At 33.3% G+C, this 57,671-nt stretch carries 56 protein-coding genes and 1 pseudogene (1 of these 57 only partly in view); 33 read left to right on the forward strand and 24 right to left on the reverse strand.

Annotation, left to right across the window (positions count from 1 at the left end; genetic code table 11):
* The 4 genes in view from hemA to hemC are tightly spaced (at most 2 nt apart) and all read left to right on the forward strand, a layout consistent with a single transcriptional unit that may run on beyond the window.
* On the forward strand, positions 1–1,010 hold the 3' portion of the coding sequence (gene hemA, locus CHHT_RS04255; protein ID WP_034961406.1) for a glutamyl-tRNA reductase. 259 nt of this gene lie to the left of the window's left edge; only the last 1,010 of its 1,269 coding nucleotides appear in the window; its start codon lies beyond the left edge, outside the window; its stop codon occupies positions 1,008–1,010.
* A complete protein-coding gene (locus tag CHHT_RS04260; protein WP_034961404.1) occupies positions 1,007–2,710 on the forward strand; it encodes a proline--tRNA ligase in 1,704 nt (567 codons plus the stop codon). Before hemA ends, CHHT_RS04260 begins: the two co-directional genes overlap by 4 nt.
* Entirely contained in the window at positions 2,707–3,111 is a 405-nt protein-coding gene (locus CHHT_RS04265; RefSeq protein ID WP_034961403.1) for an FxsA family protein, read from the forward strand. The genes CHHT_RS04260 and CHHT_RS04265 overlap by 4 nt, the downstream gene beginning before the upstream one ends.
* Before the next feature lie 2 nt (positions 3,112–3,113).
* Complete coding sequence (gene hemC / locus CHHT_RS04270; RefSeq protein WP_034961402.1) at positions 3,114–4,034, forward strand: hydroxymethylbilane synthase; 921 nt, start codon at positions 3,114–3,116, stop codon at positions 4,032–4,034.
* A 10-nt stretch (positions 4,035–4,044) separates the two neighbouring features.
* Here hemC and CHHT_RS04275 read toward each other — a convergent pair whose 3' ends face one another.
* From CHHT_RS04275 to CHHT_RS04295, 5 genes are all read right to left on the reverse strand, one after another.
* On the reverse strand, positions 4,045–5,091 hold the full coding sequence (locus CHHT_RS04275) for a hypothetical protein (protein WP_034961401.1): 1,047 nt from the start codon (positions 5,089–5,091) through the stop codon (positions 4,045–4,047).
* A 10-nt stretch (positions 5,092–5,101) separates the two neighbouring features.
* On the reverse strand, positions 5,102–6,553 hold the full coding sequence (locus CHHT_RS04280) for an MBOAT family O-acyltransferase (RefSeq protein ID WP_064019733.1): 1,452 nt from the start codon (positions 6,551–6,553) through the stop codon (positions 5,102–5,104).
* A 78-nt stretch (positions 6,554–6,631) separates the two neighbouring features.
* Positions 6,632–7,456, reverse strand: coding sequence for a YihY family inner membrane protein (locus CHHT_RS04285; RefSeq protein ID WP_034961400.1), 825 nt, complete (start codon positions 7,454–7,456; stop codon positions 6,632–6,634).
* The gene (locus tag CHHT_RS04290; RefSeq protein WP_034961399.1) at positions 7,456–8,835 is read right to left on the reverse strand and encodes an FAD-linked oxidase C-terminal domain-containing protein; all 1,380 of its coding nucleotides are present in this window, start codon (positions 8,833–8,835) and stop codon (positions 7,456–7,458) included. Before CHHT_RS04290 ends, CHHT_RS04285 begins: the two co-directional genes overlap by 1 nt.
* Complete coding sequence (locus CHHT_RS04295) at positions 8,835–9,554, reverse strand: plasminogen-binding N-terminal domain-containing protein (RefSeq protein ID WP_034961398.1); 720 nt, start codon at positions 9,552–9,554, stop codon at positions 8,835–8,837. Before CHHT_RS04295 ends, CHHT_RS04290 begins: the two co-directional genes overlap by 1 nt.
* 157 nt (positions 9,555–9,711) lie before the next feature.
* Here CHHT_RS04295 and CHHT_RS04300 point away from each other — a divergent pair, with 157 nt between their 5' ends.
* Genes CHHT_RS04300 through CHHT_RS04310 form a run of 3 tightly spaced genes read left to right on the forward strand, consistent with a single transcriptional unit; the run spans position 9,712 to position 12,841 of the window.
* Positions 9,712–10,878: a peptidoglycan DD-metalloendopeptidase family protein gene (locus CHHT_RS04300; protein WP_034961397.1), complete on the forward strand. Its 1,167-nt coding sequence runs from the start codon at positions 9,712–9,714 to the stop codon at positions 10,876–10,878.
* 8 nt (positions 10,879–10,886) lie between these two features.
* Positions 10,887–12,254, forward strand: coding sequence for a magnesium transporter (gene mgtE / locus CHHT_RS04305; protein ID WP_034961395.1), 1,368 nt, complete (start codon positions 10,887–10,889; stop codon positions 12,252–12,254).
* Entirely contained in the window at positions 12,239–12,841 is a 603-nt protein-coding gene (locus tag CHHT_RS04310; RefSeq protein WP_034961392.1) for an NUDIX domain-containing protein, read from the forward strand. The genes mgtE and CHHT_RS04310 overlap by 16 nt, the downstream gene beginning before the upstream one ends.
* Here the strand turns inward: CHHT_RS04310 and CHHT_RS04315 are convergent.
* Positions 12,824–15,358 (reverse strand): hypothetical protein, encoded by a 2,535-nt coding sequence (locus tag CHHT_RS04315; protein ID WP_034961390.1) that lies wholly within the window; start codon positions 15,356–15,358, stop codon positions 12,824–12,826. The two genes, CHHT_RS04310 and CHHT_RS04315, sit on opposite strands and share 18 nt — an antisense overlap.
* A 227-nt stretch (positions 15,359–15,585) precedes the next feature.
* Between CHHT_RS04315 and groES the strand changes: the two genes are divergently transcribed.
* From groES to CHHT_RS04335, 4 genes are all read left to right on the forward strand, one after another.
* Complete coding sequence (gene groES / locus CHHT_RS04320; protein ID WP_034961388.1) at positions 15,586–15,849, forward strand: co-chaperone GroES; 264 nt, start codon at positions 15,586–15,588, stop codon at positions 15,847–15,849.
* Positions 15,850–15,859: 10 nt separating this feature from the next.
* The gene (gene groL, locus CHHT_RS04325) at positions 15,860–17,497 is read left to right on the forward strand and encodes a chaperonin GroEL (RefSeq protein WP_034961385.1); all 1,638 of its coding nucleotides are present in this window, start codon (positions 15,860–15,862) and stop codon (positions 17,495–17,497) included.
* A 276-nt stretch (positions 17,498–17,773) separates the two neighbouring features.
* Entirely contained in the window at positions 17,774–19,081 is a 1,308-nt protein-coding gene (locus CHHT_RS04330; RefSeq protein WP_034961383.1) for a DNA recombination protein RmuC, read from the forward strand.
* A 124-nt stretch (positions 19,082–19,205) separates the two neighbouring features.
* A complete protein-coding gene (locus CHHT_RS04335; RefSeq protein WP_034961380.1) occupies positions 19,206–20,249 on the forward strand; it encodes a type II asparaginase in 1,044 nt (347 codons plus the stop codon).
* Between the two features lie 31 nt (positions 20,250–20,280).
* Here the strand turns inward: CHHT_RS04335 and CHHT_RS04340 are convergent, their stop codons facing one another.
* Entirely contained in the window at positions 20,281–20,757 is a 477-nt protein-coding gene (locus tag CHHT_RS04340; protein WP_034961378.1) for a DUF4405 domain-containing protein, read from the reverse strand.
* Between the two features lie 108 nt (positions 20,758–20,865).
* On the opposite strand from CHHT_RS04340, the gene CHHT_RS04345 reads away from it, so the two are divergent.
* The 11 genes from CHHT_RS04345 to CHHT_RS04395 all read left to right on the forward strand — a co-directional run bounded on the left by CHHT_RS04345 (position 20,866) and on the right by CHHT_RS04395 (position 27,646).
* Entirely contained in the window at positions 20,866–21,480 is a 615-nt protein-coding gene (locus CHHT_RS04345; RefSeq protein ID WP_034961376.1) for a LysE family translocator, read from the forward strand.
* An 8-nt stretch (positions 21,481–21,488) separates the two neighbouring features.
* Positions 21,489–21,881 carry a LysE family translocator gene (locus CHHT_RS04350; protein WP_167540840.1) on the forward strand — a complete coding sequence of 131 codons (393 nt, stop codon included), beginning with the start codon at positions 21,489–21,491 and terminating at the stop codon, positions 21,879–21,881.
* 32 nt (positions 21,882–21,913) lie between these two features.
* Entirely contained in the window at positions 21,914–22,081 is a 168-nt protein-coding gene (locus CHHT_RS04355; RefSeq protein WP_172618411.1) for a hypothetical protein, read from the forward strand.
* A 170-nt stretch (positions 22,082–22,251) separates the two neighbouring features.
* The gene (locus CHHT_RS04360; protein ID WP_034961374.1) at positions 22,252–22,728 is read left to right on the forward strand and encodes a 3-isopropylmalate dehydratase small subunit; all 477 of its coding nucleotides are present in this window, start codon (positions 22,252–22,254) and stop codon (positions 22,726–22,728) included.
* Positions 22,729–22,753: 25 nt separating this feature from the next.
* Positions 22,754–23,824: a 3-isopropylmalate dehydrogenase gene (gene leuB / locus CHHT_RS04365; RefSeq protein ID WP_034961370.1), complete on the forward strand. Its 1,071-nt coding sequence runs from the start codon at positions 22,754–22,756 to the stop codon at positions 23,822–23,824.
* A complete protein-coding gene (locus tag CHHT_RS04370) occupies positions 23,821–24,066 on the forward strand; it encodes a hypothetical protein (protein ID WP_034961368.1) in 246 nt (81 codons plus the stop codon). Before leuB ends, CHHT_RS04370 begins: the two co-directional genes overlap by 4 nt.
* Positions 24,063–24,440, forward strand: coding sequence for a CiaD-like domain-containing protein (locus CHHT_RS04375; RefSeq protein ID WP_034961366.1), 378 nt, complete (start codon positions 24,063–24,065; stop codon positions 24,438–24,440). Before CHHT_RS04370 ends, CHHT_RS04375 begins: the two co-directional genes overlap by 4 nt.
* Complete coding sequence (locus CHHT_RS04380; protein WP_034961364.1) at positions 24,406–25,503, forward strand: tRNA nucleotidyltransferase/poly(A) polymerase family protein; 1,098 nt, start codon at positions 24,406–24,408, stop codon at positions 25,501–25,503. The genes CHHT_RS04375 and CHHT_RS04380 overlap by 35 nt, the downstream gene beginning before the upstream one ends.
* Positions 25,500–26,387: a Ppx/GppA phosphatase family protein gene (locus CHHT_RS04385; protein WP_034961362.1), complete on the forward strand. Its 888-nt coding sequence runs from the start codon at positions 25,500–25,502 to the stop codon at positions 26,385–26,387. The genes CHHT_RS04380 and CHHT_RS04385 overlap by 4 nt, the downstream gene beginning before the upstream one ends.
* Positions 26,388–26,389: 2 nt before the next feature.
* Positions 26,390–26,836 (forward strand): GatB/YqeY domain-containing protein, encoded by a 447-nt coding sequence (locus CHHT_RS04390; RefSeq protein WP_034961360.1) that lies wholly within the window; start codon positions 26,390–26,392, stop codon positions 26,834–26,836.
* 78 nt (positions 26,837–26,914) lie between these two features.
* Positions 26,915–27,646, forward strand: a complete 732-nt coding sequence (locus tag CHHT_RS04395) for a DUF2334 domain-containing protein (protein WP_074898766.1) — start codon at positions 26,915–26,917, stop codon at positions 27,644–27,646.
* 42 nt (positions 27,647–27,688) lie between these two features.
* On the opposite strand, the gene CHHT_RS04400 is transcribed toward CHHT_RS04395, so the two are convergent.
* From CHHT_RS04400 to rplI, 12 genes are all read right to left on the reverse strand, one after another.
* Positions 27,689–28,930, reverse strand: a complete 1,242-nt coding sequence (locus CHHT_RS04400; RefSeq protein ID WP_034961357.1) for a type II secretion system F family protein — start codon at positions 28,928–28,930, stop codon at positions 27,689–27,691.
* On the reverse strand, positions 28,927–30,666 hold the full coding sequence (locus tag CHHT_RS04405; RefSeq protein WP_172506205.1) for a GspE/PulE family protein: 1,740 nt from the start codon (positions 30,664–30,666) through the stop codon (positions 28,927–28,929). The genes CHHT_RS04400 and CHHT_RS04405 overlap by 4 nt, the downstream gene beginning before the upstream one ends.
* 62 nt (positions 30,667–30,728) lie before the next feature.
* On the reverse strand, positions 30,729–31,508 hold the full coding sequence (locus CHHT_RS04410; protein ID WP_034961354.1) for a CDC27 family protein: 780 nt from the start codon (positions 31,506–31,508) through the stop codon (positions 30,729–30,731).
* Positions 31,501–32,325 carry an ATP-binding protein gene (locus CHHT_RS04415; protein WP_064019737.1) on the reverse strand — a complete coding sequence of 275 codons (825 nt, stop codon included), beginning with the start codon at positions 32,323–32,325 and terminating at the stop codon, positions 31,501–31,503. Before CHHT_RS04415 ends, CHHT_RS04410 begins: the two co-directional genes overlap by 8 nt.
* Complete coding sequence (gene mshL / locus CHHT_RS04420) at positions 32,318–33,850, reverse strand: pilus (MSHA type) biogenesis protein MshL (protein ID WP_034961352.1); 1,533 nt, start codon at positions 33,848–33,850, stop codon at positions 32,318–32,320. The genes CHHT_RS04415 and mshL overlap by 8 nt, the downstream gene beginning before the upstream one ends.
* Positions 33,828–34,235, reverse strand: coding sequence for a hypothetical protein (locus CHHT_RS04425; protein WP_034961350.1), 408 nt, complete (start codon positions 34,233–34,235; stop codon positions 33,828–33,830). The genes mshL and CHHT_RS04425 overlap by 23 nt, the downstream gene beginning before the upstream one ends.
* Positions 34,232–34,864, reverse strand: coding sequence for a hypothetical protein (locus CHHT_RS04430; RefSeq protein WP_034961346.1), 633 nt, complete (start codon positions 34,862–34,864; stop codon positions 34,232–34,234). Before CHHT_RS04430 ends, CHHT_RS04425 begins: the two co-directional genes overlap by 4 nt.
* On the reverse strand, positions 34,861–36,372 hold the full coding sequence (locus CHHT_RS04435) for a hypothetical protein (protein WP_034961344.1): 1,512 nt from the start codon (positions 36,370–36,372) through the stop codon (positions 34,861–34,863). Before CHHT_RS04435 ends, CHHT_RS04430 begins: the two co-directional genes overlap by 4 nt.
* Positions 36,373–36,427: 55 nt before the next feature.
* Positions 36,428–37,297, reverse strand: coding sequence for a GTPase Era (gene era / locus CHHT_RS04440; RefSeq protein WP_034961342.1), 870 nt, complete (start codon positions 37,295–37,297; stop codon positions 36,428–36,430).
* Positions 37,294–38,616 (reverse strand): ATP-dependent protease ATPase subunit HslU, encoded by a 1,323-nt coding sequence (hslU, locus tag CHHT_RS04445; RefSeq protein ID WP_064019740.1) that lies wholly within the window; start codon positions 38,614–38,616, stop codon positions 37,294–37,296. The genes era and hslU overlap by 4 nt, the downstream gene beginning before the upstream one ends.
* Complete coding sequence (gene hslV, locus CHHT_RS04450) at positions 38,617–39,159, reverse strand: ATP-dependent protease subunit HslV (protein WP_059425460.1); 543 nt, start codon at positions 39,157–39,159, stop codon at positions 38,617–38,619.
* On the reverse strand, positions 39,159–39,602 hold the full coding sequence (gene rplI, locus CHHT_RS04455) for a 50S ribosomal protein L9 (RefSeq protein WP_034961339.1): 444 nt from the start codon (positions 39,600–39,602) through the stop codon (positions 39,159–39,161). Before rplI ends, hslV begins: the two co-directional genes overlap by 1 nt.
* 160 nt (positions 39,603–39,762) lie before the next feature.
* On the opposite strand from rplI, the gene CHHT_RS04460 reads away from it, so the two are divergent.
* On the forward strand, positions 39,763–40,779 hold the full coding sequence (locus CHHT_RS04460) for a bifunctional 3,4-dihydroxy-2-butanone 4-phosphate synthase/GTP cyclohydrolase II (RefSeq protein WP_034961336.1): 1,017 nt from the start codon (positions 39,763–39,765) through the stop codon (positions 40,777–40,779).
* 62 nt (positions 40,780–40,841) lie between these two features.
* On the opposite strand, the gene CHHT_RS04465 is transcribed toward CHHT_RS04460, so the two are convergent.
* Positions 40,842–41,300 (reverse strand): methylated-DNA--[protein]-cysteine S-methyltransferase, encoded by a 459-nt coding sequence (locus CHHT_RS04465; protein WP_034961334.1) that lies wholly within the window; start codon positions 41,298–41,300, stop codon positions 40,842–40,844.
* Positions 41,301–41,438: 138 nt separating this feature from the next.
* Here CHHT_RS04465 and CHHT_RS04470 point away from each other — a divergent pair, with 138 nt between their 5' ends.
* From CHHT_RS04470 to CHHT_RS04495, 6 genes are all read left to right on the forward strand, one after another.
* Positions 41,439–43,997 carry a bifunctional aconitate hydratase 2/2-methylisocitrate dehydratase gene (locus CHHT_RS04470; protein WP_034961332.1) on the forward strand — a complete coding sequence of 853 codons (2,559 nt, stop codon included), beginning with the start codon at positions 41,439–41,441 and terminating at the stop codon, positions 43,995–43,997.
* 135 nt (positions 43,998–44,132) lie between these two features.
* Entirely contained in the window at positions 44,133–45,587 is a 1,455-nt protein-coding gene (locus CHHT_RS04475; RefSeq protein ID WP_197736254.1) for a nicotinate phosphoribosyltransferase, read from the forward strand.
* Positions 45,588–45,946: 359 nt separating this feature from the next.
* Positions 45,947–46,264: a hypothetical protein gene (locus CHHT_RS04480; RefSeq protein WP_034961327.1), complete on the forward strand. Its 318-nt coding sequence runs from the start codon at positions 45,947–45,949 to the stop codon at positions 46,262–46,264.
* Between the two features lie 167 nt (positions 46,265–46,431).
* A complete protein-coding gene (locus tag CHHT_RS04485) occupies positions 46,432–47,574 on the forward strand; it encodes an AAA family ATPase (protein WP_034961325.1) in 1,143 nt (380 codons plus the stop codon).
* A gap of 63 nt (positions 47,575–47,637) precedes the next feature.
* Complete coding sequence (gene ispG, locus CHHT_RS04490) at positions 47,638–48,702, forward strand: flavodoxin-dependent (E)-4-hydroxy-3-methylbut-2-enyl-diphosphate synthase (protein ID WP_034961322.1); 1,065 nt, start codon at positions 47,638–47,640, stop codon at positions 48,700–48,702.
* The gene (locus CHHT_RS04495) at positions 48,702–50,102 is read left to right on the forward strand and encodes a replicative DNA helicase (RefSeq protein ID WP_034961320.1); all 1,401 of its coding nucleotides are present in this window, start codon (positions 48,702–48,704) and stop codon (positions 50,100–50,102) included. The genes ispG and CHHT_RS04495 overlap by 1 nt, the downstream gene beginning before the upstream one ends.
* 18 nt (positions 50,103–50,120) lie before the next feature.
* Here the strand turns inward: CHHT_RS04495 and CHHT_RS04500 are convergent, their stop codons facing one another.
* Positions 50,121–50,840, reverse strand: coding sequence for a CorA family divalent cation transporter (locus CHHT_RS04500; protein ID WP_034961318.1), 720 nt, complete (start codon positions 50,838–50,840; stop codon positions 50,121–50,123).
* Complete coding sequence (tgt, locus tag CHHT_RS04505; protein WP_034961316.1) at positions 50,837–51,961, reverse strand: tRNA guanosine(34) transglycosylase Tgt; 1,125 nt, start codon at positions 51,959–51,961, stop codon at positions 50,837–50,839. Before tgt ends, CHHT_RS04500 begins: the two co-directional genes overlap by 4 nt.
* 37 nt (positions 51,962–51,998) lie before the next feature.
* Here tgt and CHHT_RS04510 point away from each other — a divergent pair, with 37 nt between their 5' ends.
* From CHHT_RS04510 to trmA, 4 genes are read left to right on the forward strand one after another with little or no spacing between them, the layout of a single operon-like run.
* Complete coding sequence (locus tag CHHT_RS04510) at positions 51,999–53,420, forward strand: COG3400 family protein (RefSeq protein WP_034961314.1); 1,422 nt, start codon at positions 51,999–52,001, stop codon at positions 53,418–53,420.
* A gap of 36 nt (positions 53,421–53,456) precedes the next feature.
* Positions 53,457–54,566 carry an ankyrin repeat domain-containing protein gene (locus CHHT_RS04515; protein WP_034961312.1) on the forward strand — a complete coding sequence of 370 codons (1,110 nt, stop codon included), beginning with the start codon at positions 53,457–53,459 and terminating at the stop codon, positions 54,564–54,566.
* Complete coding sequence (locus CHHT_RS04520; RefSeq protein WP_034961310.1) at positions 54,563–55,303, forward strand: SDR family NAD(P)-dependent oxidoreductase; 741 nt, start codon at positions 54,563–54,565, stop codon at positions 55,301–55,303. Before CHHT_RS04515 ends, CHHT_RS04520 begins: the two co-directional genes overlap by 4 nt.
* Positions 55,304–55,306: 3 nt before the next feature.
* Positions 55,307–56,407, forward strand: a complete 1,101-nt coding sequence (gene trmA, locus CHHT_RS04525) for a tRNA (uridine(54)-C5)-methyltransferase TrmA (protein WP_034961307.1) — start codon at positions 55,307–55,309, stop codon at positions 56,405–56,407.
* A 54-nt stretch (positions 56,408–56,461) separates the two neighbouring features.
* On the opposite strand, the gene CHHT_RS09400 is transcribed toward trmA, so the two are convergent.
* Complete coding sequence (locus CHHT_RS09400; protein WP_407712483.1) at positions 56,462–56,824, reverse strand: CZB domain-containing protein; 363 nt, start codon at positions 56,822–56,824, stop codon at positions 56,462–56,464.
* Between the two features lie 81 nt (positions 56,825–56,905).
* Positions 56,906–57,163, reverse strand: a pseudogene (locus CHHT_RS09405) (methyl-accepting chemotaxis protein); the annotation flags it as partial.
* Positions 57,164–57,671: the final 508 nt, after the last annotated feature.

The following is a 57,671-nucleotide window of genomic DNA, read 5'->3' on the forward strand; positions in this document are numbered from 1 at the left end:
TAAGAGCCGACGTATATGAAAACGAGGGAGCTATCCACCATCTGTTTTCTGTTGCAAGCTCACTTGATAGTTTGGTAGTAGGTGAAACTCAGATAGCAGGACAACTTAAAGAGGCATTTAAATTTGCTTATGACAACGGAGATTGCGGTAATAATATCTCAAGCGCCGTACATTTTGCATTTAAGTGCGCAGCCGAAGTAAGAGCCTCAACTCAGATAAGTAAAAATCCAGTTTCTGTTTCAAGTGTAGCCGTAGCTAAAGCCAAAGAAATTTATGGCAATATCGGCGGTATGACTGCTATAGTGATAGGTGCTGGAGAGATGAGCCGAATAGCCGCTCAGCATCTTATAAATGCGGAAGTAAATGTTATAGTTTTAAACAGAGATCTACAAAAAGCCAAGAGCTTAGCTGAGAGTTTAGGGGATCTTGCTAGTTTTGATAGTATAGAAAAACTAAGCGAATACGTAAATCGATACCGTCTAATATTTAGCGCTACTGGAGCTTTAAGTGCTATCATAACGGATGAAATTTTAGAGCCTAAAGATTTTCATAGATACTTTTTTGATATAGCAGTTCCTAGAGACATCGATATCAGTGAAAACGAATTTATTCACGTTTATGCAGTAGATGACTTAGAAGAGATAGTAAGGACAAATTTAGCCCTTAGAGAAGAGCAAGCAAGTGTAGCTTATGCGATTGTAGGTAGATCTACTACTGCATTTTTTAAGTGGCTGCTTTCTAAAAGCAGCACTCCAGCTATCAAAGCTTTAAGGCAAAAAGCAAAAGATATAGCCATAATAGAAATAGATAAAGCGATAAAAAAAGGCTATATAAAAAATTGTGATAAAAATGAGGCTAAAAAGCTTGTCCATCAAGTTTTTAAAGCGTTTTTACATACTCCAAGTGTTAGGCTAAAAGAAAAGAATAGCGAGGATGTTTTATCGAATTTAGAATATTTATTTGACATAAAAATACAAAAAGATGAGAATTTAGAAGGGGATTTGAAGTGAAATTTACGAAATTATACATACCTACGACAAAAGAAGCTCCAAAAGATGCCACTTTGCCTAGCCATCAGTTTCTTATAAGAGCTGGATTTGTAGCTCAGATAGGAAGCGGACTATACAACTTTTTGCCTCTTGGAAAGAGAGTTTTAAGAAAAGTTGAAAATATAGTAAGAGATGAAATGGATAAAGCAGGAGCAAATGAAGTAGCTTTAAGCTTTGTGGTTCCAGGTGAACTTTGGAAGCAAAGTAGGAGATATTTTAAATTTGGAAAAGAGCTTTTGCGTTTAAAAGATAGAAAAGATAATGAGTTCTTACTAGCGCCAACTCACGAAGAATCCATAGTAGATTTAGTAAGAGATAAAGTCACTAGCTATAAGCAATTGCCACTTCATTTATACCAAATAGGACTCAAATTTAGAGATGAGGCAAGACCTAGATTTGGACTTTTGAGATGTCGTGAGTTTATAATGAAAGACGGTTATAGTTTTCATGCAAACGAAGCTGATCTAAAGCGCGAGTTTGATCTTATGGAGAAGACTTACACTAAGATATTTAGTCGTTTAGGACTAAATTTCCGTGCTGTTGAAGCTGATAGTGGAGCTATCGGGGGAAGCGGTAGTAAAGAATTTATGGTACTTGCAAAAAATGGCGAAGACGATATCTTAATAAGCGATACTTCAAACTATGCGGCAAATGTAGAAGCTGCAAAACGAGCAAAAAGAGTTTGCACGGCTGAGAGACCGCAGAGCAACTCTATGCAGAAATTTTTTACTCCTGGTTGCTCTAGTATAGCTAAAGTTGCCGAGTTTTTCAAAGTAGATCCGTTTTATACTATAAAAGCCGTGATAAAAAAGGCTATCTATGAAGATAATGAAAAAATAGTAGTATTTTTCGTGCGTGGGGATGACGAGCTTCAAGAAGTAAAAGCTTGTAATGCTTGCTCTGCTCTTGAGCTAAGTGACGCTAGCGAAGAAGAAGTTATAGCTGCTGGGTTAGTTCCTGGATACTGTGGTCCAGTCGGACTTCACGAGCATATAGATTTTTATATAGATAATGAATTAGAAAATGAAAAAGAGATGATATGCGGTGCAAATGAAAAGGATTATCACGCTATTGGAGTAAATATTATAAATTTCAATAAAGATAGGTTTAAGGATCTAGCAGAAGTGAGAGCTGGAGATAAAGCGCTTGATGGTGGGGTTTTGTCTATCACTAAAGGCATAGAAGTAGGGCATATATTTCAACTTGGTGTAAGGTACTCTGAGGCTATGGGTGCTACATTTTTAGATGAAAATGGCAAATCAAAACCGTTTTTCATGGGCTGCTATGGCATAGGCGTAAGCAGACTTGTAGCTGTTATGATAGAAGCTAGCCATGATGAAAAAGGCTGCATTTGGAAAAAAGAGTGTGCTCCTTTTATAGTGCATATAATAGTTTCAAACACCAAAGACGCCAAGCAGATGGAATTTGCTTTAAATTTAGAATCCGAGCTAGAAAGTAGCGGAGTTGAAGTTTTACTTGATGATAGAAATGAAAGATTTGGCGTAAAAATGGCGGACTTTGAGCTTATCGGTGTACCTTTTGGCGTGGTAGTTGGTAAGGGTTTGCAAAACTCAGAAGTTGAGCTTATAATAAGAGATGGGCTAGAAAAAGTAAAAGTAAGCTCAAATGAGATACTAGGTAAATTAAAAGAGATAATATGATGAAAATTTCTCTATTTCCATATTTTGTTATCGAGCTGGTTTGTGTGGTTCTTTATATCTCAAAATACGGAATACTGAACTTTTTTGGCGAGGTGTTTTTAAGCGGTATTTTTGGATTTTTCTTAGTGCTTAGCTATGGATTTTCAAATTTTTATAGTAAATTTGAAAATTTGAACTTAAAAAATGTATTTGGCTCTATGGGGCTTGTCGTCGGTGGATTTTTGCTTATGGTGCCGGGAATTTTAAGCGATATATTTGCGGTTTTTATAATAAGTGTATCTTTGATATTAAAGCTCATTAGCTATTTGCAAACACCTACTCATGAAGAGTATTGCACCAAAGAAGACTATAAAGATGACGTGATCGATGTCGAAATTATTGATGAAACAAAAAGAGGTTAAAAATGAATATACGAATTGCTAGTAGAAATAGTGCTCTTGCGCTTTGGCAGACTTACCACATAAGAGATTTGCTCATATCTAAAGGTCATAGCGTAGAGATAATCACTATGAAGACAAAAGGCGATGTTATCCTTGATACTCCGCTTGCAAAGATAGGCGGTAAGGGACTTTTTACTAAAGAGCTTGAAAACTCTATGCTTGAAGGTAGTGCAGATATAGCAGTACATAGCCTAAAAGATGTACCTACGACATTTCCAGATGGTTTAAAACTAGCTTGCGTATGTAGCAGAGAAGATGTAAGAGATGCAATGCTTAGTATGAAGTATAGAAGCCTTGAAGAACTTCCTAAAAATGCTAAAGTAGGTACTACTTCACTTCGTAGAAAGATGCAAATTTTAGCTAGCAGAAGCGATCTTGAGATTATTTCTCTTAGAGGAAATGTAAATTCGCGCATCGCTAAACTAAAAAATGGCGAGTTTGATGCTATTATCCTTGCTATGGCTGGAATTAATCGTTTGGAACTGAGTAATGAAGTTAAATTTACTAGCCCTATCAATACTATCCCAGCTATGGGACAAGGTGCTTTGGGAATTGAAGCTGTGAATAAAAAAGAGATTTTGGAAGCTATAGGGTTTTTAAATGATGAAAGAAGCGTGGTCGAGACTACCATAGAAAGAGATTTTGTGCATACATTAAATGGAGGATGTCAAGCTCCCATCGGAATAAATGCAAAATTAAAAGGTGATAAGATAGAAGTAGAAGCGATACTCGGCCTTATAGATGGAAGTGAAATTTTAAGAGATAGCAAGACTTATCCAAAGCTTGCTTATACCATAGCTGGAAAAAACTTTGCAGATGAGTTTATAGCACGTGGTGCAAAAGAGCTTTTAAAAAGAGCCGAAGAAATGGTAGAATTAAGCTAGATCTTCTAGCTTAATTTAAATCTTTAAATATTTTCATATATCCATTTTCTAAAAGATGCATTCCATCAAAAAAATCTTCATTTTTAAGTTCATTTATATTTGGATTGTATGAACCTATAACTTTAATATTATTTGCTTTGGCAAAGTCTTTCAAATATAATTCTACTTTATTGATAATATAGTATTTTGGATTTTGTATTAATAAATTATAGGTATATGGATTATATGGTGGAAGAAAAAAATAAACTTTTATTCCTTGTGATATTAAAAATTTAATAAAGGATTCAAATAGTTTAGTGTTATCTAGATGTTCAAATTCTCTAAGAGAATAAACTGGTTTTGCTTTCGCATAATTAATAGCTTCTTGCTTTACATTATCCGGATTTGGATATCTAAATTTAAACGGATAATATATAGACCCATCGGGCTCTCTTAAATATGCATCCACATCTGCACTATTTACTATATAAAATTTATCTTTTGTTAATGATATAATATTTTTTATTGCATATTCAATGGATAATAACTTTAATATATTATACGGAGTTTTTTCTACTCTTTTTTTATCAGTAAATATATTCTTTAGTGTTAAATAATCATCTTCAATTGACTTATATCTATTTTGGTCGTTATTTTTGTTAAAAATCCACGGATCTATTCCAAAAATTATATTTTTAGGATATGCTTCGAATTTTTTATAATGTATCCAAGTTAAACCAATATAGTCTTCTAGTGATGCCCCAGAAACTCCATAATTATGAAAAAAAGGTTGTTTTAATGTATTTTTTCTAATTTGCATTACTCTTGAGCTTCCTATCGCTACAAAATTTGGCTCATATTTTAAATTTAATATTGTATTTTTCTTAAAAGTTCTTTCATCAAAATCAACTAATCCTGCTATAATATTTCCTTCTGTTAGCTTTTTTGCAGCTATATTTAGATAATTATCTCTACCAAATATATTTAAACTATCAATATAATAATTTAATATTGATACGAAAGAGAGCAAAATCATTGTTATATAAAACCACAATTTAACTATTCTTTTATTTTTCATTTAAGTGCCTTTAAAAATTAAAATATAAAAATTCTGAGATTTTATTGAGTGATAAAATAGAATATGCAAATAAAAGACTTGATATAAGCATTATTTTATGGTTTGGTTTTGTGTTTAACAAAGACATAGAATTTTTAAAGAATAATATGATTATAAAGGCTGCAAATATAGTAACTACAGTTTCTATATTGCCTTGTATATTTGTGAGCCAAACTCCAAATTTTATATTAAATTTGTCCAAAAATCCGAATCTATTTTCTAAGGAAATAGGTAAGACAATCCCGTTAAATCCACACATTCCTTTTATGACTTTGAGTGCATCATCCCACTCTTTTGCACGGAAGAAAATCCAAGTAAAATTTATGAAGTTAAATGTAATTATCCATGCGAGTACTTTTGGTAGACAAAAGCCTAAATTTTTCCAAATTCTATGAATGATAAGTGCAATTCCATGCAAAAATCCCCAAAATACAAATGTCCAAGCAGCTCCGTGCCAAAGACCTCCAAGTAAAAACGTAGCTAATAAATTTCTATAAGTACGCCAGTACCCCCCCCTGTTTCCGCCAAGAGGTATATAGATATAGTCACGCAAAAATCTACTTAGAGTGATATGCCAACGTCTCCAAAAATCTTGGATATCAAGAGCAATGTATGGAGAGTTAAAATTTATGGGTAGTTTAATATTAAACAAAAGTGCACTCCCGATAGCCATATCACAATATCCGCTAAAGTCAAAATAAAGCTGAAATGTGTAGCTTAGACTAGTAGCCCATGCTTCAAAAAATGTTAAAACCTCAGCATTATCAAATCCATTTGTTGCCCATATGCTAAAAGTATCGGCTATAGCTACTTTTTTAAATAGTCCTATAGAAAATATAAATATTCCAAGTGCTATATTTTTATAGTTTTTTAGTAAATTTCTACTGTTTGCAAATTGCGGCATCATTTCTTTATGGTGTACGATAGGACCGGCAATGAGCTGAGGAAAAAACGTGACAAACAAAGCGTAGTTTAAAAAGTCATATTCACTCGTTTCGCCTTTGTAGCTGTCTATCAAATAAGCAATCTGCTGGAATGTAAAAAAGCTTATAGCAAGTGGCAAGGCTAGATGAAGTGGCTCTATATGTGATCCAAAAGCAAAATTAACATTAGAAATAAAAAAATCACTATATTTAAAATATCCAAGCAACGCTAAATTTGATGTTATTGCTAAACAGAGTAGGGCTTTTGTGTTGATCTTGCTTTTGTTATTTGCAAGAGTATTGCCTATAGTATAGTTAAATATCATTGATAATAATATGAGTGGTAAGTAGATTATATTCCACCAACTATAAAAAAATAGCGATGAAACGACCAAAAATGCTTTACTAATATGCCCTAAGCGTTTGGAATTTAGATAAAAATATACGAAGAAAGTGATAGGTAGAAATATAAATATAAATTCATAACTGTTAAATAGCATGATTATCCTAAACTTTAAATTTATTAAAAAATGTGTAATTATTCTAATTTTTTGTCAAAAATTTTATCTTAAGTTAGCTTAAAGTACAGAGGTTGTTTTGTCGTTTATATTTTGTTCTAAAATATTGCATAATTTTATACCATATAAAAATATTATCCAAGATAAGTAGATCCATACAAAGAAAAACAGCAGGATTGAAAATGAGCCGTAAATGCTTGTATATGTTTTGTTGTAAAAAGTGTATTCTATAAATATCCATTTTGAGAGCGACCATATAAAAGATGAACAAAATGCGCTAAAGATCACGTTTTTTAGATTTAAATCTTTATTTATGGATATAAGATATGTTATGCTAAAGATCACCCAGATAATCAGATACGGAAATACGCCTAGAAAATTTATACCGCTAGTGTAACTGCTTTGGCTAAGGATATTTTGGATTAAATTTGATAACCAAAACGATAGCCCAAGACCAAGAGGCATAAGCGTGATAAGCGTCCAATACGTGCTAAGAGAGCGCCAAAAACCACGTGATTTTGTATTTGTTAGTTTAGATATTACAAACTCGTAATCGCTAAAAAACATAATGCTAGTTATGATCACTCCTATAAGACCTACAATACCTAGATTGTTTGAGTTTGATAAAAACTGATCTATATAACTAACTATATTTTCTTGATTTGCCGGAAGTAAATTTGAAAATATAAAATCTTTTATCTTTGCATAATACTCTTTAAAACTAGGCAGTTGCGTAAAGATAGATAGAGATATAAGCAAAACTGGTATCAGGGATAAAACGGTATGAAAACTAAGGCTAGCAGCAAAGTGCATAAGCTGCTTATCCTCAGCAGTTTTATATATATTTTTAAGGCTTATCCAAATTTTTTGCCTGTTTATGCTCATCAAAGTCCCATTTTATTTGGATTTAAGATGCCATTTGGATCAAATGCTTTTTTTATGGTTCTAAAAAGATTCATCTCTTCATCGCTAAATGCAAGGTTCATAAATGGCGCTTTGCTGATTCCTATGCCGTGCTCTCCAGATAGTGTTCCGCCAAGTTCAACTGTGGCTTTAAAAATTTCAGTTATCGCTTCATGTCCTCTTTTTACTGCGTCAGGATCATCTCGATCTACCATAACGTTTGTATGGACATTTCCATCGCCCGTGTGTCCAAAACAAGGAGTTGTTACTTTAAATTTTGCTGATATTTCTTTGATTCTTTCTAGTAGTTCTGGTAGTTTTGAGCGAGGAACTGTAATGTCTTCATTTAGCTTTAAACTTCCATAACAAGTTATAGCTTGAGAGCAGTTACGCCTTGCAAACCAGATATCGGTGGATTCTTCTTCGTTTTTTGCTACTTTAAATCCTATTGCACCGTTTTGTTCAAATACGTTTTTGATGATCTCTAGCTCGCTTTCCAAAACATCTAAATTTGATCCATCTACTTCGCTTATAAGTATGGCCCCAGCGTCTCTTGGTAGACCTTTGGCAAATTTATTTTCAACGGCATTTATACTTAGATTATCTAAAAACTCCATCGCTACTGGTGTTACTCCTGCTGCCATAGTTTTATAAACAGCGTTCATAGCAGCATTTACACTAGGAAATACACCCATTGCGGTTTTTTTAAATTTAGGTTTTGCGATGAGTTTTAAAGTGATCTGCGTGATAATAGCCAAGCTTCCCTCACTAGCTATTAAAATACCGGCTATATTATATCCTGCTACGTCTTTTATAGTGCGTTTTCCTGCTCTTATGATGTCTCCATTTGGTAACACAGCTCTTAAAGCCATAACGTAATCTTTAGTTATACCGTATTTTGCGGCGCGCATACCGCCTGCATTTTCACTCACATTTCCACCTATAGTACTGTAGTTTTCGCTAGCAGGATCTGGCGGATAAAAAAGCCCCATTTCTTCTACCGCTTTTTGTAATTTCATATTTATGAGTCCTGGTTCTACGACTGCTACCATATTTTGCATATCTATTTCTAGTATTTTATTCATATGTTTTTCAAATGACAAGACAACTCCGCCGCTAGCTGCTAAAGCTCCACCGGTAAATCCGCTTCCAGCGCCTCTTGGGACTATAACTATTTTATTTTCATTACAGTATTTAAGTATATTGCTAACATCTTGTTCGCACCTTGGAAATAGTACTCCATCAGGCTCAAAACGCTTTTTTGTAGCATCGTAGCAGTAGGCTATTTTGTGTGCTTTATCAAATTTAGCATTTTCTTCGCCTAAAAGTTTTTCAAAAAATTTAATATGTTTACTATCCATTATTTTTCCTTAAGTAATCTTTTATAGTATTCATCATAGTTGTTTATCTTAGCGCTATCTAGTTTCCAAAATACAGTATCGATGCCTTGCACTCTTGTATAAAATGGAAGTTGATAGTAATCAACTGATCCGCTTTTAAATCTTTTTAGCACTTCAAAACTACCACAATCAGCAAAAACGGCTTCGCCATCAAGTGCTATAAATATAAGTCCAGCAGCGCTATTAGCACACATTTTGCGGAAGTCTTCTCTGCTAGGATTTGGTTTATATTCATAGTGAAGATAAGCTCCTACGATATCTGGATGGATAAAAGTAATGTTTTTGAAATTTTCTGTTATTTCTTTATAAATTTCTTTATTTGGAACTATGATAAGAGATCTGTCATATAAATAGTTTAGTATGATCTCATCGCCGACGCGAGGTAGTATTTTTGGTATAGGAAGTGCAGTTTGCTTAAGTGATCCAAAAACTTCAAATCTAACTTTGGCAAAACCGTTTTGCTTCTGTGTTACTACGGCTCTTGCGATGATAGACTCACTTCCGTCTTTAAATTTATGCATAACGACACCGCTACTGCCGACTATGATATCTGGACTATCTGTGATCTCGCCTATATTATCTTGTAAATTTAGTATTAAAGCATAGGTTGTTTTCATATTAAATTCAGCTCCAAAAGTAAAGCTGCATAAGATAAAAACCATAAAAAGAACTCTTTTCAATCGTTTCTCCTGTGTGTAAATTTTCATCATTATAGCTAAATTTATTTTAATTTTCGCAAAGTGATTTACCTTAATATGAGATTTTTTAGAGATAGCAAAAAGTATTATGTAAGTAAGTTTAAGTTAAAATAACGAGATTTTTTTACAGAGGTACTTTATGCTTAGAAAGATTATTTTATTTTTATTTTGCGTGATAAATTTATATGCTATAAAACCAAGCGTCGAAGAACTAACATGGCCAAACGGCGAGAGTTTTTTGATGTTTTTGGAAAATAATAAAATTCCTTTAGCTTTATACTATAACTTAGAAAAAGAGGATCAAGAGCTAGCCAGTGAGATAATGAGCGGAACTAGATTTCAGATCTTAAGAGATGAGTTTGATAACATAACTCAAGTTTTGATACCTATTAGTGAAGAGCTTCAAATACATATATATAAAGATCATTTGGGAAAATTCGTTTTGGAATTTTTGCCTATCATATACTCCACAGAAGATCTTGTCTTAAGTATAGATATAAACAGATCTCCGTATCAAGATATCATATCTAGCACTGGAAATGTCGCGTTAGCAAGTTCATTTATGAATGCGTTTAAAGGAAGTGTTGATTTTAAAGGGCTTAGAAAAGGCGATAAGCTAGTTATTATTTATTCTCAAAAAAGAAGACTCGGGCGTGTTTTTGGTATGCCAAATATCAAAGCTTCTATGGTGGAAATTCGCGGAAAAGCACAATACGTTTATCAATACGATGATAGATTTTACGATAAAACCGGAAAAGAGCTAGAAAATTTCTTGTTAGTGAAGCCGGTTCCAAATGCTAGGATAAGTTCAAGATTTAACCCAAAAAGGTGGCATCCTATCTTGAAAAGATATAGAGCGCATTTAGGTATGGATTACGCTGCTCCAAAAGGGACGAAGATATATGCTGCGGGCGATGGCGTAGTGAGTTTTGTCGGAAATAAAGGCGGATATGGTAAGGTTTTGACAATACGTCATACTGATAACTATATGACGTTATACGCTCATTTAAACGGCTTTGCTGCAGGTATGAGAAATGGTAAAACTGTTAAAAAAGGACAACTCATAGCCTATGTAGGAAATACTGGAATGAGTACTGGACCGCATTTACATTTTGGTTTATATAGAAATAATCAAGCCATAAATCCAGAGTCTGTAGTCCAAATAACAAAAAGTGCTTTAAGTGGTAAACAAAAGATTGAGTTCAATACTTTGGTGGAAAAATTTAATAATGAATTTGTTTCTAGTTTGACAGATCACGTAAATGCTCCAAAAGAAGAGGATTTTGAAAGTGTAATCGCATTTTAAGGTATCAAATGACTAAAGAATTAGACGAGATAAAAGAACAGCTAGAAAAGCACTTTGAAGAGGGCACCGGACTAAATGATTTAAGTCCTGCTGATCTTGCTGAACACCTTAAGGTCTTAAAAAGACATGACGAGGATGAGTATGCAAACTATCTAGAAAAACTAGATTCGCAAAGTCTTGGTGAAGTGGCTATAGAGATGCCAGATCACATGCTAAAAGACTTGATACAAAATGTCCCGAATGATAAAATAGCAAAAGCTATCGAAGAGCTTGAGAGTGATGACGCGACTGACTTGCTTCAATACATTGAAGATATAGACGAAGATAAGGCAAAAGAGCTTTTTTGTTCTCTTGAGCTAGATAGTCAAAAAGAGATCAGTAAACTTATAAATTACGCAGAAAATGAAGCCGGTGCATATATGCAAACCGAGCTTTTCTCAGCTAAATTAGATGAAAAACTAAGCTCGGTTATATCTCGTTTTAGAGTTATGAAAAAACTCGGAGAAATCGAAAATATATTTCAGCTTTTTGTGGTAGATAAAAATGGAATTCTTTGCTACGCTATACCGCTTGAAGATTTAATAGTATATGATTTTGATCTAAATTTAGAAAATATAGTAAAAGATGGTGGAGTAGAAAAATACAAACCTCACGCCGCGACAGATACAGATGATATCAGCGAAGTTGCAACTATGGTAAAAGATTTTGATTTAAGTGCCATAGCAGTTGTAAATAAAGCTGGAGTTCTTCTAGGACGTATCACTACTGATGATATACACGACTTCTTAGAAGAGAGCGCTACTGAGCAGATATATAACTTAGCTGGTGTTGATGATGAAGCAGAAGAAGAAGATACGCTTTTTAAAGCAGGGCGTGCTAGAGCAGTGTGGCTTTTTATAAATTTAATCACCGCACTTATCAGCGCTTCTATCATAGGGCTTTTTGATAAGACTATAGAAGCTTACGTAGCCCTTGCTATACTTATGCCTATCGTTGCTAGTATGGGTGGAAATACCGGAACTCAAGCACTTGCTGTTACCGTTCGTAAGCTTGCTACTCATGAGATAGATTTTAGCGACGTAAAACGCGTAATCTTTAAAGAAGTTAGTATAGCTTTTATAAATGGACTTATTTTTGCCACTTTGATGGGGATCATAGCTTATATATGGTTTGGCGTTAGCTTACTTGGTGTTGTTATAGCTATTTCGATGGTTATAAATTTATTTTGTGCGGGATTTTTTGGTACACTCATACCTTTGGTACTTAAAAAATTTAGCATAGATCCTGCTGTTGGAAGCTCTGTTTTACTTACTACAGTAACTGACACGGTTGGATTTTTTAGCTTTTTAGGACTTGCAAAATGGATACTATTATAAAAAATTTAGAGATCGTTCCTCTTGAAAAATCAAAATTTGTAAAACCCTTTAGTATTTTATATACTCAAGATGGGAAAAACAAACGCTGGGACTGTGTAGAGGCTCACGATAGTGTTTCTTGCATAATGTATCACAAGGAGTTCGACGCATTTTTACTCGTCAAGCAGTTTCGTCCATCACTTTGGTACTACCAAACTAGGCATTCTATAAATTCAGATGAGCCAGGAGTGACTTACGAGCTTTGCGCCGGTATCATGGATAAAGGCTTGAGTCCTGAACAGACCATACTTGAAGAGATGCTTGAAGAGACTGGATATGAAGTTGGTAAAGTAAAAAAGATAACTAGCAGTTATACAGCACTTGGATTTGGTGCAAATCGCCAAACGTTGTTTTGTACTTTTATAGATGAAAGTATGAAAAAAACCGCAGGTGGCGGAGTCGATGACGAGAGGATAGAAATAGAATTTATAAAAAGAGAAGATATCGCTAAGTTCATATATGACGAAAGTAAGGTTAAAGCACCGAATTTACAGTTTGCGGTGCTTTGGTTTTTGGGGCATTTTGAAGAGTTAAAAGAGATTTTTTAGTCCTTTTATCAGCTCTTTTGCGTTGTTTTGTTTGGTTGCGTTTTCATCTGTTTTAAATACCTTGTTTAACTCTTTTTCTATTTTTAGTTTTATATAATTTGAATCAAACGCATATCTTGGTTTTTGCGTTGTTCCAGAGACTTCTACTCTAAGATCTGTTTTTTCTATATTTAAATCAACTGGTATAAATATCTTTGAATTAGCCAAATTTAGTGTTCCTTTTGTTATGTTTATGTCTGATTTTGGTGAGCTAATCTCTGCTTTTAAGGTTACTAAATCTCTGTTTATATCACCTTTTATATAACCATCTTTATATACTTCTTTCGTTATATCTCTATCTAAAGCTACGCTTATAGCGTCTGTGAGTCCGCTTTTTGTAAGGCTTCCTTCTAGTATGTCTATTTTGAAATTTCCTTTTGCTGATTCTAGGTTATAGTTAGCGTTTAAGTTTCCTTTTCCGCTATAGAATTTTTCATAATCAAGCATTGCTAAAAGCTCGCTTATATCAAAATTATTCATATTTAAACTTAGCTTATTATCTTCTAGCTCAGAATTTAGCTCGCTATTTAGCAGTTTTGATTTTAGTGTGGCGTAGAGATTTTTATCGTATTTTATTTTGCCGTCTAAATTTGTGGCTCCTATTAATTTTTTGCCGCTTAAAAACTCTAGTTTAGATAAGTCATCTATTTTTGCGTTATAAACTGCATCTAAGAGCATCTTGTTTATGTCAAAGCTGCCGTTAAATTTAGTTATATCTATCAAATTTGAGTTTAGATTAGATGAAAAATACACAATAGAATTTGTTATAGTTGGTTTTATATTTAATTCAAATTTGACGTCTTCAGGGATATTTTTCTTTAAAATTTGACTAATATTTTTTGAGTTTAAACTTCCGTTTTTTATATTTAAAATACCTTTTGCGTTTAAGTTTTTGATATCTATGCTATCAAAATTTAGATCCATATTTAAAATACCATTTGCTAGTGGCTTTTGTCCTGCTATAACAAACAAATCGTTCAATGAAATACTATTTAAATTTGCTTTTAAGTTTTGATTATTTAGTGCTATATCGATGTTTCCACCAAGTAAATTTCCGTTTAAATTTAGTATTTTTAGGGCGTTTGATCTTATATTTGCGACACCATTTAGTAAGATTGTTCCTTTTAAATTTTGATTTGTAAGCCTGCTAAGATCATTTATGTCAAGTATAAAATCAAAATCTCCACTTTTTTGAGCCAGATTGTATTTTCCATTTAATTTATTTAAATTTAAAATTTGCGAAGTTATAATAGAATCAAGATTTAATAAGCCTTTATCTACGCTTATTTTGATGTCGCTATTAAAAGGTATATCTTTGTTAATGCCTATATTTAAGAGTTTATTTACAGAGTCTTTTTGGATTTTTGCTTTTGAAATTCTTAAGCTTGCTATACCGCTAATTAGGCTAGGTGAGCTGATATCTTTTATGTTTATCGCGCCTTCCATTAATCCATTTGCAACATTTGGTAACATAGCTACTTTTAGGACTTCATCAAGCTTTATATCTTTTAGCTCGGCAGTTATTTGATCGTCTTTTAATTTTGCATTTATATTTCCTCCAAAGCCTTTTATGAGTGCATCAAAATACTCAAGTTTGGAAGCAGATATTTTTATATCGCCTTTGAGTGTTATCTCTCCACTAAGCTTGTGATTTATGATCTTTTCTAATTTGTTTAAATTTGGAATGTTTAGGTTAAAGTCGCTATTTAGCTCATTTTTATTTATATCGTAAATAGAATTTAACGCCGCAGCTATGGCAATAGGTGAGCTTAAAACCGTTTTTGCCGTTGCTATTTGGTCTAGTACTTTTATATCCGAGTTTAAATTTAGATAGAAATTATCGTCCAATGTTATATTAAAATCTTCTTTTACTAAAGCATTGTTCGTATATAATTTAGAAGATGTTACTTTAGCAAAACCCAAGCGAGTACCGTTTGTATCGGAAATATCAGCGATCAAATTTAGTTTTCCGTTTAGATATGGTTTTTGGTTTGCGCTTATTAAGATATCTTCTACGTTCAGATTTTTAGCATCTAGTTTGATCAAAGATGGTTTAAAATCTATGATTTTTGTAGCAAATTTGATATTTGAGCCAAATGTATTACCAGCTCCATTTGCTATAAAATTATTTAAATTTCCGCTTAAATCGCCTTTTAGTCCCATCTCTTCTTTTACATTCAACCCAAAACTTTTCAACCCATTTGCGTTCAAGACATATTTTAGATCAAAGTCTTTTTTAAATAAATTATAATCTCCAGATATACTTAAATTCAGTTCTTGATTTATATCTGCACCTATTTCTACGGTGGTAAGACCGACTTTAAATTTATTTAAAACTATCTGCGTATTTGTCTTTTGTTGTAATAAGTTTTGGACATAAGGCTTTAATAAAGAATTCCCGAAATTTGTAAAAAGTATACCATATATACATAAAAGCAATAAGATCGTGATACCAAAAATCCAGCCGACTATCTTCATAAAAACTCCTGATCTTTATAGAAATTAGACTAAATTATACTATATCTAAGTTAAGAAATAGTAACTTAAGATTTTTTTCAAAAGTTGAGCGTAATCGACTAAAATTTTATGATAATTTTCACTATAATCCTTGACTTTTAACTTAAATTATGATATATTTTCATCACTCAAAAGGTTAGAGTGCTAATTTTAAAAAAGAAAATCTAAAAATACTGAAAGGAATAAAGATGAATTTCGAACCACTTGGAAAACGCATTTTAGTAGAGCGTGAAGAGGAAGTTAAAACTACTGCTAGCGGTATTATCATACCAGACAATGCTTCAAAGGAGAAACCTTCAAAAGGTAAAGTAGTAGCAGTCAGCAAAGAAGCTGAAAACGTGAGTGTTGGCGATATCGTGTATTTTGCGAAATATGCCGGTAGCGAAGTTAGCTTAGAAGATAAAAAATATTTAGTTTTAAATTTAGAAGATGTTTTAGGTAAAACAAAATAAGGAGATAAAAATGGCAAAAGAGATTATATTTTCAGATGATGCGAGAAACAGACTTTATGAAGGTGTTAAAAAACTAAATGACGCCGTTAAAGTAACTATGGGACCACGCGGACGCAACGTACTTATCCAAAAGAGTTTCGGTGCTCCTTCTATTACAAAAGATGGCGTAAGTGTTGCAAAAGAGATCGAGCTTAAAGATACTATAGAAAATATGGGCGCAAGTCTAGTTCGTGAAGTTGCTAGTAAAACAAATGATGAAGCAGGAGATGGCACTACTACTGCTACTGTTTTAGCTCACGCTATATTTAAAGAAGGACTTAGAAATATAACTGCTGGGGCAAATCCTATTGAGGTAAAACGCGGTATGGATAAATTTGCAGAAGCTGTTATAAATGAGCTAAAAGTATCTGCTAAAAAAGTAGATGGTAAAAAAGAGATAGCTCAAGTAGCTACGATCTCTGCAAATAGCGATACTAGAGTAGGTGATCTTATAGCTGAAGCTATGGAAAAAGTAGGTAAAGACGGTGTTATAACTGTAGAAGAAGCAAAAAGCATAAATGATGAGCTTGTTGTTGTTGAAGGTATGCAATTTGACCGTGGTTATCTAAGCCCATATTTCATCACAAATGCAGAGAAAATGCAAGTTGAGCTAAGCAGTCCATATATACTTTTATTTGATAAAAAGATTACAAATTTAAAAGATCTACTTCCGGTTTTAGAGCAAATTCAAAAAACAGGAAAACCTCTTCTTATCGTAGCTGAAGATATAGAGGGCGAGGCTCTTGCAACACTTGTTGTAAATAAACTAAGAGGTGTTTTAAATATTTCAGCTGTAAAAGCTCCTGGATTTGGCGATAGAAGAAAAGCTATGCTTGAAGATATTGCTATATTGACTGGTGGAGAAGTTATAAGCGAAGAGTTAGGTAGAACATTAGAGAGCGCTAGTTTACAAGATCTTGGAAGTGCTGATAGAGTAGTGATAGACAAAGACAATACGACTATAGTAAATGGTTCAGGCGATAAGAGCTCTATAGAAGCTAGAATCAATCAAATAAAAGCTCAAATCGCTGAGACAACAAGCGACTATGATAGAGAAAAACTTCAAGAAAGACTAGCTAAACTAAGCGGTGGAGTTGCTGTTATAAAAGTCGGTGCTGCTACTGAAACTGAAATGAAAGAGAAAAAAGACAGAGTAGATGACGCTCTAAACGCTACAAAAGCAGCTGTAGAAGAAGGCATTGTAGTAGGTGGTGGTGCAGCACTTATAAAAGCTGGAAACAAAGTAAGTCTAAATCTAAAAGGCGATGAGCTGATCGGTGCTGAGATCGTTAAACGTGCGCTTTTTGCTCCACTTCGTCAAATAGCTGCAAATGCGGGCTTTGATGCAGGAGTCGTAGCAAATGCAGTTCAAACAAGCGGTGATGCAAACTATGGATTTAACGCGGCTAATGGCGAATACGTAAATATGTTTGAAGCAGGTATCATCGATCCTGTTAAAGTTGAAAGAGTTGCTCTTCAAAATGCAGTTAGCGTAGCAAGCTTGCTACTTACTACAGAAGCTACTGTTAGTGATATAAAAGAAGACAAACCTGCTATGCCAGCAATGCCTGATATGGGCGGTATGGGTGGCATGGGCGGTATGATGTAAGCCACTTTGATCCCCTTTTTTTGGGGATCATCTACATACACAAAATATACAAAATAATAAATTTAATTAAAACCTACATAAATCCAACCAGCTGATTTTTTGTAGTTTTGTATAGAAAATTTACCATTTTTGACGTATATGGCAAAAATCAATATGCAAAGTATATTTACAAAAGGTATCGTAAATACTGTGATTATAGCACTTTTGATATCTCAAATTAAAGTTTTTAAGAAAATCTAATATATAATTTTCTTAAAAATAAAATATAGGAAAAATATGGAAATTTATATACTTTTATCTGCTGTCATCTCTGCTCTTTTAGTTTTGGTTTTGTATCAATTTTTTAATGCAAATAAGCTTAAATTTGAACTTAAATTGCAAAATGAGAGATTTTTAAATTTACAGATCAAACTTGATGAAAATAGAGCTGAACTGCTGAGTTTAGAAAACAAAATTCAAAACCTAAATGAGCAAAAAACACAGAGTGAGATAGAAAAAGCAAAACTAAAAACCAAATTTGATGAACAAATTCATATAAATTTAGAATTAAAAGCAAGACAAGACGAGCTAGATTTAAAAACGAGAGAGTATTTTGAGCTAAAAACCAAAGAGATGAGCCAACATCTTTTAAATTTAAACACCAAAACACTTAGCGAAAACTCACAAAAGATCCTTGAAAATCTTATAAATCCACTCAAAAACGAGATAGAAAAATATCAAAAAGAGAGCATAAATACAAGTACTGTATTTAAAACGAATTTTGAAAATCTCAAAAGCGAAACCAAAAATATAATGACTCAAGCTCAAAATCTAGCCGAGGCGCTAAATGGCAATAAAAAAGTTCTTGGCAACTGGGGTGAGATACAGCTTGATAGCGTGCTTAGTGCTAGCGGACTAGAACTAAATAAAAATTATTTTAAGCAAGTCGCTTATAAAGATAAAAATGGAGCGCAAAAATATCTTGATGTAGTCGTTGATTTTGGTGATAATAAAAAAGCAATTATCGACGCAAAATGCTCTTTGGTAAATTATAATGCGTATTTTAACGAAAGCGATGAAGCCAAAAAAACGCAGTTTGCAAAGGCTCTTTCAAATGACGTTAAAAAACACATTGAGTTACTTAGCTCAAAAGAGTATCAAGACTATGATACGAAAACGTATGAATATGTATTTATGTTTGTTCCAAATGACGCTATATTTTACACGGCTTTAAATCAAGACAGCACTATATACGAGTATGCTTATGAAAGAGGTATTTTTATAACGACTCCGCTTACTTTGCTTATGGCTCTAAAAACCGTTTATATATGCTGGAGAAATTTAAAAAGTGATGAGAATGCTATGAGAATCCTCACTGAAGCTGGAAAAATATATGATAAATTCGGTATATTTACAGATAGTTTTGAGAAGCTTCAAAATCAGCTAAATACGTTAAATAAAACTTTTGGAGAGTGTCAAACTACTCTTAGCGAAGGCAGAGGAAATCTGCTTGGAAGATTTGAAAATTTAAAAAAACTCGGTGCGAAAACTACTAAAAATATAGGTAAAGCTTACTACGAATTTGAAGATGACCGTGTAATTTAATTATATAATTTAATCTTATAATTTAATATTGACTTAATTATAATTAAATTGTATAATTACGCTTGTAAAATCAAGGCCTTGGATTTTGAATTGTTAATACATTAAAAAATGCAAGGAGAATGCTATGTCTTTAAAAAAGGTTTTTATACTAATGCTTTTAGCTTTAAGTGCTGCTTTCGCAAAGCCTACTATTTATATACTTGCCACAGGTGGTACGATCGCAGGAAGTTCTTCAAGCGCTCTTAGTAGCGGATACACTTCAGGAACGGTTACTGTAGATAAACTTATAGCTGCAGTTCCGCAAATCAATGAGATAGCTACCATAAAAGGCGAACAAGTAAGCAATATCGGCTCTCAAGAGATGAATAACGAAGTTTGGCTAAAACTAGCAAAACGCGTAAATGAGCTTTTAGCTAGCAAAAATGTAGATGGTATCGTGATCACTCATGGAACAGATACTATGGAAGAGACTGCTTATTTTCTAAATTTAGTCGTTAAAAGTGACAAACCTATAGTTATGGTAGGAGCTATGAGAAACTCAGACTCTTTAAGCGCGGACGGTCCTTTAAATCTATATAATGCCGTAAATGTCGCAATGGATAAAGAAGCAGTAGGTAAGGGCGTTTTGGTTGTTATGAATGACGAAATTCACGCTGCTAGAGAAGTCACTAAGACAAATACTACTGCTGTAAATACTTTCGCTTCTCCAAATACTGGTAAAATAGGTACTGTGATTTATGGAAATGCTAAGTTTTATATGCAACCAACTAGAAAACATACAAAAAATAGCGATTTTGATATCACTAAAATCGAGTCTTTACCTAGAGTAGATATACTATTTAACCACTCAAACGATAATCCTGATTTTGCAAATATCGCTGTGAAAAATGGAGTAAAAGGTATAATCAACGCTGGAATGGGAAATGGAAATCCATATCCAAGTGTGCTTGAAGCTTTAGGTAACGCGGTAAAAAGCGGTGTAGTTGTTGTCAGAGATAGCAGAGTAGGTAGTGGAGAGACTACAAACCCAGGCGAAGTAGATGACGTAAAATACGGCTTCTTAACAAGTGATAATCTAAATGCACAAAAAGCTAGAGTGCTTTTGATGCTGTCTTTAACAAAGACAAATGATCCTAAAAAAATTAGAGAGTATTTTTTAACTCACTAAGCGACAAAGCCCCTTATCAAGGGGCTTTGTTTTATTTGCTTAGCAGTGCTTTTACTAAGTCGTTTTCTTTTATATTATTTTTAGTTGCAAATTCTTTTATGCTTATATCTTCAAATTTAAGTCCATTTTTATTTAGGTATTCGTTAAACAGATTTTCGTTTGTACCAAAAATTGTTTCTACTGTGCTTAAATTTAGATTTGTAAAGTTTTGATATACCTCTTTAAACGGTGGTTTTTGGTTGTTTGGTGTAACGGCTATAAAAATTACGGACGCTGCAAATAAAACGCTCATTATAGCTAATTTTTTTCCTACAAAGTACTTTTTGAACGGTGTTAAATTTGCCATTATATGCAATACGCATGCTATCACCATTGCCATACCTACATACTCGTGTAAAACCTTTATACCACTTGATTTTATGTCAAAGAACATAAGAATTCCCGTGATCCCTACTACTACAAATGTGACTATCGTGGATGTCGTACCAACTGGTTTTGAAATTTTCATCTTTTTCCTTTTTTATAAATTTGATGGAATTATTGTAAAATAGTGTTAAAAAGTTGTGAATTTATATAAGTTTTTGATACAATACCACGCAAAAATTAAGGTGATTTTATGGATTGGATTTTATTTATTACAAGCTTCTTTTTGGCTGCTTTAAGCCCCGGGCTAAATATGCTTATGTCGCTTACTATCGGGCTTAGCGCAGGTTATAAAAGAGCGTTTTTATTTATCTTGTCATCTACTTTTTGTTTGGCTGCTATAGTATTTTTAAGCGGAGTTGGGATAGGATTTTTGATAACTAAATTTCCATTTTTCTTTACTATTCTTAGGATTTTTGGCGCGTTTTATCTATTTTTTATAGCTTATAAGATGTTTTTGGCTACTAAAGTAGATGGTGATATAAAGATAGATGTTAGAAATTTAAGTGCAAAAGCTATAGTTTTTCAAGGATTTGTAAGCTCTTTTGGCGATCCTATTATATGGGGATTTATGATAAGCTTGCTACCTAAATTTATGGACGTTCATAATCCTTTTAACTCTACTTTTGCGGCATTTATCATAGTGATAGCTTGCATAGAGTTTGTAGCTACAAATATCTATGCTACTTTTGGATCAAGCGTAAAGAGGTTTTTTAGTTCAAACTTTAAGATCATAAACAAGATCAGTGCAACGATGTTTTTATTACTTGGAGTTTGGATGCTTTTTGACGCGTTTAAATCTTTTTAGGTGTTATTATGGACTGGTTGCTTTTTATAACTACTTTTTGGGTGATCTCACTACTTCCTGGGCTAAATATGACTTTGGCTCTTAGCCTTGGTATGAGCGTCGGCTATAAAAAAACGCTTTTTATGATAGCAGGAGCGACGATAAGTCTTGGCATAGTCGCTTTTGTATGCGCTGTTTCAGTAGGGGCGGTGTTGGCTAAATTCCCGATATTTTTTCAAATTTTTACCGTTATATGTGCTATTTATCTTTTGTATCTGAGCTATAAAATGTTTCTTGGAAGCAAATTTAACCTTAATGAAAAAGCAAAAGATATAAGTTCTAAAGCTCTGTTTTGGCAAGGATTTATGAGCTCAAATCCAAAGGCTTGGGCGTTTTTACCGCTTTGTTTCCACTCTTTGTAGATAGTGTTTCGCCATTTGGTATCAGGCTGTATATGATGATACTTGTCTTGATGTTTATAGAGATCATCGACTTTAATATCTATGCTCTTGGCGGAGTCGCGTTTAAAAAACTGCTTAAAACAAAAGCTTATCTGATAGAAAGAGTAAGTGCGGTCTTGATAGCTATCATAGCAGTTATGATGATCATAGAGAGGTTTTAATTTTCTTGAGCCAAAGATTAGAAAATTTGAGAAAGTATAAAACCATATAAGCCTTACTTTAATCATACGATTTTATAAATTTTCTTATATTTTTTATATTTGCATCATTTGGATTAATAAAAATTTTTAGCTTAATTAGATATAATGCACCAAATTTTTAAAGGAAAAATATGTCAAAAGTATGGAAATTTAAAGATAATATTGATACTGATATAATAATCGCCGCAAGATATTTAAACACAAGCGATCCAGATATCCTTGCAAAACATATAATGGAAGATGCGGATAAGGATTTTTATAGTAAAGTTACAAAAGGCGATATAATCGTAGCCGGAGAGAACTTTGGTTGTGGAAGTAGTCGTGAGCACGCTCCTTTAGCTCTAAAAGCAGCTGGTATCAGTGTGATAATTGCAAAGTCTTTTGCGAGAATTTTTTATAGAAATAGCTTTAACACAGGACTTTTGATACTAGAATGTCAAAGAACTGATGAGATAAATGAAGGTGATGAGCTAGAAATAGGCTTTAGCGAAGGAATAATCAAAAATTTAACTCAAAAAACAGAGTATAAATTTGAACCGATTCCTGAGTTTATGCAAGAGCTTGTGAGATCTGGCGGACTTATAAACTATGCTAAAAAAAGTTTATAATGTAAATTTAAATAGAGGTTGAACTATGAAAAGATATAATATATGTGTTATAAAAGGTGATGGTATAGGTCCAGAAATAGCAGACGAAGCGATAAAAGTCCTTGATAGCGTGAGTGCGAAATTTGGGTTTGAGTTAAACTACGAATATTTTTTAATGGGTGGGGCTGCTATCGATGTTTTTGGCGTTCCGCTTCCTGATGAGACTTTGGACGCTGCTTTAAAAAGTGATGCTGTACTTTTTGGGGCTATTGGTGGTGAAAAATGGGACTCTCTCCCTAGAAATCTTCGCCCTGAAAGTGGACTTTTAAAGATAAGAAAATCACTTGGAGCTTATGCAAATTTACGTCCAGCTCTTATATTTGACGAGCTTGTAAATGCTTCTACTTTAAAGCCTGAAGTTTTGCAAGATGTCGATTTACTAGTGGTTCGTGAGCTTACTGGTGGACTTTATTTTGGCGAGCCTAGAAAAAAAGAAGAAGATAGAGCTTATAATACTATGGTATATAGCACAAGCGAAATACAAAGGATAGCCAAGATCGCTTTTGAAGCAGCTCTTAAAAGAGATAAAAAAGTTTGTATGGTAGATAAAGCAAACGTACTAGAAACATCTCAACTTTGGAGAGAAGTGACTACAAAAGTCGCAAAAGACTATCCTGAAGTAAGCTTAGAGTTTATGTATGTGGATAACGCTGCTATGCAGCTAGTAAGAAATCCGGCGCAATTTGACGTTATTTTAACTGAGAATTTATTTGGCGACATACTTAGCGATGAAGCTAGTATGATATGTGGCTCTATCGGGTTGCTTCCTAGTGCGTCTCTTGGCGGAAAAGTCGGGATTTATGAGCCTATACACGGAAGTGCTCCTGATATCGCAGGACAAGGCATCGCAAATCCTATAGCTATGATACTTTCAGCTGCTATGATGCTAAAATACGCATTTAATGAAAATGACGCTGCTAATGTCATAGAAAAAGCAGTTCGCGCAGTGTTAAAAGATGGATATAGAACAAAAGATATAGCCAAATTCGACGCCAAAGAGATATGCACTACAAGCGAGATCGGCTCTATAATCAGTGATTACGTAAAGAAAATATGAAAAATACGATAACCGAAGCACTTATTTATGAAAATCAAGGTCTTAGAGATGACGCTCTTGAGGTTTATAAAAATATCTTAAAAGCTGATCCTACCAACAAAGAAGCAGGTTCTGCTATAAGAAGACTTAGTGGTTTAAGACGTAAAAATACTCAGGCAAATTCACAAATGCTTGAGTTTTTTATAAATTTAAAAACGGAAGAAGAAATACGAGAATTTAAAAGGTGGCTAGTAAAAATATGAAACTTGAAGATATCGCAAAGATCACAATAGACGAGGTCGCTGCCGAACTAGAAAAAATCCAAAAGCTTGAAGATATGCAAAAAGCTAAAGCTGAAGAGCAAGTGCGAAAAGAACCTTTTTCTATATCTGAAGACGAGCCAAAAGAGCAAACAGTCTTAAGCAAACAGTCTATCCAAAACACGCAGGGTTTTGATAGTGAGATCAGTAGTGAGATTATATTTTTACAAAATCTAAAAGAGCGTATAAGCGTACTTTTTGATGGATTAAACAGCACAGAAAGTACAAATTTAGATCTTAGGCTTGATCTTACTATCAAGTTTTTAGAGTTTTTGCTTGCAAATGTTGAAAATCGCCTTAAACTTATCTCAAAATAACGAGTTAGGCGCTCTTATAAAATTCCTAAAAAAACATACAAAACGCGCTTATTTGGTAGGCGGATGTGTCAGAGATCTGTTGCTTGGCTTGCCAAATAGCGACTTTGATATAGAAATATATGATATTTCTAGCGATAAATTTGATGATTTGATGAAAGATATCGGCGCTAGTGGTGTAGGTAAAAGCTACTTTGTATATAAATTTAAAAACTTTGATCTAAGCCTTCCTAGAATCGAGAGTAAAAATGGTGTAGGGCATAAAGCTTTTGACGTTTTTTACTGCAATGATGAAATGATCGCTAGCAAAAGGCGTGACTTTACGATAAATTCCATAATGCTAAATATTTTTACCGGTGAAATTCTTGACTTTTGGGGTGGCAAACAAGACTTAAAGAGCAACACTTTAAGAGTTATAGATGAAAATAGCTTTAAAGATGATAGCCTTAGGGTGTTAAGAGCTGTGCAGTTTGCGGCTAGATTTGCCTTAAGAGCAGATAATAATAGTTTGAAAATAATGCAAAGTATCGACATAAGCGACTTGAGTTTAGAGCGAAAACGCCAGGAGCTTGAGAAATTTTTCAAAGCAGAACATCAAACTTTTGGAGTTAGGTTGCTTATGGATTTAGGCTTAGACAAAAAACTTTTTGGAGTAAAACTCAGCACTGAATTTGGTAAAAAAGTGGAAAAACATTTTGCTTTGTTGCAAGATAGTAGAGTTTTTTTGTATGATCTCATAGGCGAGTATAGGCTTGATCCAAAACAAATTTTATCAAGTTTAAGTCTAGGAAAGTTTTATCGTAGGCTAATTAACGAGCCATTTTTAAAAAGATGTACTAAATTTGATATGATGAAAATATCTCTAAATATGAGTTTATCGCAGTGGCTGGGGCTAAATACTAAAAAAAGGATAAGCTTAGCAAAAGAACTTGGTTTTTATGATAAAAAGTTTAGTCCAGTTATAGATATAAGCGCGGCTAATGGGCTAAAATCAAAAGAGCTAGGTAAATTTATAGAGCAACAAAAAGAGCTAGCGATAAAAAAATACTTAAGGATAAAAAATTGATCTGTATCGATCTAGGCTCAAATACTCTTAGAGCTTGTTTGATGAATGATGAGCTTGAAGTAGTCCAGACTTATGAAAAAATAGTAGGATCTGCTAGAAATTTAAGCGATAAAGGACTTAGCGATCAAGCCAAGAAAAGGATTTATGATGCTTTGGTTCAGCTAAAAAGTAGGTTTGATTTTGACTCAAATTTACATATTGCAGTCGCAACGGAGGCTTTTAGACTAGCTAAAAATGCTAAAGACTTTTTTGAGTTCATATCTAGTGATTTGGGTATAAACTTCAACATTATAAGTGGATTTCTTGAGGCAAAACTTACTAGGCTAGGCGTGGAAAATAGGGCAAAAAAGCTCGGAGTAAATATAGAAAAATCTCTGCTTATAGATCTTGGGGGAGCTAGTACGGAGATAAGTTTTGGGGATAATTTTGCTAGTTTTAAGTTTGGCATAGTTAGATTTTGGCAAGAATGTGACTTTGATATAAAAGATAGTGATAAATTTGCCAAATTCGCAAAAATAAAAACTAGTGAAGCTTTAAAGTTTATAGACGGTTTTAAATTTGAAAATATCATCTTGACTTCTGGAGTTCCTACAAGTGTAGCAGCACTTAAACTAGGATTAAAATATGATGATTACGATGCAAGGCTGATAAATGGTATGGTTTTAGATATGAATGATTTTTATGATGCGGCGCGGATATTGTACGCCGCAAAAGATCCGGATTTGCTAGTTGGAGATGATAGAACAGAGCTTGTTATAGCCGGAGTTTGGCTAATGTCCTCTATGATATCTAAATTTAAAGTACCTTTTATCGTCATTGATGATGGGCTTAGAGAAGGTGTCGGAGTCGGCGCTAAGCTTGAACTATTAAATTTAAAGGAGTAAAAATGAGTGTAAAAGAGCAAATTTTAAATGACATTAAAGAGGCGATGAAAAATAAAGATAATTTTCGTCGTGATACTTTAAGAATGGTAAATTCAGCATTTAAACAAATCGAAGTCGATGAAAGAGTAGAGCTTAGCGATGAGCGAATTTTTTCGATTCTTCAAACTGAGATAAAGCGTAGAAACGAATCAGCAACCCAGTATAAAGCGGGAAATAGAGACGATCTCGCTCAAAAAGAACTCGAAGAAATAGCCATTATAAGTGTATATCTTCCAAAACAGTTGAGCGATAACGAAGTAGAAGAGGGGCTTAAAGCCATCATATCAAAAAATGGTTTTGTGTCTATAAAAGATCTAGGAGCTTTAATGAAAGTAGCTAAAGATGAATTTGGCGCAAGCTGCGATGGGAAAAGAATGAGTGAATTTGCTAAAAAGCTTTTAAACAGCTAAAATTATTCTATCTTGGCACTAAGTTCTTCTATATAAAGAGCATATAAGCGCTATTAATTTTATTTGATAAGGTAAAAAATGAGTAAATATATTATCAGGTTAGATGACGCCTCTCACCGAAGGGATATAAAAAAATGGGATAGAATGGAAAAACTACTTTTAACTTATCATATTTGTCCGCTTGTTGGCTTAATTCCGCAAAATGAAGATCCGGCATTGATGTTTGAAGAAGATAAATTATATCAAAAAACGTTAGATCGCTGGAAAGATTTGGGCTGGGTATTTGCACTTCATGGATTTAATCACGTATATAAAATATCTATGGGGGGGGGTGGATTAAATCCTGTCAATGAGCATTCTGAATTTGTTGGAGTACCGTTAGAAGAGCAAAGGATAAAAATCAAAAAAGGTATAAAAATACTATCTACATACGGGATTGAACCACTTGTTTTTTTTGCTCCATCGCATACATTTGATAAAAATACGCTAATAGCATTAAAGAAAGAGAGCCAAATTCGCATCATATCTGATACGATTAGCAATAAACCATACAATGAATATGGATTTACTTTTGTTCCACAACAAAGTGGAAGTGTAAGAAAGTTGCCATTTGATCTTGTAACTTTTTGTTATCATCCAAATACTATGGAAGAAAATGATTTCTTAAAATTAGAATCATTTTTAAAAATTTATCAAAAAGACTTCATCAAATTTCCTCTTGAATATGTAGAGCGAAAAAAGAATATTTATGATAAGTTTTTAAGTTTTGCTTATTTTTCTTTGAGAAAAATAAGACATTTAAAAAAATAGTATAAATTTGATTAGCTAATTTATAAATAAGATAAATTCGACTTATTTTACGGCGTTTGTCATATCCCACATAGGCATAAAAATACCAAGTCCTAAAAGTATGACCGCACACGCTATAAATACAAGTAGTATCGGCTCTACGTAGCTTGATATATTGTCTATGATATTGTCAAATTTATCTTTATAATAATCCGTAACTTTTTCTAGCATAGAGTCTAAACTACCACTTTTCTCCCCTGCGCTTATCATTTGTATAAGCATACTTTCATAAAGTTTTGTGTCTCTAAATGCCGAATTTAGTGAATTTCCTTGCTGGACGCTTATTTTTACGTTTGACATCTTATCTTTTATATATGAGTTTTGTATAGTTAAACATGCGTCATCTAAAGCATTTGCTACAGGGATACCAGCCTTAACTAGCTCGGAAAATACAAGATTAAATCTATGCATAGTCGCAAGATATATTATATCTCCTATTAGATAAACTTTTAGTAGATATTTATCAGATAAAAATTTAAAATCGCTATTTGATTTGTAAAATTTTTTGATAAGAAAAATCGAAACAATGATTCCGCCAAGTATATATAGCCCGAAATTGCTAAGGACGTATTCTATATTTAGTAAGATTATGGTAGGAAGCGGAAGCGTAGCATTTAGTTGCTCGAAAATTTCTCTAAATTTCGGCACTACTACGACCATAAGTAAAACAAAAGCTATGATTATGGCTACGATGACGGTGATAGGATATCTTATAGCTTTTTTGAATTTCTTTTGATTATCCCATACTTCTTGTAAAATATCAGCTAGCTTTTTGAGTGCTTCTGAGAGATTTCCGCCTTCTTCTCCAAGCCTGATCATGGCTATAAATATATGTCCGAGTTCGTATTCGTATTTTTTGAGCGACTCAGTTAGACTCATACCGGCGTTTAAGTCTATGCTTACGTTTTCAAATATGCCTCTAAGTTTTTTATCAGATGTACTAGAAACGGCTTCTTTTATACAGTCGTGTATGGAAATCCCTGCATTTGACATAACACTTATTTGTCTTACTAGGGCAACTAAATTTGGTATTTTTATTTTTGAATTTAAAAAGAATTTGGTTAGTTGTTCTTTGATCTGCTCTATTTGCACGTCAAGAGGTATGGAGCTTATCTCGTGAGCTTTTAAGATCAAACCGTTATTTTGTTCTTTTGCCAAATTTCTAGCTTGATTTAGACTATCTGCTTTTATGATGACTTTAGTCCGCTTAAAGTTTATCATCTGTTCTATTTCATAAATTTTCATGTTTTAGCTACTCTATACACTTCTTCTATCGTTGTTATACCGTTTGCAGCTCTTATGATACCATCATGAAACATATCTATAAAGCCTTCTTCTAAAGCTACTTTTTTTATATCTTCTTTTGACGAACCAGATGCTATCATTGATTGAATTTTATCACTTATAGGTAGTATCTCACTGATCATTTCTCTACCTAAAAATCCAGTTCCAGAGCACTGTTCGCAACCTACGCTTTTATAAAATTCATAGTTTTGTGGCAGATACTCTTTGATATCTTCAAGAACATTGCTTGGAAGAGTTATCTTTTGTTTGCAGTTTGGGCATAGTCTTCTAACTAGTCTTTGGGCTTCTATGCCTATAAGTGCACCGCTTACTAAATAACTTTCTATACCCATGTCTATTATACGGATTATAGCGGAAATAGCGTCATTTGTGTGCAAGGTAGAAAGGACTAAGTGTCCAGTAAGAGCTGCTTGGATAGCTATCCTAAGTGTTTCTTGATCTCTGATCTCGCCTATCATTATGATATCTGGATCCTGCCTTAAAATCGAACGCAAAGCCATAGCAAATGTCAAGCCGACTTTTTCATTGACGTGAACTTGCTGTATCATATTTAGTTGATATTCGACTGGATCTTCTACTGTTATGATCTTTTTTTCGATACTTTTTACGTCGTTCAAAGCTCCATAAAGCGTCGTAGTTTTACCGCTTCCAGTAGGTCCAGTGACTAGTATGATGCCATAAGGGGAGTGCATAGCATTTTTAAATTTAGCAAAGTTCTTCGGGTGCATTCCTAAATTTTCTAAGCTGATGATAACTTTTGATTTATCAAGTATCCTTAAAACTATACTTTCACCGTTTAAGATAGGTAGAGTTGAGATACGAAAGTCATACTCGCGTCCTAAAATTTGAGCCGAAAAACGTCCGTCTTGCGGTTTTCTACGCTCTGCTATGTCCATATTTGAAAGTAATTTTATACGGCTTACTAATGGCGGATATATATCTTTATCAAATATAAAACTCTCAGTTAGCATACCATCTATCCTACTTCTTACGATACAGTGGGTTTCTGATGGTTCTATATGGATATCGCTTGCTCTTGCTTCTATAGATGATTTTAGTATAGCTTCAATAAGCTTTAAGATGCCGCTGCTGTCGTTATCTGAGGCCGTATTATTTCCGATCTCTTTTCTTATATCTGATATCAGTCCATTTACGCTTTCGTTTAACTCGATTTTGCTCATATATTTATCTATTTGTGCCGGGTCGCATACTGCTATTTTTAGCAATTTTCTGTTAAAAAGGTAACTGACTCTATCTTGAGCTTCTATGTCAAATGGGTTTTTAAACGCTACATATACGTTTATTTCATCTTCTTTTATTGGTAGGGCGCCCATTTTTTTGAGTTGGGCTACTGGAAACTTTGAAGAGAGATTGTAATCTAAATTTGTATTTTCAAGATCGCAGTATGTAAATTTAAAATGTTTGGCTAAGTTTGTTAAAAATAAATTTGAATCCAGTATAAAATGTTCGGATACGTCTTTAAGATTTATTCTATCTCTTTTGTACAGATCAAATAAAGCTAGTAAAAAATCTTCATTTGTTATATAGTTGTTATTTACAAGCGTATTTTTTATGCCGTTTTCTATGATCTGTCCTTCAAGCTCAAGAGCCAAAGAGCTATCTAGTTTTTTATCTTTTACTAATGAAAGTAAAACTTGTTTATCTATGGAATTCATCATATCTTTTTTTGGTTTTTGATAAAATTCCGGTCCGGATATCAATTCTTCTTTTTCGCTCATTACAAAGTACCCATTTTTATCTGTGTAAGCAGCGCGTCGATACTTTTTGACGGTTGCTTTTTGTTTATAGTATTTAAAACATTTATAGCATCATCTTTTTTGCCTGTTTTGTATTTTGATTTGGCAAATATGATCCAGCCCTCAACCCTGTCTTTGTCCATATTATTTACCGTAAAAGCCCATTTCATAGCATTTTTATAGTCTTGTTCTTCGTAATACTCCTGTGCTATAGAAATAGCAAATTTAATGTCATTCGTAGATTCAAATTTCTTTTTTAAAGACGCTATAGATAGCTTCACTTCTTTTGATTCTATAAAAATCTTGTTTTGATTTTCTTTTTTTACTTCGCTTTGGTTAACATTAAACTCTTCTATGACTGTCGGTTTTAGTATCTGGCTTATGGGTTCTAGTTCCGTATTTTGGATATTTTGTTTATTTTGGACGATAAGCATCGGAGTGAGATTTTCTTTAGTTATCTGCTTATCTGTAGCTAAAGTCGCTTGCTCTTCTGTTTTGTTTTTATCGGCTTCAAGTTTTAGCTTAGCTTGCTTAGCTTTTTGTTTTAATTCATCAATTTGTTTTTTCAAATTTAAATCTACTATTTCTTGTTTTTTGATAGCTTTTTGTTCGGAATGTTTGAATATTTCATAGCTTACAAATATAGCAGATAAAACAGATATTAAGATCAAAAAATACAATACTTGTTTTTTTCTATTTCTTTTATCATTAAAATCTTGCCATTTTCTTTCTAATTCTAGAATTTCGTAAGCGTCAAGCATCTAATAACTCCGAGCTGATCGCCGCCATCTCTACGATCTGTGCTTTTAGATATTTTGAGTTGATGAAAGAAGGTCTGTTTTCTTCATAATGTTCATATATCTCATACATTTTGTATAAAAGTTTATTTAGTGTTCTAAGGTTTCCATTTGTTAATTTATGTATGAGTTTTATATGAGATGGCTTATACATAGAAAAAAAGCTATGTTCGTTGTGATATAGTAGCTTTTTTTCTATGTATAGTCCTACTTCATCATCAACCAAATTCAAGAGTTCTATGCTTTCCCAAATTCTTGTTCTAAAGTAGTCTTTTGCAAGTACGTCTTCGCTTCCAGTTTTATGCACTGTAAAAAGTATCTTAAAATGCCTTGTGTCTGCCAAAAGGCGTATTTTTTCTATTAGAAAATCTGGATACAATTGAGCCTCATCCAATAAAAGAATGATTTGCTTTTTTAAAATATTTTCTTCTTGATCGATGCTCTTTTTATACGTATCTATAAATTTTTCGTAAGTATTTAAATCTTCAAATTCTTGTTTGAAAATTTGAGTGCAAAGAGCGTGTATAAAATCTTTTTCATTAAAAAATGGCTGAGGAAAAAATATAACGTCTTGCTTTGATCTTAGATCATTATATATTTTGTTTAACAAAAAGGTTTTTCCAGAGCCTGGCTTTCCATAAAATAGTATTAGTTTTAGCGGTTTTTTGAGTGCGCTTAAAATTTTATGATAAGTCAAAGTCGATTTGTCTAAATTTATATAGTCAAATACGCCATTGTCTTCTGAAAAAATATCTTTTATCTTTGTATATCTGTTATTCATAAATCGACTCTGAAAATCCTAAATCTTTTAAAGAGCTTTTTATTGTATTTGGATTTTCTATATCTACGACTTTTGGTGTGATGATAAATATAAGCTCAGTAGTTTCCACTGTGTCTTTTGTACTTTTAAATAAATTTCCAAGTACTGGTATATCGCCAAGGACAGGGACGCTGGTGTTATTTTTACCTTTTGTTTCGCCTATAAGACCACCAAGTATGATAGTATCTCCGCTACTTACTTGAACTACTGTTGAGAGCTTCTTTTGAAGAGTATCTGGAGCTATCTCTCTTATGGTTGCTTGTTTTTGGTTGTCTTCACTGTATTTAAAACTACTTAAACTAGGATTTATCCTAAGCATTATCTTACCATCATCGCTAACTTCTGGTAGTAAATTTAGAAGTATGCCTATAAAGATAGAATACTGCGTAAATGTAGTGCTAGTAACAGCACTTGTAGTGTTGTTATTTGTAGTATCTTCTTGAACTCTATAGTTTATATTATCGCCTACTGTTATCAAAGCTTGTTGGTTGTTCATAGTCATAATCTTTGGGCTTGAAACGACTTTAGTTCTACCGTTTGTTTCTAAGAAATTTAAGACGCCATCCATACTTAAATTTACTCCGCCGCCAAGAACAAATCCACCTGTGATATTTCTAAGGCTTTGAGCGGGATTATCCTTTGTACCAGTACCAAATTGTATGCTAGAAGGTGTTTTGTTTGTCGTATCATTATTTAAGTAGCTATTAAATCCAAGCTCAAATTTAGACCAGTCTATGCCTTTTGTGTATTGATTTTTCAAATCTACTGCTATGATAGAAACATCTATCATAACTTGTTTTTTTAGTCTTTGTTCTAAGTGTTCGATGTATTTTTCAATACGTTTTAGCTGTGAGCTTGTCCCTGTAACTGTAACTAAGCCGGCATTTGTGTTGATGATTGGATCTGGCGCTACGATACTTTCGCTACCATTGTTTAATACGGCTTTTAGTTCATTGTTCAAATTTTGCCAAAAATCGAATTTTTCAGTTGTTTTTATGAGATTATCACCTTTATTGTCCGATTCGTTTTGGGTTGAAGAGGTATTGTTTGTACCTATCTCCACTGGTGAAGAATCAACAGAAGCTTTTGTAACAGCCGTTCCTTCTCTGATAGACGTGATATAGTCTATCTTAAACATCTTTGTTTGGAATGATGATACCTTTAAAATATCTCTTTGAAACTCATAATTTAGATTTTTCTCAGAAAGCAAGATGTCAAAAATTTCATTTAATGTCATATCTTTTATGTTTATACCAGATATCTGACTATTTAGAACCGATCTAGCGTGTTCATCACTTTGAATAATGCTAAAATGGCAACTATCAGATAGTTGATTTAGAATTTCATTTGTTGTTACGGAGTCGCTTATCTTTATATTAAAAACTCTATTTTGACAGTTTTGAGCTACAAGCGCTGATTCAAGTATAAAAATAGATAAAAATGATAAAATAAATTTGATTTTTTTATTTGTAGATAATAGAAACATTTTGATTACCTTTTATGATATTGAGCTCCAAAAGCTCTGCTTGATTTTTTAGCACAACACTACTTTTTTTGATTTTATATATATCATATTGATCTATTTTATCATTTAGCTTGTACCATACGTTGTTTATTTTTACTTTATTGTTGAAGATGGCGTAAAGACGATATTTAGGTGCTGTTTGATTGCTGTCTGGACTCGCTTGTGAAGAGCTACTTGCTTGTTCGGATTTGAAAAATGGATTTGTTATGTTTTCAATCTCTTTTTGAGTAAGACCGGTTCTAGCTTCTGTTAGATTTTTTAGTATATTTTGATATCTTTCTACGCCGTTATCTGCACAAAAGCCTAAACTCACAGTCGCTAATGCTAAAAATATATATTTTATCATTGATATTTTATCCCCCAAGTAGAGATATCCATACTTCCTGTTATGCTTAAACCAGAAGCATTTAAGTCTATATTATCTATGTCTATAACCAAATTTAGCTCTTCTAAAGAATTTACATATTTTAAGAGATTTGTAAAGCCTGAGCTAAAAGTAATCCTAAAATCATATATCTTATCCATAGTAAATAACTGCAAGAGCGGTTTTGTATTGTTCGTGATATTTGTGATATTTATACTATTTTGTTCGGCTTGTTTTGATATGTAATTCAAAAATGAGTTTTGATCATTTGTATCAAAAAAAGACGTTGATAGCTTTTTTAATTCTGTATTTAAAAAATTATTATTTGCTTTTAAAGCTTTTAGTTGAACCAGGCTATTTTCTAACTCTTTTTGTTTTTTAGATATCACTTCGTCAAGATATTTTGGGGTAGGTAGTTCCATGTATGATTTTTCTAAATTTTCTTTATTTATGATGTTTTGTCTGCGGTACTCATCAGAAATATCATACAATGACATATAAGCCACATAGCATATGATAAAAAATGTAGCTATAAAGATCAGCTTGATCTCGCTTGGTTTTTTATTTGCAAAATAGCCGTCGAGTTTTAATATGAGTTCTTCTATATTCACTGTTTTATCTCCACGGTAATATTGCTCTCATAGCCTAAATTTGGATTGCTTAAAAGAAAGATTTCTTTAGTTCTTATCTTGTATATTTTTGAGCGTTCTAGATCTTGCATAAACTGAGTTATCTGTTTGTCACTGCTGCTATTTACAGATAGTGAGATATTTCTATCTTTTATAGATAATTCTCTTATTTTGATATCCATATCTTTTGTGTATCCAGCTATATCATATATCGCAACGCCTTTCATAGGATAATTAACTTTTTTATTGTAAATTTGGCTCAATAAATTCTTTTTTAAATTTAGATTTTTATCGTTTAAGTATATATTTTTTTTTGTGGCTTGTATGTCTAAATTTATCTGATCTAGCTTTGTTTGTAAGACTTGTATTTCGGATTTTCTATCGTTTATCTTCTCTTGTTCGTAGCTTGCTTGTATATTTACGCAATACCCGTATAAAAATTGATAACAAGGATACGCTAAACTAGCTACTAAACTAGCGCAAACTATGCTTAAAAATATTCCTCCATTTCTTTTATAAAAAGCAGGCGGTCTTAAGAAATTTGAAAAGTTTATACTTTGTAGATCACCTTTTATACAATTCATAGCATACAGCGTCATAAACGTATGAAGATAGCTATGATCAAGTTCTTTATTTTTTAAATTTATATTAAAATCAAAAGCTTGTGTTTTTATGAGAATTCTGTCTTGGACGAACTTATCTAAACCGTCTATATTTCCTAGGTCGCTGCTGATGTATATATTATTTACAGATAAGTTGGAGAAGTTTTGTATACTGCTTATGATGTCTGAGACATAATAAAACGCATCGTCTAAAATTTGGCTTAGATATCCTGCGTCTTCTAAATTTAAACCGTTTATTCTCAGTTGCTTTGCAAAATCCTCATAGCTTAGTTTATTTCCGCTTAACTCGCAAAGTCTTGTGTTTATAGCGCCAAGAGAATACCTAGAAAGGGATTTTGATTGTAAATATTCTCCGTATTTATATACTACTAAAAATGCATCGTCTTCTTGCAAGTATATAAAACAATCAACTCCGTCTTTTCTTAAAATATTATTTTTATAAAGAACTTGCATAAGCAAAGGAGCTGCGGTGATGCAATCTATGTATTTTATATTTTGAAGTATCTCTTTGTAATTTTCATATATAGCTTGAGTATTTGCTATAAAAGTGTCATAAATGGTAGTGGAGTCTTCTTGCTTTATATAATTGATCTTATATTCAAAGTTTTGATCTAGCGCAAGCTCTTCGTATGCTTTTTGTGTTATAACGCCTTCTATCTCTTCTGGCGATGTTGGAGTATAGCCTGCTAAAGAGACGTCGATAGGCGCTATGATGAGATCTTTATGTTTTATGTACGATATAAAATATCCGTCGTTTTTCTGAATATTCGATAAGCTTTTTAGACTTAGTCCGATATTTTGGCTAAAGCTGTAAGCGCTTTGCCTTGATTGATCGATAGATATAATGCATTGTTTTTTTGCTTTCAAATATTAACTCTATTTCTTAAAATTTTATGTATTATAACAAAAAGCTTATAAAAAGTCAATACAAAAATTGTTCTCTAATCCTTTGCTCATCGCTATTCCAGTTCTTATCTATCTCTACGTTTAAGCTTAAAAATACTTTATTTTGCAACAGTGTATTTATTGTTTTTCTAGCAGTTATTCCTATCCTTTTTATCGTTTGACCATTTTTCCCTATCAATATGCTTTTATGATGACGATTATCTGTGATGATAGTAGCGTAAATTTCGGTAATATCCTGTTTTTCGACTACTTTTTTTATACTGACGTCACTAGAATACGGAATTTCGTCGCTAACACATTCGTAGATCGCTTCTAATATAAAATCTCTAAATATATCTTTTTGATTTGTCGTAGTGATATACTGTGGATCATAAAAGTATTCGTGTTCTGGTAGGTATTTGCAAATTTCATCTAAAAGTATCTTTTTATATGCTTGTTTTTTTATGCTTGTTGGAATAACTGCTTTAAAATGATCTGCGTATTTTTGATATTCGTTTAACTTTGTAAATATCTGCTTATCGTTTGCTTCGTCGATCTTTGTAAGAGCTATGATATGAGGAACGTCTCTTTTTAGACTTAAAAACTTTTCGTAATCGCTTAGATTATCAAAAATGGTCGCCACGAAAAGTAGCAGATCACAATCTCCTATGGATTTTATAGCAGCTTCAACCATGAGTTTGTTCATGGTTTTAGCACTTTCATGAAGTCCTGGAGTATCAACAAAAATGGCTTGATTTTCTCCGTGCATTACGACTCCGTTTATCTTCCTTCTAGTCGCGTTTTGCTTGTGTGATACAAGTGAAATTTTCTCATTTAAAAGATAGTTTAAAAGACTGCTTTTTCCAGCATTAGTACGTCCTATGATGCTTATAAAACCGCTTTTCATAATATATACTTTGCTAGATCTTGATCACTACATACAAAATCTAATTTTTCACGCACTAGCTCTTTTGTTATGGTTATTTTTTGACCTTTGTATTCGTCTGCTTTAAAACTTATATCTTCAAGTACGCGTTCTATCACTGTATGAAGTCTTCTAGCTCCGATGTCTTCGACGTTTTGATTTGCATTTTGAGTGATTTTTGCTATCTCTTTTATGCTCTCATCATCAAATTCAAGCTTCACATCTTCAGTTTTTAGTAGTGCTTTATACTGTTTAAGAAGCGAATTTTTAGGTTTTGTAAGTATTTGCACAAGTGCATTTTCATCAAGGCTATCTAAATTTACTCTAAGCGGAAATCTTCCTTGAAGTTCTGGTATGAGATCGCTTGGTTTGCTTATATGAAATGCTCCTGCTGCGATAAATAAGATATGATCTGTTTTTATACTACCAAATTTAGTAGTCACGCTCGATCCCTCAACGATAGGAAGTAGATCTCTTTGCACACCTTCTTTGCTTGGATCTTGACGGCTTGAATTGCTACTAGAAACTGCAACTTTGTCTATCTCATCGATAAAAATGATACCTTCATTTTCGGCTCTTCTTAATGCTTCAATCTTTATACTATCCATATCTAAGATTTTTTCGCTAGCTTCTGTTTTTAGCGCTTCTTTAGCATCTTTTACTTTAAATTCTTTTTTTACTTTTTTACTTGCTATACCTATGACTTTTATAAAACTTTCTTGCATAGCTGCCATATCTGGTGGCATATTTGAGCCTGTCTCAAAAGTAGCTTGATCTATGTCTAGTTCTATATTTAGATGATCTAGTTCGCCTTTTTTAAGCTTGTCTTTCATTTTTTCATAGCTAGCTTCATAATCTTTTAATTTATCTTCACTAGCACCTTTTGGAAGTGGTGGAAGAAGCTTTTCTAAGATCTTTTTTTCTATATATTCATCTATCTTAGAACTATTTTTCTCTCGTTCTTCTTTTTTAACTAAATTTAAACTTGCCATAGCAAGATCTCGCACCATAGATTCAACATCACGTCCGACGAAGCCGACTTCAGTATATTTGCTAGCTTCGACTTTTATAAAAGGCAAACCGAACATTTTAGAAAGTCTTCTTGCAATCTCGGTTTTTCCAACTCCAGTTGATCCTATCATAAGTATATTTTTTGGTATTATATCTTCTTGCTCTTCTTTGTTTAGTTTAAGACGGCGATATCTATTTCTAAGGGCTATGGCTATGACTTTTTTTGCATCATCTTGACCGATGACGTAATCGTCTAAAAATTTTACTATCTCTTTTGGTGTTAAATTCATCTATTTTTCATCCCATAATGCGTAAGTTTTTATATTTGTATTTGTATATATACAGATTTCTCCTGCTATTTTTAAACTCTCTTTTACTAGCTCTTCCTCATTCATATCTGCAAATTTATCTAAAGCTCTAGCTGCTGATAAGGCGTAGTTCCCACCACTTCCTATGGCTGCTATCTTACCATCTTCTGGCTCTACCACATCCCCGGTACCACTTAGTAAAAATATATGCTCTCTATTTAAAACAAGCATCATAGCTTCAAGTTTTCGTAAAACTTTATCTTTTCTCCACTCTTTGCTAAATTCTATAACGGCTTTTAAAACATCACCTTTTGCGCCTTCTAAAATCCTCTCAAACATATCAAATAAGTTGAAAGCATCTGCTGTACTCCCTGCAAATCCTGCTAAAACTTTTCCTCCGTATAATTTTCTGATTTTTACAGCATTGCCTTTTAAAACAGTATTTCCAAAACTGACTTGCCCATCACCGCCGATAATAGAGCCGTTTTTTCCCTTATAAGCTAAAATCGTAGTAGCGTGGAACATTACTCGCCTACCACTTCTAGGCTAAATTTGGCTGTGATAGAGTTGCCTAATTTAACCAAGATATCATAAATTCCGGTAGCTTTTATATGGTCGCATTCGATAGCTTTTTTATCTATATCATAACCTTTTTGGGATTTGAGTGCGTTTGCTATCTCATCTTTTGTCACGCTTCCAAACAGTGCTCCGTTTGCTCCAAGTTTTGATTTTATAGTGATTTTAACGTTTTTTAGTTCATCTTTTAGTTTATTTGATTGAGCGATTTCATACTCTTTTAGTTCTGCTTCTTTGCGTTTTGCGGCTTCAAATTGTTTTAAGACAGCGTCGGTAGCTGCTTTGGCAAGTCCTTTACCTATCAAAAAGTTATTTCCGTAGCCGTCTTTTACTTCTTTTATCTCACCGGCTTTTCCTAGTCCTTTTACGTCTTTTATCAATAATACTCTCATTGTTTTTTCTCCCGAATTTTTTGAATTTAAATGGATTGTAACATAAAAAATTTAACACATTAGTAAAATGCGTAATTCAGACATAAAAAATCTAAATTATTTATTTAGTATTTTAAATGTTGGCTTATAATTTGGCAAAAATAAGAAAAAAGGTGATTTTATGGCTTTTGAAAAAGTTTTACAGGCGATAGATGATATAAAAAACGGAAAAATGGTTGTAATGGTTGATGATGAAGATAGAGAAAACGAAGGCGATATAGTTTACGCTGCGTGTTTTAGCGACATAGAAAAAGTAAATTTTATGATAAGTCACGCAAAAGGAGTACTATGTACACCTGTGACTAAAGAGTTGGCGGATAAATTTGAGCTAGTTCCTATGGTAAGCTCAAATACAAGTTGCCATGAAACTGCATTTACAGTCAGTATAGACGCCAAACAAGCAGCCACCGGAGTAAGCGCCTATGAGCGTGATATGACGATAAAAATGCTCGTTGATTATAATACCAAAAGCGAAGATTTTGTACGTCCGGGTCACATCTTTCCTCTTATTGCTAAAAAAGGTGGTGTTTTGGAGCGTACAGGACATACCGAAGGAAGCATAGATCTATGTAAATTAGCTGGACTTGCTCCAGTTTCAGTTATATGTGAAGTCGTAAATGACGATGGGACTATGGCAAGACGTGATGATTTAGAGGTTTTTTGTAAAAAATTTGGTTTAAATATGGTAAGCGTTTCTGATATCATAGAGTACCGTTTGCATCATGAAAAACTTATAAATGTAAGCGAGTTTGCAGATGGAAGTGTGGCTGGTTTTAAGGCTAAAAAATACGAGATCATTGATCATTTAGACAACAAACATGTCGCCTTTGTCTTTGGAGATATCAAAGAAAAAACAAACGTCAAATTTCATAAGATTAGAACAGATATCGAACTTCTTAGCTCTGCAAAATACTGCGAGTTTATCTCTCATCTTGAACTGCTTAGTAAAGAGGGTGGAATTCTGATCTTCTTAGACGGCGAAGATTGCAATTCAAATTTATTTAAAAATTACGGTGTAGGAGCTCAGATCCTAAAGCATTTTGGTGCTAAAGATATAGAAATACTTAGCTCTAGCGAATATAAAGAGTTTGTTGCTATCAAAGGCTTTGGGTTAAATATTTTAGGATATAAAAACTGAAGTTTATAATAGTTTTGCCCTTGTAATTTGGGCAAAACTTGAAAATTATTTTTATTTAGATTTTATAAATACACTTTTTCTAAATTTAGTAGAGATTTTTTTGTTTCAAGTCCATTTCCACCGCTATATCCTCCTAAATTTGTCACTGAGACTACTCTATGACAAGGTACTATGATAGGAATTTTATTTTTTCCATTAGCATTTCCCACGGCGCGGGCTGCTTTTGGTAAACCTAAATTTATAGCTATATCCTTATAAGTTGCAGTTTTACCGTATGGAATTTTAAGTAAGGCTTTATAAACTTTTTGTTCAAATTCCGTTCCACTTAGTTTGATTTTCGTCTTAAATGTCTTAAGCTTTCCTTGAAAATATAAATTTAGTTCATCTACACATAGTTTTAAGTTCTCATTTGTTATGCTTGTATCTATAAACTCATCACAAAAATCCAACCGAATTATTTTTCCGTCATCATCTGTTATTTTTAAGTTTCCGATAGGGGACTTTATGTAAGCCGTTTCCAAAATTTATCCTTTATTTGTGAAGATTATTCACACTTTTCTTTAAGCAATTATAAAATATCAAATTTAAGTTTATTTTTTCTTTTTTAGTTTTGTTAATTATGATAGAATTATAATAAAAATTTTATTAAAGGAAAAATTATGGGCTTTTTTGATGATTATAATAAGGCTAAAGAAGAGCGTTTAAAACTTGGTATCCCGCCACTTCCACTTAGCAAAGAACAAACAGTACAAGTGTGCGAGTTGTTAAAAACCTGTGCAACTAAAGAACTTGTTGATTTACTAGCAAATCGTGTAAATCCTGGAGTTGATGACGCCGCGAAAGTAAAAGCCGAGTTTTTAAATGAGATTATAAATCATAATCTAAAATGTGATTTGATCGATAAATTTACGGCTATAAAAATGCTTGAACCTATGCTTGGCGGATATAGCGTGATCGTACTTGTAGCAAGCCTTCATAATAGCGACGAGAGCATTCAAAAAGCAGCAGCAGATGTACTAAAAAACACTATTTTTGTACATGATTATTTCAACGATGTAGCAAAACTTGCAAAAGATGGTAATAAATATGCTAAATCTGTTCTTGAGAGCTGGGCAAATGCTGAATGGTTCAAAGCCAGAGCAGACATTCCAGAAAAGATCGAAGCAGTTGTTTTTAAAGTAGCAGGAGAGACAAACACCGATGATCTAAGTCCTGCAAGTGAAGCATTCAGTCGCTCAGACATACCTTTACATGCAAACGCAATGCTAGTTAAACGTCAACCAGGAAGCTTAGAAAAAATCGCCGAGCTTAAAAAGAGTGGCTTAGAAGTCATATATGTAGGCGACGTAGTAGGAACTGGAAGTTCAAGAAAAAGCGGTATAAACTCAATCCAATGGCATTTAGGTCATGAGATCGATGGTATACCAAACAAAAAAACAGGCGGTGTTATACTTGGATCGATCATAGCTCCTATTTTCTTTAACACTGCTGAAGATAGCGGTGCTTTACCTATCGTAGTAAATGTAGATGGCCTAGAAATGGGCGATAAGATAGAAATTTATCCATATAAAGGTGAGATAGTAAAAGATGGAAAAGTTATAAAAACTTTTAAACTTGAGCCAAACACATTAAAAGACGAAGTAAAAGCGGGCGGTAGAATTCCACTTATCATCGCTAGAAGTCTTTGTTCTAAAGCTAGAGCGGAGCTTGGCTTGGGAGATGAGGATATATTTATAAAACCGTCTCAACCAACAAGTAAAGATAACTCAGGTTATACTTTGGCTCAAAAAATGGTAGGTCGCGCTTGCGGAGTTGAGGGTGTAAGAGCAGGGATGTATGTAGAGCCTATGACTTTAACAGTCGGTTCTCAAGACACGACTGGACCGATGACAAGAGATGAGATAAAAGAGCTTGCGAGTCTTGGATTTTCTGCTGATTTCGTTTTGCAAAGTTTTTGCCATACTGCAGCTTACCCAAAACCAACAGATGCTTTGATGCACAAAACTTTACCTGATTTTATGATGAGTCGCGGTGGTGTGAGCTTAAAACCTGGTGATGGCGTTATCCACTCATGGCTAAACAGAATGGTCTTACCTGACACCGTAGGAACAGGTGGTGACTCTCATACTCGTTTTCCTATCGGCATAAGTTTCCCTGCTGGTAGTGGTTTGGTTGCGTTTGCGGCTGTTCTTGGCTCAATGCCTCTAAATATGCCTGAGTCTGTTTTGGTAAGATTTAAAGGTAAAATGCAACCAGGTATCACTTTAAGAGACCTTGTAAATGCGATACCTTACTACGCTATCAAAAAAGGTCTTTTAACAGTCGAAAAAAAAGGTAAAATAAACGTATTTGCCGGTAAAATTTTAGAAATAGAAGGTTTACCTGATCTAAAAGTAGAGCAAGCATTTGAGCTAAGCGATGCAAGTGCTGAAAGAAGTGCCGCAGCTTGCGTCGTGGCACTAAATAAAGAGCCTGTCATCGAATACCTAAACTCAAACGTGACTTTGATAGACGCAATGATAGAAGCCGGATACGGTGATGAGCAAACGCTAGCTAGAAGAAGAGATAAGATGAAAAAATGGCTTGAAAATCCTACTCTTTTAGAGGCTGATAAAGATGCAAAATATCATACTGTTATCGAGATAGATATGAATGATATAAAAGAGCCTATCCTTGCTTGCCCAAATGACCCAGATGATGTAGCTACGCTAAGCGAGATTTTAGCTGATCCAAAACGCCCTAAAAATATAGATGAAGTTTTCGTGGGTAGTTGTATGACAAATATCGGTCACTACAGAGCCTTAGCAGAAGTGCTAAAAGGCGAAGGACAAGTTCCAACTCGTCTTTGGATAGCACCACCTACAAAAATGGATGAAAAACAGTTAAGAGTAGAGGGTAAATACTCATTATTTGGCGCGGCAGGAGCTAGAACAGAAGTCCCTGGATGCTCACTATGTATGGGCAACCAAGCTAGAGTAGCCGATAATGCGATAGTATTTTCAACCTCTACTAGAAACTTTGATAACCGTATGGGTATGGGAGCTCAAGTTTATCTGGGTTCTGCCGAGCTTGCGGCGGTTTGTGCGATGCTAGGTAGACTTCCTAGCGTAGAAGAATATATGAAGATAGTTCCTGCAAAACTTGCTGGAAAAGAAGATGAAATTTATAAATATTTAAATTTCAATCTAGTTCCAAACTTCAAACTAGAGTGTTTCTAAAAATATTTAAGTCTTAAATTTAAATCCGCTTTTTGGCGGATTTACTTCTATATTTCATTATTTAAATATACTTTAAAAATATTTGATATACAATCTTGAACAAATTTAAGTACTAATATTCATAAAAGGTGTATTTTGGATAAATTTGAACACTTTAACGTTAATGCTTTATTTACTGATTTTTACGAACTTACAATGGCTCAAGGTTACTATAAAGAAAATATCAATCACAAAGTTGTATTTGATATGTTTTTTAGAAAAAGTCCATTTAATGGTGGTTTTGCTATTTTTGCCGGAGCCCACACTTTACTTGACATCATCAGCGAGTTTAAATTTAAAAGCGAAGATATAGATTTTTTAAGATCTCAGATGATATTTGATGATGATTTTTTAGACTATTTGAGAGATTTTAAATTTGGCGGCGATATCTATATGGCAGATGAGGGTAGTGTTGTCTTCCCTGATGAGCCGTTGCTTAGAATACATGCAAATCTCATAGAAGCTCAGATCATAGAAGGTATAGTCTTAAACACGCTAAATTTCCAAAGCCTTATAGCTACTAAAACAGCTAGAATTTGGCTTGCGGCAAAAGGTGCACCTATAATGGAATTTGGGCTTAGAAGAGCTCAGGGATTTGACGGGGCTATGAGCGCTTCAAGAGCCGCTTATATAGGTGGCTCAGCAGGCACTTCAAATACTTTGGCTAGTAAGATTTATGGTATTCCTACTATGGGAACCATGGCGCATTCTTGGGTTATGTCTTTTTCTAGCGAACTTGAAGCTTTTAGAGCTTATGCAAAGATTTATCCTCAAAACTCTGTTTTTTTGATAGATACTTATGACACTCTAAGATCAGGCATCAAAAACGCTATCATAGTAGGTGGAGAGCTTGTTAAAAAAGGTTATAATTTTGGCGTAAGGCTGGATTCTGGGGATATCTCATATCTAGCAAAGGAAGTACGCAGAGAATTAGACAAAGCTGGATTCTTCGGTGCTAAGATATCTGTATCAAACGAACTCACAGAAGAGATCATCAGTACTCTCGTAGCTAGTAATGTTCCTATTGATAGTTGGGGCGTTGGTACCCATATGGTTACTGGTGGCAGCGAGTCTTCATTTGCTGGAGTATATAAATTATGTGCAAAAAGCGATGAGACAAACTGCATAAAACCTACTATGAAATTTAGTGATAATCCATTTAAAATGACAAATCCAGGCGTAAAAAATGTGTATAGACTATATGATGAAAATGATATGGCTATAGCCGATATTTTGACTTTAGTCTCTGAGATCATAGAGCCAAATATCCAGTATAGATTTTATCATCCAATGATGGATTATAGGCAGTTTTCTTGCAAACCTGCAAAAGTAGAACCATTGTTAAAACAGTGTTTTTCAAATGGTAAGCGTGTCACTCCAAGACTTAGTGATAAGTGTGTACTTATCCAGAGCCGCACGACTATGCAAACAGGGCTTGCTAGTTTAGATGAGTCATATAAAAGACTGTTGAATCCTCATATTTATAAAGTGTCTTTATCTCAAAATCTTAGAAATCTTAAAGCTAAATTTATAGAAGAAAATATCAGATAAATTCTAGTTTTAGTTTGATAAATTGTCAAAATTATTTGAATTATAATAAAAATTGTGTAAATTTTATTGTTTTATTTAACGTTGATTTTAAATTTGCTACACTTTGAGCTTCTTAATCAAGGATAAAAATGCAATATAAAATGAAAATACACTAGCTAAATCAAGACGGAATAAATCAAATTTTATGTATTGGCGATGCGTGAAGTTTTCTAAATTCCTAAATCAAAATATTTTAAAAACTTTGCAAAAGATAGTTATTTTGATATAAACTTATGTTTTATTTGTTAAAAAATATAATATAATGCAACGAATTTATCGCAGTTAAATTTATTTTAGACTAGCGCAGAAAGTATAAAGCAATGAAAAAAATAAAAGTATCAAAATATTTAGTCGCCTTTTTGCTTATTATGGCGATATTTTTTACTGCGATCATTTCTTACATTATTCACAAAAATAATCATAAAGAACTAAATTTATTGATGAAAAATCAAATATCGCAAATGCAAAATAGTATAGATAAGGCTTTGCTTGGCGCGTATGCTTTAGAAGCGCTTGTGCTAGGTGCAAATGGCTTTGATCATCTTTATGAATATGCCGATAAAGCCCTGTACTTTTCAAAAGTAAAAGGTAGAGACTGCTACACTTTTTATTCGGATATATCAAAATCAGATATTTAATGTAAACTGTTAATATCAGGAAGCTTTTTTACTTTAAAAATTTTTATAAATAGTAATACAAACATCTAATTATCTATAAAATAATTAGATATAATTATCCATCTTAAACTATATCTAATAAAATAAAAGCTACAATAATCTAAATAATAAATAGATAAGGAGCCGATATGTTTAAAACAGGAAGCCCTGTAAAAGGCGATGATTTTATAGATAGAAAAAAGCATTTACCGATATTTAAAGCTTATTTGGAAAATAATCAACATATTATGATTAAAGCTCCTAGGAGATTTGGTAAAACTTCTTTGATAAAACAAGTTTTTGAGCATGAAAAAGCTTTTAATTATATTTATATAGATTTAAGAAGAGCGATGGGCTTAGCTTCATTATCTAATCAAATTTTAGAAAAAACTTATGGATTTGCCGGTATCGACGGCTTTTTTGAGCAATTTAAAAAGTCTATCACTGAGCTTCTAAAAACAATACAAAAAGTAAAAATAGACGATATAGGCGAGATCACTTTAAAGCATTTAGAAAATGGCGTTAAAGATGAAAGAGAGTATTTTTTACACTCTTTAGAAGTGGTGGAAAAAATATCTGAAAAAAAGAATTTAAATATTAAATTTGTATTTGACGAGTTTCAAGATATTTTGCGTATAAGCGATGATTTTATATTGGAGCAAATTCGCTCAGTAGTCCAGCATCATCAAAACGTTACTTATATTTTTTTAGGAAGCATAGAAAGTGTAATGACAAAGATATTTTCTTCTAAAATTTCACCTTTTTTTCATTTTGCCAAGATTATGGAGCTAGATGGGCTAGATATAGAAGAGTTGTTTGACTATGCTAAAGAAGTGTTTGATAAAAAAGATATTAGTTTGGATCATTCACTATCAGATATGCTGAAATTTCTAAACGGACATCCGGATTATTCTATCCAAGTATTGCAAACTTTGTACTATAAAACTACTGTTGAAAGTATTAAATTTATAGATTATAGTTTGTGCGTTGAAGTTTTAACTTCTGTCATAATCGCAAATAAGCCTTATCTAGAAGAGCTTATCTCTAAAACTAAACAAAAGAAATCTCATTATGAAGTTTTGCACGCGATAGCAAACGCTTATAGTCCAAATTTAAATCCTAAAAGCTTATATAGCATTCATAGCTCTTTAGAAGATATGGGACTTATAAGAAAGATAGGGCGCGGAGAGTATAAGATAAACGATATATTTTTAGAAATTTTGTTAAAACAAAAAGACGATGAGTTGATACTTGAAAATAAAATAATAATTGACGATTTTTTAGGAGCTTAAACTTATCATATTTTTATCCAAATTTAGTTACACTTTACGTATTAAATTTACGGAAAAAAAGATATGCAAAGATACATTACAAAACAAATTTCAGTAGGAAATGTAAAGATAGGCGGTGACGCTCCTATCAGCGTTCAGTCGATGACGTTTTCAAAAACAAGAGACGTAAAAGCGACTTTAGAGCAGATAAATCGGCTGTATTTTGCTGGGTGCGATATAGTTCGTTGCGCAGTGTTCAACAAAGAAGATATAAAGGGGCTTGAGCAGGTAAAAAAAGAGAGCCCAATCCCTATCGTAGCAGATATCCATTTTAACTATACTTATGCTTTGGAAGTGGCTAAATTTGTAGATGCTATCAGGATAAATCCTGGCAATATCGGCGGGAAACAACGCATAAAAGCTGTTGTTGAAGCCTGCAAAGAAAACCAAATTCCTATTCGTATAGGAGTAAATTCAGGTAGCCTTGAAGAGCAGTTCGAAAAAGCTTATGGTAGAAGCGTTAAAGGTATGATAGAAAGTGCGCTATATAATATAAAACTTCTTGAAGAGTTTGAATTCACTGACATAGCTATCAGCCTAAAGTCAAGTGACGTTGCTAAAACTATGGAGGCTTATAGGACTTTAAGGCCGCTTGTAGAGTATCCGTTTCATCTTGGAGTGACTGAAGCAGGAACTGCTTTTCACGCTACTATAAAGTCTGCGATAGCACTTGGAGGTTTGTTGCTTGAGGGTATCGGCGATACGATGAGAGTGAGCATAACAGGAGAACTTGAAGAAGAGATAAAAGTAGCTCGTGCCATACTTCAAGATAGTGGTCGCCAAAGATCTGGGCTAAATATCATCTCATGTCCTACTTGTGGTAGATTGCAAAGTGATCTTATGAAAGCCGTGAAAATAGTAGAAGAAAAAACCGCTCATATAAGTGAGCCTTTAAACGTAAGTGTAATGGGATGTGTGGTAAATGCGATAGGAGAAGCAAAAGGTGCAGACGTAGCGATCGCTTTTGGTAAAGGAAATGGGCTTATTATGCGGCATGGCGAAGTTGTGGCAAAACTAAAAGAAGATGAGCTAGTGGATAGATTTTTAAGCGAGATAGATGATGAGATCAAGCAAAGGACCGGCAAATAATGATCAATGAAGTAGGGCAAAATTTATATGATTTAGATATGGAAAGATCGATCTTAAGCGCGATCTTATTTAGTGAAGACAATATCGGCGAGATATATGATCTCATTTCTCCAAGCGACTTTTATCTAAAAGGACACGCCGATGTTTATAGTGCGATGGTGGAGTGTTTAAATCACGATGAGCCAATCGATCTTGCATTTATAAAAAAACGTCTTGCAAATAACTTTGATGACAAGGTTTTTACTGAAATCATTACTACAAATTCGATTTTAGATATCAAAAAATACGCCCTAGAACTAAAAGAAAAGTCTATAAAGCGCTCATTAGTAAAAATGGCTCATAAGATACCAAATAAGGTAAATGAAGATAAAGCAAGTCGCGATATAGTTGATGAAATAAGTGGCGAAATTTACTCTCTTGTAGATAATTCAAATGGTGGGGTTATCAAAGAGAGTAAAGAGATAATAGAGGGCGTCATAAAAGAGATAGAAAAGCAAAAAACACTTATAGATAAAGACGTAGTCGGTGTAGATACCGGATTTAAAAGATTAAATGAGATGACAAAAGGCTTTAAAGACGGCGATCTTGTCATCATCGCGGCTCGTCCTGGTATGGGAAAGACGGCTTTTGTGTTAAATTTAGTTCAAAAAGTTTTAAATCAAGATCTAGGTGTAGTATTTTTTTCACTAGAGATGCCAGCCACTCAGCTTATGCTAAGACTGCTTAGCGCTAAGACTTCGATCCCACTTCAAAACTTAATGACAGCAGATATGGATAATGATGAGCTCTCAAGGCTTAGCGATGCTTGCGATGAGATATCTAGAAAAAAACTTTTTGTATATGACAGTGGAAATGCTACTATCCACCAAGTAAGAACACAAATGAGAAAGCTAAAGGCGTCCCATCCAGAGATCAAGCTTTGCGTGATCGATTATATCGGTTTGATGACAAACTCTTCTGCTTACAGCGACAGGCATCTACAAATAGCTGAAATTTCGCGTGGGTTAAAACTTTTAGCTAGGGAGCTAAGTTTGCCAGTTATCGCTTTGTCTCAGCTGAATCGTAGCTTGGAAGCTAGAGCCAACAAGCGTCCGATGCTTAGTGATCTAAGGGAATCTGGGGCCATAGAACAAGACGCAGATACGATACTTTTTGTATATCGAAACGAAGTTTATCTTGAACAAGAAGAGAAAGAAAGAGAGCAAAAAGCAAAGCTTGAGGGTAAAATGTATGAGAAAAAATTTGTTCCAAACAAGATAGAAGAAAATGCCGAGATAATAGTCGGTAAAAATCGTAACGGACCTACTGGAACTGCTGAGATGATATTTCAAAAAGAATTTACTCGCTTTGTGGATAAAAGCTATTCATCTCCAGTCGAAAGCAGTGAGTTTAACGGCTAAATTTAAATATAAATTTGATTATTTTTTAAATTTAAACAGCCAAAACATAGATATGGCTATAAAAAATATCATAGCTATAAATACCATAACGGTGCCGTTTGCTCCACTTAAAAACATATCTCCGGTATTCATTCCAAAAAATCCGGTTATCAAATTTAATGGCAAGAAAAAAGCAGATATCATAGTAAGTATATATAAGTTTTTGCTATGTTTTTGATCTTTTATAGAGTTGTAATAACTAAATATAATAGACAGCCTTGATGATGTATCGTCTATGATCTTGTCTATTCTTTTTAGCGATTGCGTATCATTTTTAAACTCTTTTTTATAACCGTTAAACTCATCTACGAAGTCATTTAACGCTACCATAAAATACTCGTGAAGTATGGCTAGAAGTGAAAAATTTCTTTTTAGTTTAAAATAAACGCTCAAAAAACCACTATCAAATTTGTTTTTGTATATAACATTTTCTATGTTTATGACTTCTTCTTCGTATTTATCTAGTGTAGTTTTAAAATACCCTAAAGCATCATCAACTGCTTTTTTAAATTTAGCAAAATCGGTTTTTATAAATTTATCTTGCACCTTTTCAAATATCTCATCTCCTAAAAATACAAATCCAGCATTTTGACTATGAAAATCTGTGCTTATGATGAGTAGTTTGTAGTTTTCAGTGCTAAAATATCCACTTCTACTAGATACTTTTTCTAGCTTTTTTCTATGTTCGTCATTTATCATAACACGCCTCTTTTTGCGTAAAATTCTTTTTTAAATTCTTTGAACTTACCTTGTATTATCGCTTCTCTCATCTGTTTTACTAAATTTAGATAATAATGCAGGTTATGAAGACTTGCAAGTCTAAAAAACGTAAGCTCTCTAGCTTTATAAAGATGATTCAAGTATCCGCGACTAAAGTTGCGACAAGTATAGCAGTCGCACTGCGGATCGATCTTATTATCATCTTTGATAAACGCCGCAGCTTTTATATTGACTTTGCCAAAACTCGTAAAAAGCGTACCGTTACGTGCGTTTCTTGTAGGCATAACGCAATCAAACATATCCACGCCACGCTCTACATTTTCTACTAAATCCTCAGGAGTTCCCACGCCCATTAAGTAGCGTGGGCGATCTTTGTCTATGAAAGGCATAACTGCTTCAACCGTGTCATACATCTCTTCGTTACTCTCTCCAACGCTTAGTCCTCCTATAGCAAGTCCGTCAAACTCCATCTCGCAAAGCGCCTCAGCGCAGAATTTTCGTGCATTATAGTCAGTTCCGCCTTGAATGATTCCAAAGATATTTTGACTCTCGCCAACGCCTTTTTGCTTATTTGATTTGTGATATTCACTGGCTATTTTCGCCCAGTTTATCGTCCTTTTTATGCTTAGTTCAACTCGCTCAAAGCTAGCTGGAAGCGCTACAAGATCATCAAGTATCATCATAATATCGCTTCCTAAATCATATTGCGTATCAAGTACGCTTTTAGGTGTAAAATAGTGCGTACTTCCATCTATATGGCTTTTAAATTTGATCCCATTTTCATCTGGTTTTGAGATCTTTGATAGTGAAAATGCTTGAAATCCACCACTATCGGTTAAAAAACTTCTATCAAATTTACTAAAACCATGTAACCCGCCAAACTCCCTTACGACCTTGCTTGTCGGGCGTAAATATAAATGATAAGTATTTGCTAGTATTATTTTTGTGTCTAGAATTTCTTTTAGATCTATGGCGTCTAGGCTTTTTACAGCTCCAAGTGTTCCAACAGGCATAAAAATGGGAGTTTGGATCGTCGAGTGCGCTGTTTTTAGGGTACAAGCTCTGGCGTTACCGTCTGTTTTATCTATTTTAAAATTCATTTATGATACAATTCCTTTTTTAATTTTTGGAGATTTTATGAAAAATATCTTGATAATTGCGGACGGTATTTTAGCAAATCATTTCTTAGAAAGGCTTTTTAACAGTAGAAATAATAGCCTTCACAATTATACGATAATAACTTATAATGATGAAACTCTTCCGCAAAATAGGGCAAATTTTGAAAATTTTAATTTTTTAAATTTTGATCCGACGAGTTTTTCTAAGCTTAGACTTCATATAAAATCGGAATTTGAAAAAATAATGATAATTATGGAGAGGGAGCTTGACGCAAGAAGTGTATATGAAAATTTAAAAAAGATAAATCAAAAAGTAGAGATCGACATAATGGATTTTTGGGGTTTAGAAGATAAGCTAAATAATGATTATCTTTTAAGGCTTATAGATGTAAGAAAGATCTTAAGCTCGAGATTTATGGACTTTTTACCAGATGTTCCTGTTATCGCCGACAATATCGGGCTAGGCATCGGTGAGATTATGGAAGTAAAAGTACCAAATGGAAGCAGCTACGCTTATCGCCACATAGGAAATATAAGAAAGAAAAAATGGAAAATAGCTATGATATATCGTCATCAAAACTACATCATAGCTACGCCAGATACGATCATTTTACCAAACGATGTTTTGCTCATAGTTGGAGAGCCAAGAGTTTTGGAGAGTGTTTTTAGAGCCGTAAAAAAAGAGCCGGGGCAGTTTCCAAGTCCGTTTGGAAATAACATTTATCTATCTTTGGATATGAAAAATATGAGTGAAAGTGCGATATTTGCTCTGATAAACGACTCTTTGTTGCTTCATTCTAAACTTAATAATAAAAAACTTTTCATAAACGTTATAAATCCGACTTTATCGCCTGTATTTGATGAGATCAAAAAATTACCATCTAAAAATATATTTGTTAATATAGACTATTTTACTTCGAATTACAATATCGCAAAAAGGGTTATGAGTGAGCTTGATATCGGCTTAGTGATCACAGATACCAAATTTTTTAAGAAAAATAAAAAAATGTTTTGGTCACTTAAAACTCCAGTTTTAAAGATAGGGAAAAGCGGATTTCCTTGTGTGAAAAGAGGTGTCGTAGTAGGAAATGAAGAGGACGCCGAGTATCAATCTAGCGTTATTATGGACTGCTGTACGCAGTTAAATTTCGACATAGATTTTTATCATTTTGATGCTAAATTTGATAAAAAAACAGACAATTTAATGGAGCATTTTGATAGTCTTTCAAAGATTTTTAATAAAAAAGTAAATATCATAAGAGACAATCAAAATCCTATCTTAAAGCTGAGAAAACGAAGTGATATGCTACAGTTTATATCTTTTAGTATAAGGGTTTTAGATGGTGGATTTTTTAGTATTTTTTCAAAAGATACCGATAGATTGCACTATATACTTGATAAAAACTATCAGCTTTTTATACCTCAAAGCGATAAAATATAGGAAAGTAAATAAGGAGAAAAAAAAAGGGGGGGGGGAATGAGAATTGCGCTATTTATTACGTTTTTTTGTTTTTGTTTAGCAAACGGTGTTGATTTTACAGATAGAATTTATAAATTAAGCAACCAAATAAGAGGCGATGAGAAAAACTGTTTTACAAATGCGGGTTTTTATAGTACGAAAACAAAAGAGATCATAACTCTTGGGCTAAGCGATCCTAAAGAGTATGCAAAAATGCTTCCGCAAAAAGACGAATACGAAAGATTGGTTGATGAGAGTAAAGAGTATTTTCGTTTTTGGGCTGTAAAAAGCATAAGCAACTTTATACTTTTTAATGAGTTTAATAAAGAATTTATCAGTGTAGTTCCAAAGCTTAATAAATACTATCAAGGTGAGTTTGCTCTTGATGAGCCAAGCGCTATCTTTTTTGCTACTCATATCGCAAATGAATTTTTATTTTTGAGCGTGGGCGATTATTACAAGGCTTATAAACTTACAAAGCTTGAAAATATGATGCTAAATGAGAAGTTAGATATTAATGAATTTATAAATGAACTATACTTGCAAAAGCCAAATAAGCACGAACTAACAAACCTTTTGTATATAGCACTTTTGAAAAATCAAGATAAGGTTTTGTTTTCGACTTTGATAAATATGGGCGCTATGATAAATAGCGGAGATGAGTCTGCTATATTTTTTGCGTTAAAAAATAGAAAGAATGTGGAATTTTTACTGAAAAATGGAGCCGATGTGAATTACGAAAATTCATTTGGTAAAACTCCGTTATTTTATGCTATCGATTTTAAAGATAATGATCTGATAAAGTTTTTAGTCAAAAATGGCGCAAATGTCAATAAAAAATACATAAGCAATACCCAAAAAGACGCTATCGCTTCAGGGATAAAAAACATACCGTTTTTTCAAAATTTATGTGCATTAGAGCATACTTCAAGAACCGTTTTTATGCACGCGGCTTTTCATTCTACTCCTGAAATTTTAAATTTTTTGATAAAAAATGGAGCAGATATACAAGCTAAAGACGATCTTGGATATAACGCGCTTGATTATGCTTTGATAGCTAAAAATAGTGCAAACATAGAGTTTTTAAGTGCTACTGGTTTAAAATCAAATTTAGGAGAAATAAAGTGAAAAATACAGCTTTTATAACAGGAGCAAGCTCTGGATTTGGAGAGGCTCTTGCTAGAAGACTTAGCAAAGAGGGCTTTAAGCTCATACTTTTAGCAAGGCGTAAAGATAGACTTGAAAGTCTTGCCACCAAGCTTGGAAATACGCACATAATATGCGCCGATATCAGAGATAAAAACGCTGTTTTTAAAGCAATTGATGAGCTTCCAAAAGAGTTTAAAGATATAGAAATTCTTATAAATAACGCAGGTCTTGCTCTAGGACAAGAAACAGTAATGGATGCAAAAATAGAAGATTTTGAAACTATGATAGATACAAATATCAAAGGACTCATCTATGCTACAAAAGCGACTTTGCCACTAATGAAAAATGGCGGATATATATTTAATCTCGGCTCAGTTGCTGGGAGTTGGCCATATCCTGGCGGAAATGTTTATGGTGCTACGAAAGCCTTCGTGGAGCAGTTTAGTCTAAATCTTAGAAATGACTTAAAAGGTAAAGATATTAGAGTAACGACGATAAAGCCTGGTATCGCTAAAACTGAGTTTAGCTTAGTGAGATTTAAAGGTGATGAGCAAAAAAGCGACAATGTTTATAACTCTACTAAATATCTAGAAGCTAATGATATCGCGCAAATAGTCATAGACTGCATAAATTTACCTAAACACGTAAATATAAATACTCTTGAAGTTATGCCTACTACTCAGAGCTGGGCAGGTTTTTTCTTTGAAAAAGAGTAAAATTTGAAGCTTGATTGTGTATATCTTAAGGACTGCGGAAGCTGTATTTTTGAAACTAGCTATGATGAACAGATCAGATTTAAGCAAGGTTTTGTAAGAGAGTTGTTTGATGAATTTTATAGTGGTGAATTTGAGTTTTTCAGCTCGCCTGTGTCTAAATTTAGAAGTAGGGCGGAGTTTGGAATTTATCACGATAATGATGGCATTAGCTACTCTATGAGAGGAGTAGCTAATAAATTCGTAAAGATAAATGCGTGTGAGATAGTAAGCGCTCAGATATCAAATTTAATGCCTGTCTTGCTAAAAAAAATAAGCTCTGTTTTGGCTTTAAAACAAAAGCTTTTTGGAGTGGAGTTTATCTCTACAAAAAATGAAATTTTGGCTATTTTGCTTTACCATAAAGACATTTGTACTATAAAAAAAGAGCTTGAAGATCTTCATTTTGAACTCGGTGTAAATTTAATAGCTAGAAGTAGGGGTAAAAAGCTTGTTTTTGGCAGCCCTTATCTAAATGAGACTTTGTCTATAAAAGGCAAGGATTATAGCTATACTTTTGGCGACGCAGCTTTTATCCAGCCTAATACGATTATGAATGAAAAGATGATCTCTTGGGCATTAGACTGTTCTTCAAACACCAAAGATTTATTGGAACTTTACTGTGGACATGGAAATTTCACTATCCCGATGAGTTTTAAATTTAAAAAAGTATTAGCTACTGAGATAAGTAAAAACTCTATTTTAAGCGCTCAAAAAAACTGTGAATCAAACAGTGCAAAAAATATCAAATTCCTAAGAATGAGTGCAGAAGAGCTTATGGAAGCATTTGCTAAGAAAAGAGAGTTTGTACGTCTTAAAGATGTTTGTTTAGACGAGTTTGATTTTAGTCATATTTTAGTAGATCCGCCACGTGCAGGCTGTGATGAAAGTGTACTAGCATTTATGAAAAAATATGAAAATATCATTTATATATCTTGCAATCCTCTAACTTTAAAAGAAAATTTAAAGACTCTTTGTAGAACTCATAGAATATCTAAATTTGCTATCTTTGATCAGTTTGTGCATACAAAACATATAGAATGTGGAGTTTTACTAAGAAAAATTTAAGAAGCTAAAATTTGCAACTAAGAGAAATTTACCGCAAAAAAGCGGTAAATCATACTAATCCATAGAGCAAGTTTTGGTTTTTACCATTTCGCTAAATATTCCAAATAGTCTCATACTCGCTTCTTCAGCTTTGTTAAATTGCTCTAGCACAAGCTCACTTCTGGCTTTTTTGCCTGATAATTCTATAGCCTTGTTTATGGCTGCGTGGACTTGTTTATGCGGCTCGATAAGCTGAGCGTATTGCGCGGTTGAGCCAAATACCTCTTTTCCAGCGCCTTCATACCATTTTCCAAGACGACAACTAAGGTGGTCGCTCATGGCTTCATAGTTTTTAGTAAGAACGTGTCCGTATCCAAAGATCTTAAATATAACGTGATCTAGTTTTGCAAGTGACGCGAATATCTCGTTGTATATCACGATAGAACTGCACTCGATGTATTTTGAGTTTTTGACGAGATCTTCAAATTTAGCTATAAATTCTTCTATATGTTCATTCGATTTTATAGAGATATTTTCTACTTCTTCACTTTGAGTAAACATATCACTAGCATTTTGTTTAAGTAAATTTATGTTCATTTCTACTTCTGCGGTTGCTTTTTGAGTACGCTCTGCTAGTTTTCTTACTTCATCGGCAACGACGGCAAATCCGCGTCCGTGTTCGCCTGCACGCGCCGCTTCTATAGCTGCGTTTAACGCTAAAAGATTTGTTTGATCGGAAATATCTTTTATTAAATTTATTACATTTGTGATCTCATCTACGCTTTTGTGAAGATTTTCAGCTGTTGCACGTGATTTATTTGATGAGTTTGTTATTTCGTTTAAAGAAGATATCAGATCATTACTTGAGCTAGATAAAAGCTTGATACTGCTTATAGTGTCTTCTGTTTTATCTATTGTATCGTGAGATAGTTTTAAATTTCTTTCTATGCCTTCTTGTATATTTTTGATACCGTCTTTTGCGCCGCCTACCATAGTACTCGCAAGTGCAGATATGGCTTCGCAATCAATATCTTGAAGAGCTTTTGCTTTAAGCTTCTCATTTTCTAAGATTAATGCCTCGTTTTCTCTGTTCTTTTGCTCGAGTTCACTTTTAAGAGCTTCTACTTCGCTCTTATATTTTTTGAGTTCATTGCTATTTGATCCACCAAACATAAGTCCCCCCTCCCCATATTTTGAATTTTTGTACCTAGATGAATAGTTAATTATTGATTAATATTTAATTAATACACTGTAGTACGGTAATATTTTATGTAAATTCAAATTA

It is taken from the genome of Campylobacter hyointestinalis subsp. hyointestinalis, from assembly GCF_013372145.1.
GTDB lineage: Bacteria > Campylobacterota > Campylobacteria > Campylobacterales > Campylobacteraceae > Campylobacter > Campylobacter hyointestinalis.

Excerpts from the sequence above, each read along its gene's own strand:
- CHHT_RS04265 (WP_034961403.1), top strand. The coding sequence starts at position 2,707 with ATGATGAAAATTTCTCTATTTCCATATTTTGTTATCGAGCTGGTTTGT.
- hemC (WP_034961402.1), top strand. The coding sequence starts at position 3,114 with ATGAATATACGAATTGCTAGTAGAAATAGTGCTCTTGCGCTTTGGCAG.
- CHHT_RS04275 (WP_034961401.1), bottom strand. The coding sequence starts at position 5,091 with ATGAAAAATAAAAGAATAGTTAAATTGTGGTTTTATATAACAATGATT.
- CHHT_RS04280 (WP_064019733.1), bottom strand. The coding sequence starts at position 6,553 with ATGCTATTTAACAGTTATGAATTTATATTTATATTTCTACCTATCACT.
- CHHT_RS04285 (WP_034961400.1), bottom strand. The coding sequence starts at position 7,456 with ATGAGCATAAACAGGCAAAAAATTTGGATAAGCCTTAAAAATATATAT.
- CHHT_RS04290 (WP_034961399.1), bottom strand. The coding sequence starts at position 8,835 with ATGGATAGTAAACATATTAAATTTTTTGAAAAACTTTTAGGCGAAGAA.
- CHHT_RS04300 (WP_034961397.1), top strand. The coding sequence starts at position 9,712 with ATGCTTAGAAAGATTATTTTATTTTTATTTTGCGTGATAAATTTATAT.
- mgtE (WP_034961395.1), top strand. The coding sequence starts at position 10,887 with ATGACTAAAGAATTAGACGAGATAAAAGAACAGCTAGAAAAGCACTTT.
- CHHT_RS04310 (WP_034961392.1), top strand. The coding sequence starts at position 12,239 with ATGGATACTATTATAAAAAATTTAGAGATCGTTCCTCTTGAAAAATCA.
- CHHT_RS04315 (WP_034961390.1), bottom strand. The coding sequence starts at position 15,358 with ATGAAGATAGTCGGCTGGATTTTTGGTATCACGATCTTATTGCTTTTA.
- groES (WP_034961388.1), top strand. The coding sequence starts at position 15,586 with ATGAATTTCGAACCACTTGGAAAACGCATTTTAGTAGAGCGTGAAGAG.
- groL (WP_034961385.1), top strand. The coding sequence starts at position 15,860 with ATGGCAAAAGAGATTATATTTTCAGATGATGCGAGAAACAGACTTTAT.
- CHHT_RS04330 (WP_034961383.1), top strand. The coding sequence starts at position 17,774 with ATGGAAATTTATATACTTTTATCTGCTGTCATCTCTGCTCTTTTAGTT.
- CHHT_RS04335 (WP_034961380.1), top strand. The coding sequence starts at position 19,206 with ATGTCTTTAAAAAAGGTTTTTATACTAATGCTTTTAGCTTTAAGTGCT.
- CHHT_RS04340 (WP_034961378.1), bottom strand. The coding sequence starts at position 20,757 with ATGAAAATTTCAAAACCAGTTGGTACGACATCCACGATAGTCACATTT.
- CHHT_RS04345 (WP_034961376.1), top strand. The coding sequence starts at position 20,866 with ATGGATTGGATTTTATTTATTACAAGCTTCTTTTTGGCTGCTTTAAGC.
- CHHT_RS04350 (WP_167540840.1), top strand. The coding sequence starts at position 21,489 with ATGGACTGGTTGCTTTTTATAACTACTTTTTGGGTGATCTCACTACTT.
- CHHT_RS04355 (WP_172618411.1), top strand. The coding sequence starts at position 21,914 with ATGATGATACTTGTCTTGATGTTTATAGAGATCATCGACTTTAATATC.
- CHHT_RS04360 (WP_034961374.1), top strand. The coding sequence starts at position 22,252 with ATGTCAAAAGTATGGAAATTTAAAGATAATATTGATACTGATATAATA.
- leuB (WP_034961370.1), top strand. The coding sequence starts at position 22,754 with ATGAAAAGATATAATATATGTGTTATAAAAGGTGATGGTATAGGTCCA.
- CHHT_RS04370 (WP_034961368.1), top strand. The coding sequence starts at position 23,821 with ATGAAAAATACGATAACCGAAGCACTTATTTATGAAAATCAAGGTCTT.
- CHHT_RS04375 (WP_034961366.1), top strand. The coding sequence starts at position 24,063 with ATGAAACTTGAAGATATCGCAAAGATCACAATAGACGAGGTCGCTGCC.
- CHHT_RS04380 (WP_034961364.1), top strand. The coding sequence starts at position 24,406 with ATGTTGAAAATCGCCTTAAACTTATCTCAAAATAACGAGTTAGGCGCT.
- CHHT_RS04390 (WP_034961360.1), top strand. The coding sequence starts at position 26,390 with ATGAGTGTAAAAGAGCAAATTTTAAATGACATTAAAGAGGCGATGAAA.
- CHHT_RS04395 (WP_074898766.1), top strand. The coding sequence starts at position 26,915 with ATGAGTAAATATATTATCAGGTTAGATGACGCCTCTCACCGAAGGGAT.
- CHHT_RS04400 (WP_034961357.1), bottom strand. The coding sequence starts at position 28,930 with ATGAAAATTTATGAAATAGAACAGATGATAAACTTTAAGCGGACTAAA.
- CHHT_RS04405 (WP_172506205.1), bottom strand. The coding sequence starts at position 30,666 with ATGAATTCCATAGATAAACAAGTTTTACTTTCATTAGTAAAAGATAAA.
- CHHT_RS04410 (WP_034961354.1), bottom strand. The coding sequence starts at position 31,508 with ATGCTTGACGCTTACGAAATTCTAGAATTAGAAAGAAAATGGCAAGAT.
- CHHT_RS04415 (WP_064019737.1), bottom strand. The coding sequence starts at position 32,325 with ATGAATAACAGATATACAAAGATAAAAGATATTTTTTCAGAAGACAAT.
- mshL (WP_034961352.1), bottom strand. The coding sequence starts at position 33,850 with ATGTTTCTATTATCTACAAATAAAAAAATCAAATTTATTTTATCATTT.
- CHHT_RS04425 (WP_034961350.1), bottom strand. The coding sequence starts at position 34,235 with ATGATAAAATATATATTTTTAGCATTAGCGACTGTGAGTTTAGGCTTT.
- era (WP_034961342.1), bottom strand. The coding sequence starts at position 37,297 with ATGAAAAGCGGTTTTATAAGCATCATAGGACGTACTAATGCTGGAAAA.
- hslU (WP_064019740.1), bottom strand. The coding sequence starts at position 38,616 with ATGAATTTAACACCAAAAGAGATAGTAAAATTTTTAGACGATTACGTC.
- hslV (WP_059425460.1), bottom strand. The coding sequence starts at position 39,159 with ATGTTCCACGCTACTACGATTTTAGCTTATAAGGGAAAAAACGGCTCT.
- rplI (WP_034961339.1), bottom strand. The coding sequence starts at position 39,602 with ATGAGAGTATTATTGATAAAAGACGTAAAAGGACTAGGAAAAGCCGGT.
- CHHT_RS04460 (WP_034961336.1), top strand. The coding sequence starts at position 39,763 with ATGGCTTTTGAAAAAGTTTTACAGGCGATAGATGATATAAAAAACGGA.
- CHHT_RS04470 (WP_034961332.1), top strand. The coding sequence starts at position 41,439 with ATGGGCTTTTTTGATGATTATAATAAGGCTAAAGAAGAGCGTTTAAAA.
- CHHT_RS04480 (WP_034961327.1), top strand. The coding sequence starts at position 45,947 with ATGAAAAAAATAAAAGTATCAAAATATTTAGTCGCCTTTTTGCTTATT.
- CHHT_RS04485 (WP_034961325.1), top strand. The coding sequence starts at position 46,432 with ATGTTTAAAACAGGAAGCCCTGTAAAAGGCGATGATTTTATAGATAGA.
- ispG (WP_034961322.1), top strand. The coding sequence starts at position 47,638 with ATGCAAAGATACATTACAAAACAAATTTCAGTAGGAAATGTAAAGATA.
- CHHT_RS04495 (WP_034961320.1), top strand. The coding sequence starts at position 48,702 with ATGATCAATGAAGTAGGGCAAAATTTATATGATTTAGATATGGAAAGA.
- CHHT_RS04500 (WP_034961318.1), bottom strand. The coding sequence starts at position 50,840 with ATGATAAATGACGAACATAGAAAAAAGCTAGAAAAAGTATCTAGTAGA.
- tgt (WP_034961316.1), bottom strand. The coding sequence starts at position 51,961 with ATGAATTTTAAAATAGATAAAACAGACGGTAACGCCAGAGCTTGTACC.
- CHHT_RS04510 (WP_034961314.1), top strand. The coding sequence starts at position 51,999 with ATGAAAAATATCTTGATAATTGCGGACGGTATTTTAGCAAATCATTTC.
- CHHT_RS04515 (WP_034961312.1), top strand. The coding sequence starts at position 53,457 with ATGAGAATTGCGCTATTTATTACGTTTTTTTGTTTTTGTTTAGCAAAC.